Annotated in this window: 56 protein-coding genes and 3 pseudogenes (2 of these 59 running past the window's edge); 34 read left to right on the plus strand and 25 right to left on the minus strand. The window is 71.3% G+C overall.

Features of this window, described 5'->3' with window-relative positions; all coding sequences use genetic code 11:
- Positions 1–100, minus strand: the 5' portion of a protein-coding gene (locus ACFYNU_RS04590; RefSeq protein WP_356584685.1) for a DUF6328 family protein. 464 nt of this gene lie to the left of the window's left edge; only the first 100 of its 564 coding nucleotides appear in the window; the start codon lies at positions 98–100; its stop codon lies beyond the left edge, outside the window.
- A gap of 687 nt (positions 101–787) precedes the next feature.
- Between ACFYNU_RS04590 and ACFYNU_RS04595 the strand changes: the two genes are divergently transcribed.
- Positions 788–1,681 carry a S1 family peptidase gene (locus ACFYNU_RS04595; RefSeq protein ID WP_356584684.1) on the plus strand — a complete coding sequence of 298 codons (894 nt, stop codon included), beginning with the start codon at positions 788–790 and terminating at the stop codon, positions 1,679–1,681.
- 170 nt (positions 1,682–1,851) lie between these two features.
- Here the strand turns inward: ACFYNU_RS04595 and ACFYNU_RS04600 are convergent, their stop codons facing one another.
- Positions 1,852–2,511, minus strand: a complete 660-nt coding sequence (locus tag ACFYNU_RS04600) for a response regulator transcription factor (RefSeq protein ID WP_356584886.1) — start codon at positions 2,509–2,511, stop codon at positions 1,852–1,854.
- Between the two features lie 159 nt (positions 2,512–2,670).
- On the opposite strand from ACFYNU_RS04600, the gene ACFYNU_RS04605 reads away from it, so the two are divergent.
- Both ACFYNU_RS04605 and ACFYNU_RS04610 read left to right on the plus strand, forming a co-directional pair.
- Positions 2,671–3,585 carry an ATP-binding cassette domain-containing protein gene (locus tag ACFYNU_RS04605; protein ID WP_356584683.1) on the plus strand — a complete coding sequence of 305 codons (915 nt, stop codon included), beginning with the start codon at positions 2,671–2,673 and terminating at the stop codon, positions 3,583–3,585.
- Entirely contained in the window at positions 3,582–4,334 is a 753-nt protein-coding gene (locus ACFYNU_RS04610) for an ABC transporter permease (RefSeq protein ID WP_356584682.1), read from the plus strand. Before ACFYNU_RS04605 ends, ACFYNU_RS04610 begins: the two co-directional genes overlap by 4 nt.
- A gap of 38 nt (positions 4,335–4,372) precedes the next feature.
- Here ACFYNU_RS04610 and ACFYNU_RS04615 read toward each other — a convergent pair whose 3' ends face one another.
- Positions 4,373–6,049, minus strand: coding sequence for a histidine kinase (locus tag ACFYNU_RS04615; RefSeq protein WP_356584681.1), 1,677 nt, complete (start codon positions 6,047–6,049; stop codon positions 4,373–4,375).
- Positions 6,050–6,134: 85 nt separating this feature from the next.
- Between ACFYNU_RS04615 and ACFYNU_RS04620 the strand changes: the two genes are divergently transcribed.
- Entirely contained in the window at positions 6,135–6,527 is a 393-nt protein-coding gene (locus ACFYNU_RS04620) for a VOC family protein (protein WP_356584680.1), read from the plus strand.
- Here ACFYNU_RS04620 and ACFYNU_RS04625 read toward each other — a convergent pair.
- The gene (locus ACFYNU_RS04625) at positions 6,467–7,219 is read right to left on the minus strand and encodes a helix-turn-helix domain-containing protein (RefSeq protein ID WP_356584679.1); all 753 of its coding nucleotides are present in this window, start codon (positions 7,217–7,219) and stop codon (positions 6,467–6,469) included. The two genes, ACFYNU_RS04620 and ACFYNU_RS04625, sit on opposite strands and share 61 nt — an antisense overlap.
- A gap of 24 nt (positions 7,220–7,243) precedes the next feature.
- On the minus strand, positions 7,244–8,386 hold the full coding sequence (locus ACFYNU_RS04630) for a YihY/virulence factor BrkB family protein (RefSeq protein WP_356584678.1): 1,143 nt from the start codon (positions 8,384–8,386) through the stop codon (positions 7,244–7,246).
- Between the two features lie 17 nt (positions 8,387–8,403).
- Between ACFYNU_RS04630 and ACFYNU_RS04635 the strand changes: the two genes are divergently transcribed.
- Complete coding sequence (locus tag ACFYNU_RS04635) at positions 8,404–10,047, plus strand: acyl-CoA dehydrogenase family protein (RefSeq protein WP_356584677.1); 1,644 nt, start codon at positions 8,404–8,406, stop codon at positions 10,045–10,047.
- 146 nt (positions 10,048–10,193) lie between these two features.
- Positions 10,194–11,489 carry a GAF domain-containing protein gene (locus tag ACFYNU_RS04640; RefSeq protein WP_356584676.1) on the plus strand — a complete coding sequence of 432 codons (1,296 nt, stop codon included), beginning with the start codon at positions 10,194–10,196 and terminating at the stop codon, positions 11,487–11,489.
- A 240-nt stretch (positions 11,490–11,729) separates the two neighbouring features.
- Here the strand turns inward: ACFYNU_RS04640 and ACFYNU_RS04645 are convergent, their stop codons facing one another.
- Positions 11,730–12,167: a MaoC family dehydratase gene (locus ACFYNU_RS04645; protein ID WP_356584675.1), complete on the minus strand. Its 438-nt coding sequence runs from the start codon at positions 12,165–12,167 to the stop codon at positions 11,730–11,732.
- Positions 12,158–12,892, minus strand: coding sequence for an SDR family oxidoreductase (locus ACFYNU_RS04650; protein WP_356584674.1), 735 nt, complete (start codon positions 12,890–12,892; stop codon positions 12,158–12,160). Before ACFYNU_RS04650 ends, ACFYNU_RS04645 begins: the two co-directional genes overlap by 10 nt.
- Positions 12,893–13,283: 391 nt before the next feature.
- Between ACFYNU_RS04650 and ACFYNU_RS04655 the strand changes: the two are divergent.
- The 15 genes and pseudogenes from ACFYNU_RS04655 to ACFYNU_RS04725 all read left to right on the plus strand — a co-directional run.
- A pseudogene (locus ACFYNU_RS04655) lies at positions 13,284–13,577 on the plus strand (acyl-ACP desaturase); the annotation flags it as partial.
- A 76-nt stretch (positions 13,578–13,653) separates the two neighbouring features.
- Positions 13,654–14,037 (plus strand): annotated as a pseudogene (locus ACFYNU_RS04660) (acyl-ACP desaturase); the annotation flags it as partial.
- Positions 14,038–14,137: 100 nt separating this feature from the next.
- Positions 14,138–14,749: a hypothetical protein gene (locus tag ACFYNU_RS04665; RefSeq protein ID WP_356584900.1), complete on the plus strand. Its 612-nt coding sequence runs from the start codon at positions 14,138–14,140 to the stop codon at positions 14,747–14,749.
- Positions 14,750–15,053: 304 nt separating this feature from the next.
- Positions 15,054–15,620 (plus strand): annotated as a pseudogene (locus tag ACFYNU_RS04670) (GNAT family N-acetyltransferase); the annotation flags it as partial.
- A gap of 137 nt (positions 15,621–15,757) precedes the next feature.
- On the plus strand, positions 15,758–15,841 hold the full coding sequence (locus ACFYNU_RS04675; protein ID WP_356584885.1) for a putative leader peptide: 84 nt from the start codon (positions 15,758–15,760) through the stop codon (positions 15,839–15,841).
- Between the two features lie 124 nt (positions 15,842–15,965).
- Positions 15,966–17,663, plus strand: a complete 1,698-nt coding sequence (locus ACFYNU_RS04680) for a nitrite/sulfite reductase (protein ID WP_356584673.1) — start codon at positions 15,966–15,968, stop codon at positions 17,661–17,663.
- A complete protein-coding gene (locus ACFYNU_RS04685) occupies positions 17,660–17,836 on the plus strand; it encodes a hypothetical protein (RefSeq protein ID WP_356584672.1) in 177 nt (58 codons plus the stop codon). The genes ACFYNU_RS04680 and ACFYNU_RS04685 overlap by 4 nt, the downstream gene beginning before the upstream one ends.
- Positions 17,833–18,546, plus strand: a complete 714-nt coding sequence (locus ACFYNU_RS04690) for a phosphoadenylyl-sulfate reductase (RefSeq protein ID WP_356584671.1) — start codon at positions 17,833–17,835, stop codon at positions 18,544–18,546. The genes ACFYNU_RS04685 and ACFYNU_RS04690 overlap by 4 nt, the downstream gene beginning before the upstream one ends.
- A gap of 11 nt (positions 18,547–18,557) precedes the next feature.
- Positions 18,558–19,139 carry an adenylyl-sulfate kinase gene (gene cysC, locus ACFYNU_RS04695; protein ID WP_356584670.1) on the plus strand — a complete coding sequence of 194 codons (582 nt, stop codon included), beginning with the start codon at positions 18,558–18,560 and terminating at the stop codon, positions 19,137–19,139.
- Positions 19,139–20,077: a sulfate adenylyltransferase subunit CysD gene (cysD, locus tag ACFYNU_RS04700; RefSeq protein ID WP_356584669.1), complete on the plus strand. Its 939-nt coding sequence runs from the start codon at positions 19,139–19,141 to the stop codon at positions 20,075–20,077. Before cysC ends, cysD begins: the two co-directional genes overlap by 1 nt.
- A gap of 2 nt (positions 20,078–20,079) precedes the next feature.
- Positions 20,080–21,444, plus strand: coding sequence for a GTP-binding protein (locus tag ACFYNU_RS04705; protein ID WP_356584668.1), 1,365 nt, complete (start codon positions 20,080–20,082; stop codon positions 21,442–21,444).
- 269 nt (positions 21,445–21,713) lie between these two features.
- On the plus strand, positions 21,714–22,832 hold the full coding sequence (locus tag ACFYNU_RS04710; RefSeq protein ID WP_356584667.1) for an ABC transporter substrate-binding protein: 1,119 nt from the start codon (positions 21,714–21,716) through the stop codon (positions 22,830–22,832).
- A gap of 62 nt (positions 22,833–22,894) precedes the next feature.
- Positions 22,895–23,686: an ABC transporter ATP-binding protein gene (locus tag ACFYNU_RS04715; protein ID WP_356584666.1), complete on the plus strand. Its 792-nt coding sequence runs from the start codon at positions 22,895–22,897 to the stop codon at positions 23,684–23,686.
- Positions 23,673–24,599: an ABC transporter permease gene (locus ACFYNU_RS04720; RefSeq protein ID WP_356584665.1), complete on the plus strand. Its 927-nt coding sequence runs from the start codon at positions 23,673–23,675 to the stop codon at positions 24,597–24,599. Before ACFYNU_RS04715 ends, ACFYNU_RS04720 begins: the two co-directional genes overlap by 14 nt.
- A gap of 5 nt (positions 24,600–24,604) precedes the next feature.
- Positions 24,605–25,369 (plus strand): sirohydrochlorin chelatase, encoded by a 765-nt coding sequence (locus tag ACFYNU_RS04725; protein ID WP_356584664.1) that lies wholly within the window; start codon positions 24,605–24,607, stop codon positions 25,367–25,369.
- A 39-nt stretch (positions 25,370–25,408) separates the two neighbouring features.
- On the opposite strand, the gene ACFYNU_RS04730 is transcribed toward ACFYNU_RS04725, so the two are convergent.
- Positions 25,409–26,029, minus strand: coding sequence for a DsbA family protein (locus tag ACFYNU_RS04730; RefSeq protein WP_356584663.1), 621 nt, complete (start codon positions 26,027–26,029; stop codon positions 25,409–25,411).
- An 88-nt stretch (positions 26,030–26,117) separates the two neighbouring features.
- Complete coding sequence (locus tag ACFYNU_RS04735; RefSeq protein WP_356584662.1) at positions 26,118–26,720, minus strand: TIGR03086 family metal-binding protein; 603 nt, start codon at positions 26,718–26,720, stop codon at positions 26,118–26,120.
- A gap of 72 nt (positions 26,721–26,792) precedes the next feature.
- On the opposite strand from ACFYNU_RS04735, the gene ACFYNU_RS04740 reads away from it, so the two are divergent.
- Complete coding sequence (locus ACFYNU_RS04740; protein WP_356584661.1) at positions 26,793–27,302, plus strand: GNAT family N-acetyltransferase; 510 nt, start codon at positions 26,793–26,795, stop codon at positions 27,300–27,302.
- Here ACFYNU_RS04740 and ACFYNU_RS04745 read toward each other — a convergent pair.
- Positions 27,283–28,281, minus strand: a complete 999-nt coding sequence (locus ACFYNU_RS04745; protein ID WP_356584660.1) for a 2-dehydropantoate 2-reductase N-terminal domain-containing protein — start codon at positions 28,279–28,281, stop codon at positions 27,283–27,285. The genes ACFYNU_RS04740 and ACFYNU_RS04745 overlap by 20 nt on opposite strands.
- A 178-nt stretch (positions 28,282–28,459) precedes the next feature.
- Between ACFYNU_RS04745 and ACFYNU_RS04750 the strand changes: the two genes are divergently transcribed.
- The 6 genes from ACFYNU_RS04750 (at position 28,460) to ACFYNU_RS04775 (ending at position 33,925) form a co-directional block, all read left to right on the plus strand.
- Positions 28,460–29,629 (plus strand): PP2C family protein-serine/threonine phosphatase, encoded by a 1,170-nt coding sequence (locus ACFYNU_RS04750; protein WP_356584659.1) that lies wholly within the window; start codon positions 28,460–28,462, stop codon positions 29,627–29,629.
- Positions 29,630–29,769: 140 nt separating this feature from the next.
- On the plus strand, positions 29,770–30,951 hold the full coding sequence (locus ACFYNU_RS04755; RefSeq protein ID WP_356584658.1) for a sulfite oxidase: 1,182 nt from the start codon (positions 29,770–29,772) through the stop codon (positions 30,949–30,951).
- A 122-nt stretch (positions 30,952–31,073) separates the two neighbouring features.
- Positions 31,074–31,148 carry a putative leader peptide gene (locus tag ACFYNU_RS04760; RefSeq protein ID WP_356584884.1) on the plus strand — a complete coding sequence of 25 codons (75 nt, stop codon included), beginning with the start codon at positions 31,074–31,076 and terminating at the stop codon, positions 31,146–31,148.
- Positions 31,149–31,209: 61 nt separating this feature from the next.
- Positions 31,210–32,304: an ABC transporter substrate-binding protein gene (locus tag ACFYNU_RS04765; protein ID WP_356584657.1), complete on the plus strand. Its 1,095-nt coding sequence runs from the start codon at positions 31,210–31,212 to the stop codon at positions 32,302–32,304.
- On the plus strand, positions 32,301–33,188 hold the full coding sequence (locus ACFYNU_RS04770) for an ABC transporter permease (protein WP_356584656.1): 888 nt from the start codon (positions 32,301–32,303) through the stop codon (positions 33,186–33,188). Before ACFYNU_RS04765 ends, ACFYNU_RS04770 begins: the two co-directional genes overlap by 4 nt.
- A complete protein-coding gene (locus tag ACFYNU_RS04775; RefSeq protein ID WP_356584655.1) occupies positions 33,164–33,925 on the plus strand; it encodes an ABC transporter ATP-binding protein in 762 nt (253 codons plus the stop codon). Before ACFYNU_RS04770 ends, ACFYNU_RS04775 begins: the two co-directional genes overlap by 25 nt.
- An 11-nt stretch (positions 33,926–33,936) precedes the next feature.
- Here ACFYNU_RS04775 and ACFYNU_RS04780 read toward each other — a convergent pair whose 3' ends face one another.
- From ACFYNU_RS04780 to erm, 10 genes are all read right to left on the minus strand, one after another.
- Complete coding sequence (locus ACFYNU_RS04780; protein WP_356584654.1) at positions 33,937–35,076, minus strand: LLM class flavin-dependent oxidoreductase; 1,140 nt, start codon at positions 35,074–35,076, stop codon at positions 33,937–33,939.
- 14 nt (positions 35,077–35,090) lie between these two features.
- On the minus strand, positions 35,091–36,494 hold the full coding sequence (locus ACFYNU_RS04785; protein WP_356584653.1) for an NtaA/DmoA family FMN-dependent monooxygenase: 1,404 nt from the start codon (positions 36,492–36,494) through the stop codon (positions 35,091–35,093).
- A 98-nt stretch (positions 36,495–36,592) separates the two neighbouring features.
- Positions 36,593–37,780 carry an LLM class flavin-dependent oxidoreductase gene (locus tag ACFYNU_RS04790; RefSeq protein ID WP_388765101.1) on the minus strand — a complete coding sequence of 396 codons (1,188 nt, stop codon included), beginning with the start codon at positions 37,778–37,780 and terminating at the stop codon, positions 36,593–36,595.
- Between the two features lie 122 nt (positions 37,781–37,902).
- Positions 37,903–38,010: a putative leader peptide gene (locus tag ACFYNU_RS04795; protein ID WP_356584651.1), complete on the minus strand. Its 108-nt coding sequence runs from the start codon at positions 38,008–38,010 to the stop codon at positions 37,903–37,905.
- A 135-nt stretch (positions 38,011–38,145) separates the two neighbouring features.
- Entirely contained in the window at positions 38,146–38,883 is a 738-nt protein-coding gene (locus tag ACFYNU_RS04800; RefSeq protein WP_356584650.1) for a hypothetical protein, read from the minus strand.
- A gap of 121 nt (positions 38,884–39,004) precedes the next feature.
- A complete protein-coding gene (locus ACFYNU_RS04805) occupies positions 39,005–39,376 on the minus strand; it encodes a nuclear transport factor 2 family protein (protein WP_356584649.1) in 372 nt (123 codons plus the stop codon).
- Positions 39,369–39,923 (minus strand): DUF1697 domain-containing protein, encoded by a 555-nt coding sequence (locus ACFYNU_RS04810; protein ID WP_356584648.1) that lies wholly within the window; start codon positions 39,921–39,923, stop codon positions 39,369–39,371. The genes ACFYNU_RS04805 and ACFYNU_RS04810 overlap by 8 nt, the downstream gene beginning before the upstream one ends.
- A gap of 115 nt (positions 39,924–40,038) precedes the next feature.
- Complete coding sequence (locus ACFYNU_RS04815) at positions 40,039–41,244, minus strand: S8 family serine peptidase (protein WP_356584647.1); 1,206 nt, start codon at positions 41,242–41,244, stop codon at positions 40,039–40,041.
- Positions 41,245–41,664: 420 nt separating this feature from the next.
- Positions 41,665–42,885 (minus strand): macrolide-inactivating glycosyltransferase, encoded by a 1,221-nt coding sequence (gene mgt, locus ACFYNU_RS04820; RefSeq protein WP_388765105.1) that lies wholly within the window; start codon positions 42,883–42,885, stop codon positions 41,665–41,667.
- The gene (gene erm, locus ACFYNU_RS04825; RefSeq protein WP_356584645.1) at positions 42,885–43,682 is read right to left on the minus strand and encodes an ErmE/ErmH/ErmO/ErmR family 23S rRNA (adenine(2058)-N(6))-methyltransferase; all 798 of its coding nucleotides are present in this window, start codon (positions 43,680–43,682) and stop codon (positions 42,885–42,887) included. The genes mgt and erm overlap by 1 nt, the downstream gene beginning before the upstream one ends.
- Before the next feature lie 478 nt (positions 43,683–44,160).
- On the opposite strand from erm, the gene ACFYNU_RS04830 reads away from it, so the two are divergent.
- The 3 genes from ACFYNU_RS04830 to ACFYNU_RS04840 are packed head-to-tail and all read left to right on the plus strand — an operon-like array spanning position 44,161 to position 46,293.
- Positions 44,161–44,565: a VOC family protein gene (locus ACFYNU_RS04830; RefSeq protein ID WP_356584644.1), complete on the plus strand. Its 405-nt coding sequence runs from the start codon at positions 44,161–44,163 to the stop codon at positions 44,563–44,565.
- A 53-nt stretch (positions 44,566–44,618) separates the two neighbouring features.
- Positions 44,619–45,014, plus strand: a complete 396-nt coding sequence (locus tag ACFYNU_RS04835) for a YciI family protein (RefSeq protein ID WP_356584643.1) — start codon at positions 44,619–44,621, stop codon at positions 45,012–45,014.
- A 7-nt stretch (positions 45,015–45,021) separates the two neighbouring features.
- Positions 45,022–46,293 carry a sigma-70 family RNA polymerase sigma factor gene (locus ACFYNU_RS04840; RefSeq protein ID WP_356584642.1) on the plus strand — a complete coding sequence of 424 codons (1,272 nt, stop codon included), beginning with the start codon at positions 45,022–45,024 and terminating at the stop codon, positions 46,291–46,293.
- Between the two features lie 3 nt (positions 46,294–46,296).
- On the opposite strand, the gene ACFYNU_RS04845 is transcribed toward ACFYNU_RS04840, so the two are convergent.
- From ACFYNU_RS04845 to ACFYNU_RS04855, 3 genes are read right to left on the minus strand one after another with little or no spacing between them, the layout of a single operon-like run.
- Positions 46,297–47,619, minus strand: a complete 1,323-nt coding sequence (locus ACFYNU_RS04845; RefSeq protein WP_356584641.1) for a sugar ABC transporter substrate-binding protein — start codon at positions 47,617–47,619, stop codon at positions 46,297–46,299.
- On the minus strand, positions 47,619–48,458 hold the full coding sequence (locus ACFYNU_RS04850) for a carbohydrate ABC transporter permease (RefSeq protein WP_356584640.1): 840 nt from the start codon (positions 48,456–48,458) through the stop codon (positions 47,619–47,621). The genes ACFYNU_RS04845 and ACFYNU_RS04850 overlap by 1 nt, the downstream gene beginning before the upstream one ends.
- The gene (locus ACFYNU_RS04855) at positions 48,455–49,414 is read right to left on the minus strand and encodes a sugar ABC transporter permease (protein WP_356584639.1); all 960 of its coding nucleotides are present in this window, start codon (positions 49,412–49,414) and stop codon (positions 48,455–48,457) included. Before ACFYNU_RS04855 ends, ACFYNU_RS04850 begins: the two co-directional genes overlap by 4 nt.
- A gap of 169 nt (positions 49,415–49,583) precedes the next feature.
- On the opposite strand from ACFYNU_RS04855, the gene ACFYNU_RS04860 reads away from it, so the two are divergent.
- Positions 49,584–50,450, plus strand: coding sequence for an aminoglycoside phosphotransferase family protein (locus ACFYNU_RS04860; protein ID WP_356584638.1), 867 nt, complete (start codon positions 49,584–49,586; stop codon positions 50,448–50,450).
- 145 nt (positions 50,451–50,595) lie between these two features.
- Here the strand turns inward: ACFYNU_RS04860 and ACFYNU_RS04865 are convergent, their stop codons facing one another.
- Entirely contained in the window at positions 50,596–51,333 is a 738-nt protein-coding gene (locus ACFYNU_RS04865; RefSeq protein ID WP_356584637.1) for a 3'-5' exonuclease, read from the minus strand.
- A 100-nt stretch (positions 51,334–51,433) separates the two neighbouring features.
- Entirely contained in the window at positions 51,434–52,666 is a 1,233-nt protein-coding gene (locus ACFYNU_RS04870; RefSeq protein ID WP_356584636.1) for an SAV2148 family HEPN domain-containing protein, read from the minus strand.
- 401 nt (positions 52,667–53,067) lie between these two features.
- Between ACFYNU_RS04870 and glgX the strand changes: the two genes are divergently transcribed.
- The gene (gene glgX / locus ACFYNU_RS04875; protein ID WP_356584635.1) at positions 53,068–55,191 is read left to right on the plus strand and encodes a glycogen debranching protein GlgX; all 2,124 of its coding nucleotides are present in this window, start codon (positions 53,068–53,070) and stop codon (positions 55,189–55,191) included.
- 153 nt (positions 55,192–55,344) lie between these two features.
- Positions 55,345–55,506: the start of a malto-oligosyltrehalose synthase gene (gene treY / locus ACFYNU_RS04880; RefSeq protein ID WP_356584634.1), read on the plus strand. Its footprint extends 2,181 nt past the window's final position; the window shows 162 of its 2,343 coding nt (coding positions 1–162); the start codon lies at positions 55,345–55,347; the stop codon falls past the right edge of the window.

Below are 55,506 nucleotides of genomic sequence, written 5' to 3' on the forward strand. Positions count from 1 at the left end.
GTTCCACCCAGCGCCGGTCGGCCTGTTCCTCGGGCGACTCGTCACGCCCCTCGGGTCTTCCTCTGTGCTCGGTCTCGGATCTTCTTCTGTCCTCAGTCATGCCCTGTCAGGTTTCCCCGACGGCCGCATCCATGCCGCACCCTGTGAGCCGGTCGGGACGACCGCCGAGCCGGGTCGGCACACGGCGGATGGTCGCACAAGAGAAGATCCGTGGCCGGAAGCGGACACCCGTGACGGCCGAACCAGCCCCAAATCGGGGCCGTAGCGCATACTTTCAGCCATCGAGCCGGTGAACGCAATTCGTACGTACGCCTCATAGCACCAATCGGGCAACAGCGGCGACCATCGGCACCCGCCCTCGCGGCGGCTTCCGGCACCGCCGTACACACCGCTCATACCGGGTACCGAACCGGTGAGCAAACCGTGTGTGTTCGTGACGTGACCCGTCGAAACCCCTAGGTTTAGCGGCTCAAACCCGCCGCCTCACAGGGAGTTCATGCCCACGGCGGACACCGCGCCCCGGTATCCGACCGCTTTGCAGCAAACCACCGGCCACGCGGATGCGAAGCGGAGGCGGCGCTCCGGCGGAGGGACCGGCGCGGGATTCCGGGGCGCGCACGGCCGGGGGTCCGGAAGTCGGCCTTGTGTACGAGGCGTGGCCCGTCAACGATTCCAACCGTGCGGAACGACAGGCACCGAGCCGGTGACGACCGGCCACGGACCGTCGCACGAGACAACGGCCCACACCCCACGGGGCCGTGCGTTCCCCCCACCGATGGAGGATTTCGTGACCTTCAAGCGCTTCTCCCCCCGCAACGGCGTGTCCAGACGCGCTCGTGTTCTCGCCGTGTCGACCGGTCTGCTGGCCGCTGTCGCGCTCGCCGTCCCGTCCGCCGTGGCCGCCCCGGCGCCCGACGCCAAGGTGACGGCCGCTCAGCTCGCCACCGCCAGCTCCGCGGTGCTCGACGCCGACGTGGCCGGCACCGCCTGGTACACCGACAAGGCCACCGGCAAGATCGTCGTCACCGCGGACAGCACCGTCTCCGCGGCCGAGCTGGCCGAGGTCAAGTCGGCCGTCGCGGACACCGACGCCGGCCTGACGATCAAGCGCACCCCCGGCACCTTCAGCAAGCTGATCGCCGGCGGCGAGGCCATCACCACCGGTGGCGCCCGCTGCTCGCTCGGCTTCAACGTGACCAACGGCAGCGCGAACTACGCCCTGACCGCCGGTCACTGCACCAACATCGGCAGCAGCTGGTCCATCGGCACCACGGTCGGCTCCAGCTTCCCGGACAACGACTTCGGGATCATCCAGCACTCCGACCCGGGTGCGGCCGACGGCAGGGTCTACCTGTACAACGGCAGCTACCAGGAGATCACCGGTGCGGGCGACGCCTCGGTCGGCCAGGCCGTCCAGCGCAGCGGCAGCACGACCGGTCTGCACGGCGGCTCGGTCACCGGCCTCAACGCCACGGTGAACTACGGCGCCGACGGCATCGTGTACGGCATGATCCAGACCAACGTCTGCGCCGAGCCCGGCGACAGCGGCGGCGCGCTCTTCGCCGGCACCACGGCGCTGGGCCTGACCTCCGGCGGCAGCGGCAACTGCTCCTCCGGCGGCACCACGTTCTTCCAGCCGGTCACCGAGGCGCTCAGCGCCTACGGCGTCTCGATCATCTGAGACCGACAAGGCATCCGAGGCATCCGGGAACTCCGAGGGTGACGATCCTCTGAGGCTCCGCAGGACGCAGGGACATCCGTCCCCGGCGGGCCGCGCCCATGGCGCGGCCCGCTGTCGTGTGCCGCCGTCGCGTGCCGGGCGCTTATCGCCCGCTGTCGTGTGCCGGGCGCTTATCGGCCGCCGTCACGGTCCCGGCCGACCAGGCCCGCCTCGTACGCCGCGATCGCCGCCTCGACCCTGTTGCGTACGCCCAACTTGGCCAGGATCGCGCTGACATGGGCCTTCACCGTGGCCTCGACCAGAAACAGGCGCCGGCCGATCTCGGCGTTGGACAGCCCGCATCCGACCAGTGCCAGGACCGCGTGCTCGCGCCGCGTCAGCCGCTCCGCCAGTGGCCGTACCGCCGCCGCGCCCGCGCCGCCGGCCCGTAGCCCCGCGACGACCCGGGCCGCCACCCTCGGTGAGAGATACGCGCCGCCCCCGGCCACCGCGTGCACGCCCGTCAGCAGTTCCCTGGGGTCGTCCGCCTTGAGCAGGAAACCGTCGGCGCCGCCGCGCAGCGCGCGGGCGATGAAGTCGTCCTCGCCGAAGGTCGTCAGCATGACCACCGCCGTGCCGGGCAGCTCTCGATGGATCCGCTCCGCCGCCGCGATCCCGTCGAGCCCTGGCATCTGGATGTCCAGCAGGGCCACGTCCGGCCGGTGTTCGCGTACCGCGTCGACGGCCTCCTGCCCGTCGGCCGCCTCCGCGACGACCTCGATCCCCGGATCCCGCGCCAGGATCGCGCGCACCCCGGCGCGGACCAGCGCCTCGTCGTCTGCCACCAGCACCCTGACCACGGGCGGAGTGTACCGAGCCGGCCCCGCGTGAGGGTCCCCGACGAAGGTAGGGGGTGTGTTCGGCGACGAACGGCCGATGTGCGCCGGGCGCGGTGCTTCCTACCGTCCTCGGGGTCAACGACGGACAGCGGCGGAAGGACGGACACACGCGTGATCACCCTGAGAGGACTGACCAAACGCTACGGCGACACGGTCGCCGTGGACGGTCTGACGCTGGACGTCGGGGAAGGCCGGGTGACCGGCTTCCTCGGCCCGAACGGGGCCGGCAAGTCGACCACCATGCGCATGATCCTCGGTCTCGACCACCCGACCGGGGGTACGGCGCTCATCGACGGCAGGCCGTACGCCGCGCTGCGGCATCCCGTACGGGAGGTCGGCGCGCTGCTGGACGCGAAGGCCCTGCATCCGGCGCGCTCCGCGCGGAGCCATCTGACGGCGCAGGCCCGCAGCAACGGCATTCCGGTGGGCCGGGTGGACGAGGTCCTGGAGATGGTGGGGCTCGCGTCGGTGGCCCGTAAGCGGGCCGGGACCTTCTCGCTGGGCATGTACCAGCGGCTCGGCGTCGCGGGCGCGCTGCTCGGCGACCCGCGCGTCCTCGTCTTCGACGAGCCCGTCAACGGTCTCGACCCGGACGGGGTGCGCTGGGTCAGGGAGTTGGTGCGCTCGCTGGCCGCCGAGGGCCGCACGGTCTTCCTCTCCAGCCATCTCATGAGCGAGATGCAGCAGACGGCCGATCAGCTCGTGGTCATCGGGCGGGGGAAGCTGCTCGCGGACACGGCGATGGAGGTGTTCCTGGCCGGCAGCGCACTGGCTTCCGTACGGGTGGGAGTCCCGGACGCCGGCGACCGGCGGGCGCTGGCGGACCGGCTGGCCTCGGAGGGCGCGGACGTCGGGCCGGCCGGTGGGACGGAGCTGGTGGTGCGGGGCCGGACCGCCCGGGAAGTGGGCGACGCCGCCCACGGGCTGGGCGTACGGCTCCATGAACTGCGCGCGGTCCCGGCCTCGTTGGAGCAGGCGTACATGGAACTGACCGCGCAGAGCGTGCAGTACGGGGCGGGGGCGTGAGGCGCGTGAGGGGCGGGCCGGGCGGTGCGGTGGCCGCCGAGTGGACCAAGCTGTGGACCGTACGCGCCGCGCCGGTGTGCCTGATCGCGGGCGTGCTGCTGATGGGGGTGTTCACCTTCTACTACGGCGCCATCGCGGCGATCAACGACCATCCCGTCCAGCCGGTCGGCAACGCGCCGGTGACCGCCTCCGTGCTCGTGCAGTTCGCGGTGGCCGTCCTGGCGATGACGGCGGTGACGGGCGAGTACGCGACGAGCAGCGTGCACGCGACGCTGCTGTGGGTGCCGGTCAGACACCATGTCCAGCTGGCCAAGGCGCTGGTCGCCGCCGTGGTGACGGGCGCGGCGGGTGTGCTGCTCGGTGTGCTGGGTACGGCGGTGGCATGGGCGTCGTTCGACGGCCGCGCCACGTTCGACGCCGCCACGGTCGCGGGTCAAGTGCTTTCGCTTGGCGGCTACTTGGCGCTGGTGTCGGTGCTGACGGTGGGTGTCTCGTTCGCCCTGCGAGCACCGGCCGGGGTGCTGACGGTGCTCTTCCTGCTGCTGTACGGCGTCCCGACCATGCTGGTGGGCCTGGGCGGTGAGGTACTGCTGACGGTGAACGACTATCTGCCGCACGGCGCGGGCACCCACGCGATGCTCGCCGACGAGGCGCCGTACCCGAGTCCGGTGGGCTTCCTGATCGTGGCGGGCTGGGCGGCCGTCGCCCATCTGACCGGCCGTCAGGTGCTGCGGCGCCGCGACGCGTAGGGCGCGGCGCCGCGCAGCCGCGCCGGTCCCGTGCGCCGTCAGCCGTCGGTACCGGGCACCACGTCCTTGGTGACCAGGCGGGCGTCCGCGTAGCAGAGCCGGTAGACGTCCACCTGGTCGAGGAGGCCGCCGCTCGACCGGTAAAACTCGCAGACCGTTCCGGCGGGCCGGGGGCGGGACTTGACGGAGTCGGAGACGTAGGGGAACTGGCGCGCCGGCAGGACGTGGGCGAACTCGGCGCGGTCCCGGCCGACCCGGAGCTCCGCGAAGTCGGCGGGGCGCAGTACGCAGGTGGCCAGCTGGAACGCGGCGTAGGCGGCGGAGCCGATGGTGACCAGGGCGAATCCGCCGGGGACCACGAAGGCGGCGGCCAGCCGCAGTCTCGTACGGCGGCGGGCCTCGGTGAGCTGCCGTGCCGACTCCGAGTCCGGCTCCGGGTCCCAGTCCGAGGCCGAGTGCGAGTCCGAGGCCCGGTCCGGGTCCGGGGACGCCGGGTCCCGGCCGGTGCTCGTCGGCCGGTCCGGCAGCGTCGCGACGACCTCGAACCCGGGGCCGGACGGCGCCGCCCGCAGCGTCCCGCCGACCAGTTCGACCCGCTCACGCAGCCCCGCCAGGCCATGTCCCCCGGGCCTCGGCGACGGCGACCGCCCCCGGGCCGGGGCGGCGTTGGTCACGGTGACGCCGGTACGGCCGCCCTCGTGCGTGATCCGCACCCGTACGGCCGCCCCGGGCGCGTGCTTGGCCGCGTTGGTCAGCGACTCCCGCACCACCCGGTACACGGCCCGTTCCACGAGCGGGGAGAGACCGGGAGGCGCCGGGCTGCTCTCCTGCCGCAGCTCGACGGTGACACCGGAGTCCCGTGCCCGGTCCACCAGTTGCCCCACGGACTCGGCCGCCGGCGCGGTCGCCCGGTCGCCCTCGTCGTCGCGCAACACCCCCACGGTGTCCCGCAGATGACCGACCGCGTCCGCCACCGCCGCCCGCAACTCGCCCAGGTCCGCCCGGTCCTGACCGGTCAGCGTGGGTGAGAGTTCCAGGGCGCCCGCCCGGAGCGCGATGAGGCTCAGCTCATGGCCGAGGGAGTCGTGCGTGTCGGCGGCGATCCTGGTGCGCTCCCGCAGCCGGGCCTGTTCGGCGACGAGCCGCTGCTCCCGCTCCAGGAGCCCGGCCCGCTGCCAGCCGCCGCGCACGAGCGCGAGCCGGGCCTGCCAGTAGCGGCCGAACAGCCAGGGCACCAGCAGCGCCAGGGGCAGGATCGTCAGCGTCCAGTACCACCACACCACGCTCACGCCCAGTACGGCGCAGAGCGCCAGGTCGAACGCGAGAGCGCCGCCGAGCGTCAGCAGCGCGGAGCGGGTGGTGGTCGGTCCTGCGCCCAGCAGCCAGGCGAAGACGGCGAGCGGCAGGACGTAGGCGTTGGCCGGGGTGAGGGGATGGGCGAGGCCGAGCGCGCACAGGGCGTTGACGGTGAGCAGGGCCGCCACGGGCCACCGGCGGCGGGCCGGGATCGCGACGGCGAGAACGGCCAGCGGCAGCACCAGTTCCAGGACGAGGGAGGAGTCGGGGTGGCCCACGAACCAGACGACCGCGACCCCGGCCAGGGCGGCCCACAGGGCGGTGTCTCGGACGACGGGGCCGACCGCCGACCCCACCGCCCCCGATACGCCCGTTACGCCCGGTATGCCCGCCTCGCTGTTCCCGCCCCGTCTCAGCACCGTTCGAGGCTATCGAAGGCGAACCGGCGCGGTCCCGTCCGATTCGTTCAAGACCGGCCGGGCGGCCCGCGCCTACCGTGATCCCATGACTCCACGACTCGATCTGATCGGCATCGTCACCTCCGACATGGCGGCCTCGCTCGCCTTCTACCGCAGGCTCGGCCTGGACATCCCCGCCGACGCGGACTCCGCTCCCCATGTGGAGGCCGCACTCCCGGGCGGCATGCGGCTGGCCTGGGACACCGAGGACGTCGTACGCGACTTCGATCCCGGCTGGACCCCGCCGTCGACCGGCGACCGGCTGGGCCTGAACTTCCTCTGCGACAGCCCCGCCGAGGTCGACGCGGTCTACGCGGAGCTGACCGGCGCCGGGTATCGCGGCCATCTCAAGCCGTGGGACGCGACCTGGGGCCAGCGCTACGCGGTCGTGCTCGACCCGGACGGCTGCGGCGTCTCGCTGTTCGCCAACGCCGAGTAGGCGCCGAGCGTGAGACCGGCCAGCTCGCGGGTCTCCCTGGCCAGGTGCGCCTGGTCGGCGTAGCCCGCGAGGACGGCCGTCTGCGCGTACGGCACCGACGCCCGGACGAGCGCCAGGGCGCGCTGGAGGCGCAGGACGCGGGCCAGGGTCTTGGGGCCGTAACCGAAGGCGTCCAGGGAGCGGCGGTGCAGCCGGCGGGTGCCGAGGCCGACGGTCTCGGCGACGGCGGCGACCGGCCGGCCCGCGTCGAGCCCGGCGACGACGGCGCGCAGCAGCGGGTCGGGCGGTCCGGAGCGGGCGAAGCGCCTGAGCGCCACCGCTTCCAGGGCGGCGGCCGGGTCGGTGGCGGCGGCGACACGCTCGGCGATGTCGCGTCCCTCCGGGCCCGGCCACAGGTCGGTGAGATCCACGCGCCGGTCGCGCAGTTCGTGCGCCGCTACGCCCAGCAGGGCGGGCGCGACACCGGGCGCGAAGCGGACACCTACCGCGTCTTCGAAACCGCCGCCGTCACCCGACAGGTCCGGAGTGAAGGCGCGGGTGTCGGGTCCGGCGACACTGAGCCGGCCGCCGATCCACAGCAGGTCCATGCAGCCGTCGGGAAGGACGGGGTAGACGGGGCCGTCGTCGCGCTCCGGCGCGGTCCGCGTCCATACGACGACGCCCTCGACCCGCGACGCCCGTTCCCTGTACACACGTCCAGCCTACGACGAGGGCCGCTACGGCTTCTGCTCCTTGTCCCGGCCCGCGTGGAAGCGCGACTTCAGGTCGTCCGGCGGCAGGAAGCGGGACCATCTCTCCGGGAACTCCGACGGCATGTCCGGATCGGGGCCGTACTCCCCGTGGTCCCCGTCGTCCGTCTCCCCCGAGGCCGCCTCCACGCGCGCCACCAGCTCCGCCGCCTGCGCCGCCCGCAGCCGCTCGTTGGCGGCGCGCGCCGCCGACGTGGCCACCGAGGGCCACACCCGGTCGATGGCGGCGTTGACCGCCGCGCCGACCAGGACGGCGAAGGCCGAGATCCCTATCCACAGCAGGACGGCGATGGGGGCCGCGAGGGAGCCGTAGATCGTGGGGCCCTCGACCGTGCTGGTGAGATAGATCCGGAGCAGGAAGCTGCCGAAGACCCACATGCCGAGGGCCACGAGCGCGCCCGGCACGTCCTCGATCCACGGCGAACGCGCGGGCACGGACACGTGGTAGAGCGTCGTCAGGAAGGCGATGGAGAGCAGGATCACCACCGGCCAGTACAGGACGGAGGCGACCTCGGTGCCCCACGGGATGAGGTCGACGACCCGGTCCGGCCCCACCACCGCCAGCGGCAGCACGACGGCGCCGATGAGCAGCGCCACGATGTAGAGCAGGAACGCCAGGAGCCGGGTGGCGACGATGCCGCGCCGGCCGTCGAGTCCGTACATCACGGTGATGGTGTCGATGAAGACGTTCACCGCCCGCGAGCCGGACCACAGCGCGATGGCGAAACCGATGGAGATGAGGTCGGGGCGTCCGCCGTGCGTGACGTCCGACAGCAGTGGTCTGGCGATCTGGTCGACGCCCCGGTCCGAGAGGACGGTGCCGACCGCGGTGAGGATGTTCTGCTCGATCGAGGCGACCGTGGTGGTGTTGGTCCAGTCGTCTATGTACCCGAGCAGGCCGAGGAGACCGAGCATCAACGGCGGCAGGGAGAGCAGCGTGAAGAACGCCGCTTCCGCCGCGAGACCGAGAATCCGGTACTCGATGCACGAGTTGACGGTGTCCTTCAGCAGCAGCCAGGCCATCTTCCGCATGGAGACGTCACGGTAGAGGGCACGGGCCCGGCGGAGTCGGCCCGATGGCCGCTCGGGTGTTTCGTTTGCTGCCTGCACCTCCTTACCGTAGCGGCATGACTGCCACCACCCACACAGTGACCAACCAGGTTCCGCCGCTGGTCGGATACGACGTCTTCAGCGGCGACCGCGCCCTCGTGGAGGGGCTGGAGCGGCACGCCGCGCCCGAAGTCCTGGACGAGGCACGGTCGGAGCTGTCCGCGCTCGGTCTCGCGGCCGGTTCGGCGCGCGTCCAGGAGTGGGGGACGCGGGCCAACGAGAACCCGCCGAAGCTCCGTACGCACGACCGGTACGGCCACCGGATCGACGAGGTCGAGTTCCATCCGGCCTGGCACCAGCTCCTCGACGGGGCCGTGTCGGCGGGGCTGACGGACGCCTGGGGCCGCGGGGACGGCCATCTGCGCCGGGCCGCCGGGTTCTACGTGTGGACGCAAGCAGAGGCCGGGAACGGCTGTCCGCTGTCCATGACGCACGCGGCGGTGCCCGCGCTGCGTACGGAGCCCGCGCTGGCCGCCGAGTGGGAGCCGCGGCTCACCTCGCACCGGTACGAGCCCGGTCTGCGGCCCGCCGCAGAGAAGGCCGGCGCGCTGTTCGGGATGGGCATGACGGAGAAGCAGGGCGGCAGCGACGTACGGGCCAACACGACGGCCGCGACGGCGCTGGACGCCGACGGGGAGTATCTGCTCACCGGGCACAAGTGGTTCTGTTCGGCGCCGATGTGCGACGGGTTCCTGGTGCTGGCCCAGGCGCCGGCCGGGCTAACGTGTTTCCTCGTACCGCGCGTGCTGCCGGACGGGACGCGCAACGTGTTCCTGATCCAGCGGCTGAAGGACAAGCTGGGCAACCGGTCGAACGCCTCCGCCGAGGTCGAGTTCGACGGGACGTGGGCGCGGCGGGTCGGCGAGGAGGGGCGCGGGGTACGCACCATCATCGAGATGGTGGCGGCGACGCGGGTGGACTGTGTGCTCGGATCGGCGGCGCTGATGCGGCAGTCGGTGGCGCAGGCGGTCCATCACGCCGCTCATCGCAGCGCGTTCGGGGGCGAGTTGATCGACAAGCCGCTGATGCGCAACGTACTGGCCGATCTGGCGCTGGAGTCGGAGGCGGCGACGACACTGGCGCTGCGGCTGGCGGCGGCGCAGGACGCGGTGCAGCGCGACGGCTCGGCGGCCGAGGGGGCGTTCCTGCGGCTCGCGGTGCCGACGGCCAAGTACTGGGTGACGAAGCGCTGTACGCCGGTGGCGGCCGAGGCGCTCGAATGTCTGGGCGGCAACGGCTACGTCGAGGAGTCCGGGATGCCGCGGCTGCTCCGCGAGTCGCCGCTGAACTCGATCTGGGAGGGCTCGGGGAATGTCCAGGCCCTCGATGTGCTGCGGGCGCTCCAGCGGGAGCCCGAGGCGCTGAACGCGTTCCTCCAGGAGGTCGGCGAGGCGCGCGGCGCGGACCACCGGCTGGACGGGGCGATCAAGGACCTGCTGACCGAACTCGCCGATCTGAACGGCATCGAGGCCCGTGCGCGCCGACTGGTGGAGCGGATGGCGCTGGTGCTGCAGGGGTCGCTGCTGGTGCGGTGGGCGCCGTCGGCGGTCGCGGACGCGTTCTGCGCGTCCCGGCTGGGCGGCGACTGGGGTACGGCCTTCGGGACGCTGCCGCACACACTGGACCTGGAGTCGGTGGTGACGCGGGCGCGGGCGGTCTGAACGGGCCGGTAGCGGGAGGGCGATAGGGCCGAGGGTGGTGCTGCGCCGACACGGCACCACCCACGACTTGAAGTCACCTTCACGCATGAGGTAGCTGTTCGCCAGGGTTGCAAGTGGTTGCAGAACATCCGAACGGCGGGGGCCCGATGAAGAACACTTCGCTCGACCTGTCACGCCTGACGGCGATGGACAGCGCACAGGCGACGCGGCTGCTCCAGCGGATCCGGGAGGCGTCGCTGGCCGGTGACCGGCCGCCGGTGGCGCCCCGCCCCGTCATCGGGGCGTCGTGGCAGCGGATGCGCCGCCTCGGTGTCGACCCCGACCGGCAGCGGACCGGGCTCGCGGTCCTGGCGGCGGAGGAGCTCGAACACCGGCGCCGTACATCGGCACTGGCCGAGGTGATACGCGGCGTCACCGACGGACTGACCGGTATCGCCGACGCGTCGTTCCAGATCCTGGTGGTCTCCGACGCCCAGGGCCGGGTCCTGTGGCGCGAGGGCAACGCCAAGGTGCTGCGGCAGGCCGACAGGATCGCCCTCGCGGAGGGCGCCGCCTGGTCGGAGCAGGTCACCGGGACCAATGCCATCGGTACGGCGCTCGCCGCGCGGGCCCCGGTCCAGGTCCACTCGGCCGAGCACTTCGTGCATGTCCTGACGCACTGGACCTGTGCGGCGGCCCCCGTGCACGACCCGCGCGACGGGCGGCTGCTGGGCGCCATCGACGTGAGCGGCCCGGCGACGGGGTTCCATCCGACGACACTGGCGCTGGTCACCTCGGTCGCCAGGCTCGCCGAGAGCGAGCTGCGGGAGCGCCATCGGCGGGCCGTGGAGCGGCTGCGGTCGGTGGCGGCGCCGATCCTGTGCCGGGTGCGCGGCCGGGCCGTGGCGGTCGACACGCACGGCTGGACGGCCGCCGTGACGGGGATGGCGCCGGTCGACCGGCTGCCGCTGCCCCGTTCCGTACGGCCGGGGCGGCTCTGGCTGCCGTCGCTCGGCATGTGCACCGTGGAGCCGCTGCCCGGCGGCTGGCTGCTGACCGTGGAGGAGGAGGCACCGCCGGACTCGCCGAGCAAGGTCGTACTGGATCTGAGCCGGCCCCGGCGCTGGTCGGTGACGGTCTCGGGGGCGGCGGGCAGCTGGGCGCAGGAGCTGACGCCGCGCCACGCGGAGCTGCTGTACGTCCTGGCCCTGCACCGGGAGGGGCGGAGCGCGGCGGAGCTGGCGGCCGATGTCTTCGGGGACCCGACGCGCACGGTGACGGTGCGGGCGGAGATGTCGCGGGTGCGCCGTCATCTTGCGGGGGTGCTGTCCCACCGGCCGTATCGTTTCAGCGAGGAGGTCGAGGTGGCGGTCGTACGGCCGCGGGACCCGGCGGATCTGCTGCCGCACTCGACGGCGCCGGCGGTGGCGGACAGCCGGGTACGGCGCGGGCCGCTCGACTAGATGAGTAAGTCCGAGGTGACGCCGTCCGCCCGCAGAGCGGGCCCGCGCCCGCCGCGGAGGGGCTGATGTCACGCCGGCGCGGCGCATCGCGAGGCGGAGGATCGACGCTGTTCGACGGCGCGGGCGTACTGGGCCGACTCCTACTGGGCCGAGAGGTGCCGTCCAGGCGCCGCGGCCAGGCGGGACTTCGCCGACACGGCCTGGCGGACCGCTCGACCGGACGGTGTCCCCGGTGTGGGGTCAGTACCAGGTGATCGTCGACAACACCGTGGCCACGGGCCGGTGTCGGGCGTCGCTGAGCACGCTGCGGAAGGTGACGCGGTTGCGGTCCGCCAGTGTGTCCAGCGTGTCGACGACGGACTCGGTCCACAGGCGGTCGCCGGCGTAGATCGGGCGGTCGAAGCGCAGATGGACCGCCGTCTGGATGGCGCCCTCCGGGGCGAAGCCGAAGTCCGGGTCCGTGAGGAAGGCCCAGTACACACGGCTGACCAGCACCGCGGCGAGAGTGGGCGGGGCCTGGAGGTCCGGGTGGCCGGCGGCGCGCGCGGCGGCCGGGTCGTCGTACAGCGGCTGCGGGTCGCCCAGCGCGTCCGCGAAGACCCGGATCAGATGCCGGGTCACCTCGTGCGGCTCGTCCGCGACGACCGACCGGCCGCGGTACGCCGGGTTCAGGGGCATGCCCGGCCCCGGCGCGTACGCCCGTCCGATGCCCGCGTCTCAGCCGCCGACGGCATGCGCGCCCCCGTCGACGTGGACGATCTCCCGCTCGTCGCGGGGAACCAGTCGGACAACAGCGCGGCGCACGCCCGCGCCGTCGGCTCGAAGTCGTCGCCGCGCCAGCCCAGCGGCGCCGTACGGTCGAACTCCTTCTCGTCGAAACCGGGCACGCTGGTGGCGGCCGTGGTGCGCAGCGGCCCGGCCGCCACCAGGTTGACGCGGATGCCCCGCGGACCCAGTTCCCTGGCCAGATAGCGGGAGCAGGACTCAAGTCCGGCCTTGGCGACGCCCATCCAGTCGTAGCCGGTCCAGGTCCGCGACGCGTCGTAGTCGAGTCCGACGAACGCGCCCCCCTCGCGCATCAGGGGCAGAGTCGCCGCGGCCAGTGCCTGGTACGAGTACGTGGAGACCCGCAGACAGGTGGCCACGTCGTCCCACGACGTGTGCAGGAAGTTGCCGCCGAGCGCGCCCTGCGGAGCGAACGCGATGGAGTGCACGACCCCGTCCAGACCGTCGACGTGCTCGCGCAACCGGTCGGCGAGTGAAGCGAGTTGGGCCGGGTCTCCCAGCCGGCCGGCGGGGGTACGGTCCGTTGCCGCGAAGTGGGCCTCGGGCGCGACTCGCCGTCCTGGATTCTCGTAGAACACGGCGTCGGCCCAGCCGTAGAGTTGCTGATACTCAATCAAAGTTCGCTCTTTCTGCGCTCCGGAACGGACTGCGCTGACGAGCAACGCCGGATGTGGTATCAGCATGCACAATCGGCCCGGCATAAATCCATAATCAAAGTTGACGATCTTCTCTCACACTGCAGCCGGCCGGGCACGGCCGTAATCCTTCTCAGGAAGGAATTTCGAGTCACTCCTTCGGACTACTCGCCCTCACCCTTTCTATGACCTTGGGAGGGTCTGCCGACCAATCCTTGTATCCCTCAGATCCACCCGGGTAGCGTCACTCGTCGTCCCCCTGTCGCATCCGGCACGGGGCCGCGCAGCCGATAGAGAGACCGCACCCCCACACGCGAAGGTATTCCTGGACGTGAATCTCACGGACGCCCAGATCTTGATCGGTCTGGAGGAAATGGCGGAACGGGAACTTAATCGCCACTTATCGAGCGCGGTTGAATGGTTTCCGCACGCCTATGTCCCCTGGAGCAGGGGACGCGATTTCGACGGTGTCATGGACGGCGAGCCATGGCGGCCAGAACAATCACAGCTGAGTGAACTCGGCCGTATCGCCCTGAAGGTAAATCTTCTGACGGAGGACAATCTCCCCCGCTATCACCGACAGATCGTGGAGATCTTCGGCCGTGACGCGGCGTGGGGCACCTGGGTCGACCGGTGGACGGCCGAAGAGGCACGCCATTCCATCGTGATCCGTGACTACCTCGTCACCTCGCGCGCCGTGGATCCGGTGGACCTCGAAAGAGCGCGCATGGCCCATGGCCCATATGTCGGCGCCCGCGCCGGCGGACGGCAGTGTGCTGGAGGTCATCGCCCATGTGACCCTCCAGGAGCCGGCGACGCGGGTCTCGCACCGCAACACCGGCCTGGTGGTGGACGATCCGGTCTGCGACCGGCTCCTCGCCCGGGTCGCCAAGGACGAGAACCTGCACATGATCTTCTACCGGAACATGCTGGAGGCCGCCCTCGACTTGGCGCCGGACCAGGGCATGCGCGCGGTCACCGACGTGGTGAAGGGCTTCAGCATGCCCGGGGAGGGCATCGCCGGATTCCGGCGCGCGGCCGTCCGGATCGCCGTCGGCGGCATCTACAACCCCCGGATCCACCACGACAGCGTCCTGGACCCGGTGCTGCGGCATCTCGATGTCCTGGGCCGCGGCGATCTGGGGCCGGAGGGACAGCGGGCGCAGGACGAGCTGACGGTGGTCCCGGCGTCGCCGGACGCACCGCCGCGGGGCGCGAGCGCCCGCGGTGCCCGCGCTTCGACGAACTTCCCTCCTGGAGGCGGACATCTTTTACCTCATCATCGCCAGCGACATCCTGTTCTGGGTGCTCCTGCTGGCCGGTCTCGCCGCCCGTTACGCGGCCGGCCGGCGGCGCCTGGGCGCCGCTCTGCTGCTCTGCGTCCCTCTCATCGACGTCGTCCTGCTCACGGCCACCGTGATCAGCGTGCGCAACGGCGACGAACCCAGCATCTGGCACGGCCTGTCCGCCGCCTACCTGGGCATCACCGTCGTCTACGGACACCGGACGATGCGCTGGGCGGACGCCAAGTTCGCCCAGCGCTACGAGGGTGCGCCCAAGCCCGAACAGCGCACCCTGTACGGCACCGAGGCGATCGTCTCGGCGTGGAAGAGCTGGCTGACCTTCATGCTTGCCTTCGCCATCAGCGCCGCCATGATCCTCGGTCTGGTCGCCCTGGTCGGCGGCCCCGACAAGGGCGCGCCATTCATGGTGTGGTTCAACCCGCTCAGCAAAATCGCCCTTTACAGCCTGATCGGTCCCGTCATCACCACGATCTGGCCCGGCTCGCCCCCCGAGGAAGCGAACCAGGGCAGCACGTCGGGCACCGAAAATGCATAGGCGGGGAACAAAATCCCGGCGTCGCACGATCTGATCACCGACCCGCGCGTTCTCGGAGCGGTGCGCCGGCTGCTCCCCCGGTGGTGCAACCAGGTTCCGCTGAGCGCCGCGGAGGTCATTCAGATCGGCCCCGGCGAGTGGTGCCCGGCAGCCACCCCTGGCCGCCGGACCGGCGCCCGCGCCCGCACCAGATCGCCAGAGCCGTGATGGAGCCGGGTGACGTCCTGCTCTTCCGTACGTGTGTCCGCACCGTCCGGGACGGCACGGTTTGGCCGGTGCGGGGACGCGTGATTCCCTGACGACCATGAGCATCACTGTGACCACCTGGTCCCTGGAACAGACCTCCCCGGCCGATCTGCGGCCGGCCGCGGAGCCCGAGGGCGATGTGCGGATCGTCCGGTCCGAGGTCCCCTCGGCGGAGTTCAGCCGGTTCCTCTACACCGCTGTCGGCGGTGACGTCCGCTGGACCGACCGGCTCGCGTGGTCGTACGAGGAGTGGCACGAGGCCGTCGCCCGGCCGGGCGTGGAGACCTGGGTGGCGTACGAGAGGGGTACCCCGGCCGGTTACGTGGAGCTGGAGGCGCAGGAGGACGGCACCGTCGAGATCGTGTACTTCGGGCTCGTGCCGGCCTTCCGGGGCCGGAGGATCGGCGGGCATCTGCTGTCGTACGTGGTGGCCCGCGCCTGGGACATGGCGGAGCGGCGGCCCGGCCGGACGCCGACGAAGCGGGTGTGGCTGCACACCTGCTCCAAGGACGGGGAGTACGCGATGGACAACTATCTGCGACGCGGGTTCACGCTCTTCGACACGAAGGTGGCCGAGGAGCCGGACGTGGCGTCGCCGGGTCCGTGGGCCGGTGCCCGTCCGGCCGCCGACACCACCGCCGACACCACCGGCGCCGCCGGTCCGGCCGTCCGCCAGACACCCCATCTCGCATAGCGGGACAGTCTCGTCCACATCGTGGATCGTGGTGGACTGGTCTCAGATCCGCGTGCCAGGCTTCCCCCATGTCTACAGCTGGAATTGCCTTGGTGAGTCGGCGGCACGTCGATCTCGGCCGCATGTCCAGCGCCATCTGTCGGGCGAGCTGACCAGCACAGCCCCGCCACGCACCGCCCGCTCCCCCTTCGCTCGCATTCTCCTGCGCACCGCTGCGCCCGTAGCCACGTGTGCAGTTCAGAGCCGTCTCCGTAGTCCCGAAGGACGTATGCCGCCATGGCCGCCACCCCTGAGAAGCCAGCCGCCGCCACGCCCCGCCGCAAGGTGAGCCGTCACCGCGGCGAGGGTCAGTGGGCGGTGGGGCACTTCACGCCCCTCAACGCCAACGAGCAGACCAAGAAGGACGACGACGGTCTCAATGTGCGGACACGCATTGAGACGATCTACTCCAAGGCCGGATTCGACTCCATCGACCCGGCCGACCTGCGGGGACGGATGCGCTGGTGGGGTCTGTACACCCAGCGCAAGCCCGGGATCGACGGCGGCAAGACCGCGATCCTGGAGCCGGAGGAGCTGGACGACAAGTACTTCATGCTGCGGGTGCGGATCGACGGCGGCCGGCTGACCACCGAGCAGCTGCGCGTCATCGGCCAGATCTCCCACGAGTTCGGCCGGGACACGGCCGACATCACCGACCGGCAGAACATCCAGCTGCACTGGATCCGGATCGAGGACGTCCCGGAGATCTGGCGGCGCCTGGAGGACGTCGGTCTGTCGACCACCGAGGCGTGCGGCGACACGCCCCGGGTGATCCTCGGCTCCCCCGTCGCCGGAGTCGCCGAGAACGAGATCATCGACGGCACCCCGGCGATCGACGAGATCAACGCCCGCTTCATCGGTACCAAGGAGTTCTCGAACCTCCCGCGCAAATTCAAGACGGCCGTCTCAGGATCGCCGCTCCTCGATGTCGCGCACGAGATCAACGACATCGCCTTCGTCGGTGTCGAACACCCCGACCACGGCCCCGGCTTCGACCTGTGGGTCGGCGGCGGTCTGTCGACCAACCCCAAGATCGGCCAACGGCTCGGCGCCTGGGTCCCGTTGGACGAGGTCCCCGACGTATGGGCCGGGGTGATCGGGATCTTCCGGGACTACGGCTACCGCCGGCTGCGTACCCGCGCCCGGCTGAAGTTCCTGCTCGCCGACTGGGGCACCGAGAAGTTCCGCCAGATCCTCCAGGACGAATATCTGAAGCGGACGCTGATCGACGGCCCCGCGCCCGAGCGGCCCGTCGAGGAGTGGCGCGACCACGTCGGCGTGCACCGCCAGAAGGACGGCCGCTTCTACGTCGGCTTCGCGCCGCGCGTCGGCCGGGTGGACGGCCCGACCCTGAAGAAGATCGCCGACCTCGCCGAGGAGCACGGCTCCGGCCGGGTGCGGACCACCGTCGAGCAGAAGATGATCGTGCTCGACGTGGCCGAGGACCGGGTCGACTCGCTCGTCGCCGGCCTGGAATCGCTGGATCTGCGCGTCAAGCCGTCACCGTTCCGGCGCGGCACGATGGCCTGCACCGGTATCGAGTTCTGCAAGCTGGCGATCGTCGAGACGAAGGCGCGCGGCGCCTCCCTGATCGACGAACTGGAGCGCCGTATCCCCGACTTCGACCAGCCGATCACCATCAACGTCAACGGCTGCCCCAACGCCTGCGCCCGTATCCAGGTCGCGGACATCGGTCTCAAGGGCCAGCTGATGCTGGACGGCGAGGGCAACCAGGTGGAGGGCTATCAGGTGCACCTCGGTGGCGCGCTCGGTCTGGAGCCCGCGTTCGGCCGCAAGGTCCGCGGTCTGAAGGTCACCGCCGCCGAACTCCCCGACTACGTCGAGCGGGTGCTCTCACGCTTCAGCAAGGAGCGCGAGGCCGACGAGCGGTTCGCCACCTGGGCGGCCCGCGCCTCCGAGGAGGCGCTGTCATGAGCGAGCGCGCCGCCCCGTTCTACTGCCCCTACTGCGGCGACGAGGATCTGCGCCCCAGCGAACAGGGTCACGGCGCCTGGGAATGCGCCGCGTGCAACCGCGCCTTCCAACTGAAGTTCCTCGGCCTGCTGACCCGCGGGCTGACGACGGACGACGGAGAGGAACGGATATGAGCACTCTCACGGAGACCGACGACCGGAAGGCCGCCGCCCTCAAGGCACTCGCCGAGCAGGCGGGCCGCGACCTGGAGGACGCCCCCGCCCTGGAGATCCTCACCTGGGCCGCCACCACCTTCGGCGCCCGCTTCTGTGTCACCTCCTCCATGGAGGACGCGGTGGTCGCCCATCTCGCCTCCCGCGCGCTGCCCGGCGTCGACGTCGTGTTCCTCGACACCGGCTACCACTTCCCCGAGACGATCGGCACCCGCGACGCCGTCGCCGCCGTGATGGACGTCAACGTCATCACGCTCACGCCGCGCGCCACGGTCGCCGAACAGGACGCCGAGCACGGCCCGAAGCTGCACGACCGCGACCCCGACCTGTGCTGCGCCCTGCGCAAGCTCAAGCCCCTCGAAGAGGGCCTGACGGCGTACGACGCCTGGGCGACGGGGCTGCGCCGCGACGAGTCGCCGACCCGCGCCAACACCCCCGTCGTCGGCTGGGACGCCAGGCGCGGCAAGGTCAAGATCTCGCCGATCGCCCGCTGGACCCAACAGGACGTGGAGGCGTACGCCGCCGAGTACGGTGTGCTGACCAACCCGCTGTTGACGGACGGTTACGCCTCCGTGGGCTGCGCGCCCTGCACCCGCCGCGTGCTGGCGGGCGAGGACGCCCGCGCCGGCCGCTGGGCGGGCAACTCCAAGACCGAATGCGGGTTGCACTGATGAGCGCGAGCGTGAAGACGACGAACACGGCGGACACGGCGGACACGGCCACGACTTCCGGACAGGGCGCCACCATCTGGCTCACCGGGCTGCCCAGCGCGGGCAAGACCACCATCGCCGTGGCGCTGGCGGACCGGCTGCGCTCCGAGGGCCACCGGGTGGAGGTCCTGGACGGCGACGAGATCCGCGAATTCCTCTCCGCGGGCCTCGGTTTCAGCCGCGAGGACCGGCACACCAACGTGCAGCGGATCGGGTTCGTCGCCGAACTGCTCGCGTCGAACGGCGTCAAGGCGCTGGTGCCGGTGATCGCCCCGTACGCCGACAGCCGTGAGGCGGTGCGTGGGCGCCACCAGAGCGAGGGCACCGCGTATCTGGAGGTGCATGTCGCCACTCCGGTCGAGGTGTGCTCCGTACGGGATGTGAAGGGCCTGTACGCCAAGCAGGCGGCCGGCGAGATCAGCGGTCTCACCGGTGTCGACGACCCCTACGAGGCCCCCGAGGAGCCCGATCTGCGGATCGAGTCGCACACGCAGTCCGTGCAGGAGTCCGCGGCGGCGCTCCACGCGTTGCTCATCGAGAGGGGCCTGGCCTGATGACCACCACCGTCGCATCCGTGACCGACGGGACCGAGGCGCCGTACGCCCTGAGTCATCTGGACGCGCTGGAGTCGGAGGGCGTGCACATCTTCCGTGAGGTGGCGGGCGAGTTCGAGCGCCCGGTGATCCTCTTCTCGGGCGGCAAGGACTCCATCGTCATGCTGCACCTCGCGCTGAAGGCGTTCGCGCCGGCGCCGGTGCCCTTCACACTGCTGCACGTCGACACCGGTCACAACTTCCCCGAGGTGCTGGCCTACCGCGACCGTACGGTGGCCGAGCACGGGCTGCGCCTGCATGTGGCGTCCGTGCAGGAGTACATCGACGCGGGCACCCTGCGCGAGCGCCCCGACGGCACCCGCAACCCGCTCCAGACCCTGCCGCTGACGGAGAAGATCCAGGCCGAGCGGTTCGACGCGGTCTTCGGCGGTGGCCGCCGCGACGAGGAGAAGGCACGGGCCAAGGAGCGGGTGTTCTCGCTGCGCGACGAGTTCTCGCAGTGGGACCCGCGCCGGCAGCGCCCCGAGCTGTGGCAGCTCTACAACGGCCGGCACGCGCCCGGCGAGCACGTCCGGGTCTTCCCGCTCTCCAACTGGACCGAGCTGGACGTGTGGCAGTACATCGCACGCGAGGGCATCGAACTGCCCGAGATCTACTTCGCGCACGAGCGTGAGGTCTTCAACCGCCACGGCATGTGGCTGACGGCCGGTGACTGGGGCGGCCCCAAGGACGGCGAGCCCACCGAGACTCGGCAGGTGCGCTACCGCACCGTCGGCGACATGTCCTGCACGGGCGCCGTCGATTCCGAGGCCACCACGCTGGACGCCGTCATCACGGAGATCACCGCCTCCCGCCTCACCGAGCGCGGCGCCTCGCGCGCCGACGACAAGATGTCCGAGGCCGCCATGGAAGACCGCAAGCGCGAAGGGTACTTCTAACGATGACGACCACCGGGCACCCCGGCGCCGAGCAGCGAGCCGACCAGTTGTCGGCCACCACCCTGCTGCGCTTCGCCACCGCCGGATCCGTGGACGACGGCAAGTCCACGCTGGTGGGGCGGCTGTTGCACGACTCGAAGTCCGTGCTCACCGACCAGCTGGAGGCCGTCGAGCGCGCCTCCCTCGGCCGTGGCCAGGACACCCCCGACCTGGCGCTGCTGACCGACGGGCTGCGCGCCGAGCGCGAGCAGGGCATCACCATCGATGTCGCCTACCGCTACTTCGCCACGCCCCGGCGGCGGTTCATCCTCGCCGACACCCCCGGCCATGTGCAGTACACGCGGAACATGGTGACCGGCGCGTCCACCGCCGAGCTGGCCGTCGTGCTGGTCGACGCGCGCAACGGAGTCGTCGAGCAGACCCGGCGGCACGCGGCGGTCGCGGCCCTGCTGCGGGTCCCGCACGTGGTGCTGGCCGTCAACAAGATGGACCTCGTGGCGTACGCGGAGCCCGTGTTCGCCGCCATCGCCGAGGAGTTCACCGCGTACGCCGCCTCGCTCGGCGTCCCCGAGGTGACCGCGATCCCGATCTCCGCGCTCGCCGGCGACAACGTGGTGGAGCCGTCGGGGCACATGGACTGGTACGGCGGACCGACGGTGCTGGAGCATCTGGAGACCGTCGCCGTCAGCCATGACCTGGCCGGCTGCCCGGCCCGTTTCCCCGTCCAGTACGTCATCCGGCCGCAGAGCGCCGAACACCCCGACTACCGCGGCTACGCGGGCCAGATCGCCTCCGGTGTGCTGCGCGTCGGCGAGGCCGTGACCGTACTGCCGTCGGGCCGCACCAGCACCATCGAGGGCATCGACGCGCTCGGCGCAGCCGTCGACATCGCATGGGCGCCGCAGTCGGTGACGATCCGGCTCAGCGACGACGTGGACGTCTCGCGCGGCGATCTGATCGCGCCCAGCTCCGGTGTCCCCGCCATCACCCAGGACGTCGAGGCGACCGTCTGCCATGTCGCCGACCAGCCGCTGACCGTCGGCCGGCGGGTGCTGCTGAAGCACACCACCCGCACGGTGAAGGCGATCGTGAAGGACATCCCGTCCCGGCTCACGCTGGACGACCTGTCGCAGCACCCGGCGCCGGGACAGCTCGTCGCCAACGACATCGGCCGGGTGGTGATCCGTACGGCCGAGCCGCTGGCGCTCGACGCGTACCGCGACTCGCGCCGTACCGGCTCGTTCCTGCTGATCGACCCGGCCGACGGCACCACGCTGGCGGCCGGGATGGCGGGCGACTCGTTCGCCGCCGAGCCGCCGCCCGCCCCGGCGGCGGGCGCCGCCGACGAAGAAGGCTGGGACTTCTGATGCCCCACGGTCTGGTGGACATGTACGCGACCTTCGCGAAGGAGGGCGGCCGGGTCGGCAGCGGCGCCCTCGGCGCGGGGACCGGCGGGGTGGCGCGATGTGCGCGCTGACGTACGCGCACCGCATGCGCGCCCGGAGAAGCCGTGGCACCGCGTTGCCACACCCGCCGTACCCGCACCGCCGAAGACCTTCCGACACTGCCGACCGCCCGGCCACGCCGCCTCGTCACCGAGGGACGTGAGCACGGGCCGACGAGAGGAAACCCTCCCGTGCCAGCCATCCGTACTGCCCGCAGTCGCCGTACCCTCGCCGCGGTAGCGGCCCTGCCGCTGCTCGCCGTGGTGCTCGGCGCCTGCGGTTACGGCTCCGAGAGCGACTCCGAGGACGAGAAGGTCGCTCCCGCCGCCCAGGGCGAGAAGATAGGCGGGCTCAGCGAGGTGAAGATCGGCTACTTCGCCAACATCACCCACGCCACCGCGCTGGTCGGCCTCCAGGAGGGCCTGATCCAGAAGGAGTTGGGCGGCACCAAGATCAAGCCGCAGGTCTTCAACGCGGGTCCCTCCGAGATCGAGGCACTCAACGCGGGCGCGATCGACATCGGCTGGATCGGCCCCTCCCCCTCGATCAACGGCTTCACCAAGTCGAAGGGCCAGAACCTCCGCATCATCTCCGGCTCGGCCTCCGGTGGTGTCTCGCTCGTCGTCAACCCCAAGAAGATCAAGTCCCTGGACGACCTCAAGGGCAAGCGCATCGCGACGCCGCAGCTCGGCAACACGCAGGACGTCGCGCTGCTCAACTACCTGTCGGACAAGGGCCTGAAGGTCGACACGAACACCGGCAAGGGCGACGTCACCGTCATCCGTCAGGACAACAAGCAGATCCCCGCGTCCTTCGAGTCCGGTTCGCTGGACGGCGCGTGGGTGCCCGAGCCGACCGCGTCGAAGCTGGTCGCGGGCGGCGGTTCGGTGCTGCTGGACGAGAAGAAGCTGTGGAAGGACGGCAAGTTCGTCATCACGAACGTGATCGTCTCCCAGAAGTTCCTCAAGGAGCACCCGGACGTCGTCGAGGCGGTGCTGCGCGGTTCGGTGAAAACGAACGCCTGGATCAACGAGAACCCCGACGAGGCCAAGGCCGCCGCCAACGCCAAGCTCAAGGCGGACTCGGGGGCGGCGCTGCCGCCCGAGGTGATCGACCCGGCCTGGAAGAACGTCGACATCACCGACGACCCGCTGGCCTCCACGCTGAGCGTGTCGTCCGAGCACGCGGTGAAGGCGGGGCTGCTCGAAGACCCGCTGCTCGACGGGATCTACGACCTGGCGCCGCTCAACAAGGTGCTGAAGGAGACAGGCAAGCCCGCGATCGACGACGCCGGTCTCGGCGTCAAGTGACCGAGCGGTGAACTGAATTGCCCGCAACCGGACCGCCCTCAGCATCCCAGGAGGTGTGACTCATGGCCACCGCGCTCGTCAAGCAGCCCACCACGGTCGACACACAGCCGTACGCCACCCGTCTCGACCATGTGTCCAAGTCGTTCGGCCGGCCCGGCGCCTCACAGCTCGTGCTGGACGACGTCAGCGTCGAGGTGGCGCACGGCGAGTTCGTGACCCTGCTGGGGGCGTCCGGCTGCGGCAAGTCCACCCTGCTCAATCTGGTCGCCGGGCTCGACCTGCCGTCGGCGGGGACGATCGACGTCCCCGGCGGCCGGCCGGCCCTGATGTTCCAGGAGCACGCGCTGTTCCCGTGGCTCACCGCGGGCAAGAACATCGAACTCGCCCTGAAGATGCGGGGCATGCCCAAGGCCGAGCGGCGCGGCGAGGCCGAGCGGCTGCTTGAGCTGGTACGGCTGAAGGGCGCGTACGGCAAGCGGGTGCACGAGCTGTCCGGCGGTATGCGCCAGCGGGTCGCGCTGGCCCGCGCACTGGCGCAGGACAGCCAACTGCTGCTGATGGACGAGCCGTTCGCGGCGCTCGACGCCATCACACGCGATGTGCTGCACGAGGAGCTGACCCGGATCTGGGCCGAGACGAACGTGTCGGTCCTCTTCGTCACGCACAACGTCCGCGAGGCCGTACGGCTCGCGGAGCGCGTGGTGCTGATGTCGTCCCGGCCGGGGCGGATCGCGCGGGAGTGGCGGATCGACATCCCGCAGCCGCGCCGGATCGAGGACGCCGCGGTGGCGGACCTGTCGGTGGAGATCACCGAGGAACTGCGTGGGGAGATTCGCCGACATGGCCAGAACTGACTCCGGCGCGCCGAACACGAAGGTGTCCGGGGAGGCTCCGGACACGAAGGTCACCACACAGGACCTGGCGGGTCTGGAGGCCGGTCTGGACGCGCTGGAGACCAGGACCGCCGAGCGGGTGTCGCTCGGCAGCGTGCTGCTCTCCAAGGTCGTACCGCCGCTGGTGGCGGTCGTGCTGGTGATCACGGTCTGGCAGCTCGCCGCCGCCTCCGACCTCAAGCCCGACTACGTACTTCCCGGGCCGCTCGACGTCTGGCGCTCGATCCAGGACATGTGGCTGGACGGCACGCTGCTCGGCTACATCTGGACCAGCGTCTCGCGCGGCGCGCTGGGCTTCGCCGTCTCCGTCGCCATCGGTACGCCGCTCGGGCTGCTCGTCGCCCGGGTGAAGGTGGTCCGGGCCGCGATCGGGCCGATCCTGTCCGGGCTCCAGTCGCTGCCGTCGGTGGCGTGGGTGCCCGCGGCGATCATCTGGTTCGGGCTGACCGACGCCACGATCTACGCGGTGGTGCTGCTGGGCGCCGTACCGTCCATCGCCAACGGCCTGGTCGCCGGCGTCGACCAGATCCCGCCGCTGTATCTGCGGGCCGGCCGCACCATCGGCGCGACCGGCGTCAACGGCATCCGGCATGTGCTGCTGCCGGCCGCGCTGCCCGGCTATCTGGCGGGACTGAAGCAGGGCTGGGCGTTCTCCTGGCGTTCGCTGATGGCCGCCGAGCTGATCGCGAGTTCACCGGATCTCGGTACCGGACTCGGCCAGCTGATGGAGAACTTCCGTACCTACAGCGACATGTCCGGTGTGCTGGCCACGATCATCCTCATCCTGATCGTCGGTATCGGCATCGACCTGCTGTTCTTCTCGCCCCTGGAGCGCCGCGTCCTGCGCAGCCGCGGCCTCCTGGTGAGGGGCTGAGGACCATGCGCACAGCCGCCCGGCCGGTCCTCGTCGTCGTCGCGCACGGCAGCCGCGACCCCCGGCACGCCGCGACCGTGCACGCCCTGCTGCGCCGGGTGCGCGCTTTGCGTCCGGGGCTGCGGGTGGAGGCGGGCTTCCTGGACTTCAACGCCCCTTCCGTACCGAGGGTGTTGGAGCGGCTGGACGCGGAGGGCGTACGGGACGTGGTGGCGCTGCCGCTGCTGCTGACCCGCGCGTTCCACGCCAAGTCCGACATCCCGGCCGTGCTGGGCGAGGCGCGAGCGAGACTGCCCAGGCTCGCCGTACGGCAGGCCGACGTCCTCGGCCCGTCGTCGCTGCTGACGGACGCGCTGGAACGGCGGCTGTACGAGGCCGGGCTCAGGCCCGGCGACAAGGGCTCGACCGGGGTCGTACTGGCCTCGGCGGGCTCCAGTGACCCGGAGGCGATCGCGGTGATCGCCCATGTCGCGCGGGAGTGGCGTCGCACCGGTTGGTGCGCCGTGCGGCCCGCGTTCGCCTCCGCCTCCTTGCCGCGCACGGAGGACGCCGTGCGCGAGCTGCGGTCGGAGGGGGTACGGCGGGTGGCCGTGGCCCCGTACGTGATCGCCCCCGGCCGTCTCCCCGACCGCATCGCGCGGGGCGCGCACGGGTCGGGGGCGGACGTGCTGGCCGATGTGCTGGGCCCCGCACCGGAGTTGGCGCGGCTGCTGGTGCGGCGGTACGAGGCGGCGCGGGCCGCGAGGGAGCCGGCCGCGCTGTCGGCCTGACGGGTCCGGGGCGGCGCCGCGCGGTACGGTCCGGTGCGGTCAGCCGAAGTCCAGACCGCCGGTGCGGGTGCGCTTCAGCTCGAAGAAGTCGGGCCGGCGGGCGAGCACCCGGAAGCTGTCGAAGAACTCGGCGGCCTCCTCACCGCGCGGAATCGCCCGCAGGACGGGGCCGAACCAGACGGTCCCGTCGACATGGATGGTGGGCGTGCCGACGTACCCGTCGGCGGCCGGGTCCTTGCCCGCGTCGTGGCTGCGGCGCACGGCCTCGTCGTACGCCGGGTCGTGCGCGGCCCCGGCGAGGGTGGCGGGCAGGTCCAGCTCGGCCAGCGCCTCGGCGACGACGACGTCGAAGTCCTCGTACTTCCGCTCGTGGATCCGGGTGCCGAGCGCGGTGTAGAGATCGCGCAGCACACCGTCGCCCTGCCGCTGCGCGGCGGCCACGGCGACCCGTACGGGCCCGATGGACCGGTCCACCAGATCGCGGTACCAGCCGGGCAGCTCGTTGCCGAGGTTGTGCAGGTGGAGGCTCATGACATGGAACCGCAGATCGATCGGCCGCAGCCGTTCGACCTCCAGCATCCAGCGTGAGGTGATCCAGGCGAACGGGCAGGCGGGATCGAAGTAGAAGTCGACGGTGGTGCGGTGTTCCTGATCGCTCATACCGGCGAGACTAGCCGGAGGGTGGCCCTGTTCACCGGGCCATTGGCGCGGCGATCGGGTGGGCCACTTCCAGAGGCGGGAGCGCGCGTCAGACGGCCCGGAACGGGTCGCGGCCACTCGCCGCCAGCGCGCGGTCGAAGGTCCCGGCCGTCGCGGGGACCGGTACGGGGTCGGCGAAGCCGTCGTACTTCCGGTACATCTCGGCGTACTCCTCGACCACGGCGAGCACATGTCCGGCCGTCTCCTCGGAGAGCCGGAACTCCTGCCCGGTGGCCCGCGCCAACTCCCAGCCGTGCAGAGCCATTTCGAGAGTCATGAGGGCGGCGACCGTGGCCGCCGGAGTCGCCGCCTCGCCCTCGCCGATGTCGCCCTTCCAGACGGCGGGGTCGGCCCAGGCGTCGACGGCGCGGTCCAGCGCGGCCTCGTACCGCTCGGGCCAGTCGGCGTCGCCCGTGAAGTCGCGGTCGGTGAGTGCGGCGGGCAGCTCCGTGCGGCGGGCGCGGTGCTCAAGTCCGTGCGAGGTGTACAGCACCAGGTGGTTGGCCAGGGCCCGGACGTCCCACCGCGCGCTGGGGGTGGGCGCCGTGAGGCGGTCGGCGGGGACGGCGCGGGCGATCCGGGCGGCCTCGGCGGCGCACTCGCGCATCGCCCGGTGGACGGTGTTCATGTCGCTCTTCGTCTCGCTGTTCATGCCCCCACCGTAGGAACGGGGCACGGAAACGGTCTTGAAGAAAGGCGACAGCCCCGCATAGCCTCCGGGACCGTGACCCCCGACCTGCGCGGCGAGCGCCTGACCCTGTCCCCGTACGTCCGCGCCGACGAGGACGACTTCGTCGCGCTGTTCCAGGACCCCCGGGTGTCCCGCTGGATGGGCGACGGGCCGGCGAGCGAGGCCGCCGACCGGGCGCTGTTCGGGCGGGTCTTCACGGATGTGTATCCCGCGAACCGGTTCGACGTGTGGGCCGTACGGCACGAGGGCGCCTATGTGGGGCACGCCGAGATCAAGCCCTCAACCGAGCCGTGGCTGGACGGCCACGAGATCGTCTACGCGCTGGCGCCCGCCGCCTGGGGCCGGGGGCTCGGCCGCGAACTGGCCGCCGTGCTCACCGCGTACGGGCACGACACCCTCGCGCTGGCCGAGGTCCACGCCACCGTCGACCCCGCGAACGCGCCCTCACTGGCGCTGCTCGCGGGGCTCGGCTACGTACATGTACGGGACGTCCCCGAGGACGGCGGCGGCCGGACGAGCCAGCTCACGCACCGGCGTCGATGATCCTCAGCAGCTCGCCGACCGGCAGTGAACCCGCCGGGCGGCGCTCGCGGGCGAAGGTGTTGGCGACGCGCTGAAGTGCCTCGTTGACCGGCGTCGGCACGCCGTGCAGCCGGCCGAGCAGGGCGATCTCGCCGTTGAGGTAGTCCGACTCGATCGTGCCGGTGCCCCGGCTGAGGCTCTGCCAGGACGAGCCGCTGCCGCCTTCCGGTACGGCGTACGGGTCGAAGTTCATGTTGGCGCGCACCGCGTCCTGCTCCGCCCCGCTCACGGCGTCGACACCGGCGGCGTCGAGCACGGCGGCCCCCTCGGCCCGCGCACGGGCGGCGAGGTCACGGGCCTCGTCGCTGACGAGACGGCCGGAGACCGCCTCCACCGCGTTGGCGAGGTTGGCGAGCAGCTTGCCGTACTTCCACCGCATCGCGTCCGGTACGACCGGCGCCAGCATCCGGGACTTCTCCAGGTCGGCGGCGATCCGGGCGGCGGTCGCGTCGGTGCCGGACGGGTAGCGGCCGATGTGCAGGGTGCCGGTGTACGGGGTCCAGCCGGCGGAGACGACGCCCGGCTCGACATGGGTGGCGGGCAGCCAGACGCACATGGCGTACACATGGCGGAAGCGGCGCAGGGCGAGCCGTTCGCCCTCCACCCCGTTCTGCGCGCAGACCAGCGGCAGCGTCTCACCGGCGCTCGCGCCGCCGTCGACCGGCCGCGCGGCCCAGGCGTCCAGGGCGGCGGTGCTGTCCTGCGTCTTCACCGAGAGCAACAGGACGTCGTCCGAGCGCAGTTGGAGTTCGTCGGGCCGCTCCACCACCGGCGGACGGTGCACGGTGGTGCCGTCGGGTGTGGTGAGCCGCAGACCGTGGTCACGCAGCGCCGCGTGGTGCGCACCGCGTGCGACGAGGACGACGTCGTGGCCGGACTCGGCGAGCCGGCCGCCGATGCTGCCGCCGACGGCGCCCGCCCCGATGATGATGTAGCGCATCCCGACTCCGTTCCGTTCGACCGGGGGTTCGATTCCTGCCGAGGATAGATCCGGCCGGGTGCGACGGGGCCGTGCGGGGCCCCGCAGGGTCATGACGGGGCCCCCGGCGGCGGCCGGCCGCGGCGGAGCGGGTCACGCCGACCCCGCCCGGCGGGCAAGATCGCAGTACCGTGAAACCATGCCTTCCGTCGGCGCACCGAGGCGCGATCCCGACGCGTTGTGGCGCGGACCGCACGCGATCGTGATCCTGGCGGTCGCGATCCTGGTGCTGCTGCTGGCCGCCGACACCTTCGGCGGGGCCAGCATCCGGCTCGGCGGCATGATGCTGGCGCTGCCCGCGCTGGCGGCGGTCTTCGCCGGCCCCCGGTCGGTGCTGTTGATCTCCGGGGCGATGCTGCCGGCGTATGTCGCGACCCTCGCCGAGAACGGGCGTCTGAACTGGCAGGACGCGCCCGTCGCCCTCGCGACGGCGGCCGTCATCTGCGCGGCCTCGGTGGGTGCCGCCGCGGTGCGCGAGAAACGGACCCATCAACTGGCGCAGTCACGGCGGGTGACCGCCCAGACGCAGGCCACACTCCTGCGTCCGCTGCCGGCCCGGCTCGGTCCGATGGACATCTCGTCCACCTATCTGGCGTCCGACGCGGAGTCCACGATCGGCGGCGATCTGTACGCCTGCGCGATGGTCGACGGACGACCACGGGTGATCGTGGGGGACGTCCAGGGCAAAGGGCTGTCGACCCTGGAGGTCGTCCTGTTCGTGCTCAACGCCTTCCGCCAGGGGGCCCGGCAGGGTGTCCCGCTGGCCGAGCTGCCCGGCTTTCTCGACGAGGCGGTGCACCGCGACCTCGTACGCGCCAGTGAGGTGGCGGAGGAGAGCGCCGACATCGCCGACATCGCGCAGGAGCCCGAGATGGCGCAACGCGTGCGGGAGTGTTTCGTGACGGCCGTCGTCGTCGAGATCGTGGGCGCGGGCGACGAGGTGCGCCTGGTGAACTGCGGTCACCCGGCGCCGCTCCTCCTGCACCAGGGCACCGCGCGGGAGCTGCCGTCCTCGAAACCCTCGCTGCCGATCGGACTGCTCGGCCTCGACCGCGACCCCGTGCATGTCGAGACCCACCACCTGGCACCGGGCGACACCCTGCTGCTCTACACCGACGGCCTCATCGAGGCCCGTAACGCGGTCGGTGTCTTCTACCCGCTCACCGAACGCATCGGCAACTGGGCCACCCATCCCCCGGCCGCGATGCTCCACGCCATCCTGACCGACCTGCGACGCCACGCCCATCTTGAGGACGACGTCGCCATGGTCACCGTCCGACGGTCCCCGAGCGGGGCGAACACCGCCTGACGCGGTCGCGGCAGTACTAAGATCCCCGCATGGCTGTCATGTCGCGCCCTTCGCCGCGCCGCTGTTGTTGTCGCTGACGCCGCTCTCTCCGCAGCTTTCCCGGCTTCCCGCCCCTTCCCCCTCCTTCGAGGAGTTCTGCGATGACCCCTGCTCGCCGTTCCGTCCTGAAGATGCTCGCCGCCACCTCGCTCGCCGCCCCCGTCGCCGTCCGGGCCACGCCCGCGGCGGCGGCGCCGGCCCCCGCCCCCGGCATCGTCAAACCGCTGCCGCCCGAGCTGTTCACGATCCGCGGCACCAACGCCGAAGCCAACTTCGCCGCCCTCCGCGACACCGGCGCCCACACCCCCGTGGAGCGCTTCTTCGTCCGTAACCACACGTCAACACCCGTGCTGGACAAGGGTTCCTGGACCCTGACGGTATGGGGCAGCGGACTGCGCGGCGGGCCGGTCCGGTTCAGCTACGAGCAGCTTCGCCGGCTCCCCTCGGTCACCCGCGACGTGGCCGTGGAGTGCGCGGGCAACGGCCGCAGTTTCTACACCTCGCAGCAGGGCGACGCCGCCTCCGGCACCGCCTGGACGCTGGGCGCGATCGGTGTCGCCCGGTGGCGCGGCGTGCGGCTCTCCGACGTGCTGCGGCGCGCCGGGATCGGCGGGCACGCGGTCGACGTGATGCCCCGCGGGCTCGACGCCGACTATGTCACCGAGGGCGTCAATCTGGGCCGGGTGCGTCGCCCGCTGCCGGTGGCGAAGGCGCTGGACGACGTGATCCTCGCGTACGAGATGAACGGCGAACCGCTGCCGTACGACCACGGGTATCCGGTCCGGGTCGTCGTGCCGTCCTGGGTCGGGATCGCCTCCATCAAGTGGCTCGGTGACATAGAGGTGAGCGCCGCCCCGCTGACCTCGCCCTGGAACACCGACTTCTACCGGCTGTTCGGCCCGTCCTACCCGCCCGGCGGCAGCGCCCCGCTGACCCGGCAGACCATCAAGTCCGGCTTCGAACTCGCGCCGGACACCGTGCTGGCCGCCGGGCGCGTCCACCGGCTGACCGGCCGTGCCTGGTCGGGCCACGCGCCCGTGCGCCAGGTCGAGTTCAGCACGGACGGCGGTGCGCGCTGGCAGCGGGCGCAGCTGCGGGACACCCCGCGGCGTAACAACTGGGTCCGCTGGTCGGCCCCTTGGCGCCCGCACACCACGGGGCGCACACACCTCCTGGCGCGCGCGACCGACACGGCGGGCAACACCCAGCCCGAACGCTCGGTGCCCAACACCCAGGGCTATCTCTTCGACGCGATGATCCGGGTCCCGGTCACGGTGAGCTGACCCGAGACCGCGCCCGGGTTGTGTGTCGGGCGTATAGCGGCGGTACGAAGCCCTTGTTGCCGTATCGCACATTCGTACCCGGCCCCTTGCCCCTGGCTTCGTACCGCCGCTAGCTTCACGACATGTCCGAATCCCAGCGGTTGAGCAAACGACGCGCCGTCGATCTGATGCGCGTCGCGACCGCGCTCTGTAGCTGACCCTCACCGCCCCCATTGCCGTGAAGGTCCCAGCGATTCAGAGAACCGGGAAAGAAAGACAATGCCCAGTACGCTTCGTGCTGCCGCCCTGCTCGCCTCCGCCCTGACCCTGTCGGCCGCCGTACTCACCGGCTGCGCCGACAACTCCGCCACCACCACCGCGTCCTCGAAGGATCTCTCCGACGTCGAGATCCCGAAGACGGTGGATCCGGACACCGAGATCACGATCGGCAGTCCGGAGATCCAGGTCGCGCTCAAGCTCTCCGGACAGCTCGACAAGATCCCCTTCAAGGTGAAGTGGGCGAATCTCAGCGGCGGCCCCCAGTGCTCCGAGGCGTTCCGGGCCAATTCCCTGGACGTCTGCTCGGCGGCCGAGATCCCGTCGATCCACGCGCACTGGACGGGGCTCGACACCAAGCTGGTGGCCGCGGCGTTCCGTACGGACCCGATCAAGAACCCGATCTACGAGCTGGGCATCGCGCCGGGCGCCGGCATCGACAGCCTCGCGGACCTGCGCGGGAAGCGCATCGCGTACAGCCCCGGGCAGGCCCAGGGTGCGCTCGTCCTGCGCATCCTGGCCAAGGCCGGGCTCACCAAGGAGGACGTGAAGCTGGTCGAGCTGCCCAGTACCGGTGATGTCTATCCGACCGCGCTCGGCGGCGGGCAGGTCGACGCGGCGCCGCTCGGCGGGGTGAACATCAAGCGCTATCCGGCGAAGTACGGCAAGGACGGCGGCAAGACGATCCCGCACGGACTGCGGGACGACCCGAGCCATCTCTGGGTGCCGACGGCCTCGGTGAGCGACCCGCAGAAGGCCGCCGCCATACGTGAGTTCATCACCTACTGGGCCAAGGCCGAGGTCTGGATCGACACGCATCCCGAGGAGTGGATCGAGGGCTACTACGTGAAGGACCAGGGGCTGTCGCGCGAGGACGGCGAGTATCTGGTCAAGACCGGCGGGCACCCGGCGATTCCGGGCGACTGGACGGAGGCCGTCGCCGACCAGCAGAAGACGGTCGACCTGCTGGCGAAGGAGACGGACCAGAAGTCGTTCGACGCGGAGATCCTCTTCGACCGGCGCTTCGAGACGGTCGGGGCCGAGGCCGTCGCGGGCACCGGCGCCGACACCGGATCCGGGAAGGGAACGGGATCGTGAGCACCGAAGCGGCAGAGGAAATCACCCTGTCCAAGGCCGAGTCGGCACCGGAGCCGGTCGAGCGGCGGGAGAGCGCGCCGCAGCGCGGCTCCCGGCGGCTCGGGCCGCGCCGGCGGCTGGGCCTCGGGCGACCCGTCCCGTACGGCTGGGCGCTGGGTCCGCTCCTGCTGCTCGCCGTCTGGGCGGCGGGCTCCGCCACCGGTCTCATCGACGCGCGCAATCTCTCGGCCCCGTGGACCGTGGTGACGACGGCGGGCGATCTGATCGAGAACGGCCGGCTCCAGTCCAACCTCGCCACCTCGGCCCAACGCGCCGCGCTCGGGCTGCTGTTCGGCGTTCTGGGGGGCCTGATCCTGGCCCTCGTCTCGGGTCTCAGCAGGATCGCCGAGGGGGTGATCGACGGCCCGGTGCAGATCAAGCGGGCCATCCCGTCCCTCGCGCTGATCCCGCTGCTGATCCTGTGGTTCGGCATCGGCGAGTCCATGAAGGTCATCACGATCGCCCTCGGCGTCTTCGTGCCCGTCTACATCCACACGCACAACGGACTGCGCACCATCGACACCCGCTATGTGGAGCTGGCCGAGACGGTGCGGCTGAGCCGTACGGCGTTCCTGCGCCATGTCGTGCTGCCCGGCGCGCTGCCCGGGTTCCTGCTGGGCATGCGGTTCGCCGTGACCGGCGCCTGGCTGGCGCTGGTGGTGGTCGAGCAGGTCAACGCCACCAGCGGGATCGGCTACATGATGGAGCTGGCCCGGACGTACGGGCAGACCGACGTCATCATCGTCGGACTGGTCGTGTACGGGCTCCTCGGGCTCCTCTCGGACGCGCTGGTACGTCTCGTCGAACGGAGGACGCTGTCATGGCGACGCACCCTGGCGGGCTGAGGGCCGAAGCCCCGCCCACGACCGTACGGATCCGGAGTCTGATCCGCTCCTTCGGCGACCGGAACGTCCTCGACGGTCTCGATCTCGACGTCCGCGCCGGGGAGTTCGTCGCGCTGCTCGGCCGCAGCGGCTCCGGCAAGAGCACGCTGCTGCGCGCGCTCGCCGGACTCGACCACGACGTCACGGGCAGCGGCGAACTCAGCTCTCCCGACCCGGTCTCCGTCGTGTTCCAGGACGCCCGTCTGCTGCCCTGGAAACGGGTGCTCGACAATGTGGTCCTCGGTCTCGACGGCCCGGATCCGCTGGAGCGCGGCCGGGCCGCGCTCGCCGAGGTCGGACTGGCGGGCCGGGAGAAGGCGTGGCCCGTTGAGCTGTCCGGCGGCGAGCAGCAGCGGGTGTCGCTGGCCCGCTCGCTCGTACGCGAACCGGGACTGCTGCTCGCCGACGAGCCGTTCGGCGCGCTGGACGCGCTGACCCGTATCCGGATGCACGTCCTGCTGCGCCGGCTGTGCGCCAGGCACCGCCCGGCGGTCCTGCTGGTGACGCACGACGTGGACGAGGCGATCGTCCTCGCGGACCGCGTGGTCGTCCTCGCGGAGGGGCGGATCGGCGCGGACATCCCCGTGGAGCTGCCCGCGCCGCGCGCGCACGGCGGCGCCGCGTACGCCGCGCTGCGCGAGCGGCTGCTCACGGAGCTGGGGGTGGACCCGACGGCCCAGGAGGAGAACGCCGCCTGACGGCGGACCACCTACCGCCGCGCCCACTCCTCGGCCAGCAGTTCGTAGCTGCGGACCCGGTCCGCGTGGCGGTGGGTGATGGTGGTGATGAGCAGTTCGTCGGCCCCCGTGGCGTCGCGCAGGACCTCCAGTTGGTCGGCGACGCTCCCGGGTGAGCCGACGAACTGCGTCTGGATCCGATCGGCGACCAGTTCCCGGTCCGCCTCGCTCCAGCGGTGCGCGCGGGCCTCGTCGGGTGTCGGGAACTGGATCGCGCCCTCGCCGCTGCGGATGCTGCGCACCCACAGGCCGTATCCCGTGGCCAGCTCCCGTGCGGTGGCGTCGTCCTCGGCGACGACGACGTCCGCCGAGACACTGACGTACGGCCGGTCCAGCTCGGCGGACGGCTTGAACGCGGCCCGGTATCCCTCGGCGGCCTCCAGTACGGTCGCCGGACTGACGTGGTAGTTGGCCGCGAAGCGCAGGCCGCCCGCCCCCGCCACCTGCGCGCTGATGCCCGCGCTGCTGCCCAGGATCCACACCTGGAGGTCCGCGCCCTCCCCCGGCACCACATGAGCCTCGATGCCGTCGGCGGTGGCGTAGGTGCCCGCCAGCAGCGCGAGGATGTCGGCTATCTGCTCGTCGTACGGCTGCGACTCGGCGCCCGGCTGCTGGAGCAGCTTGCGGTGCAGGGCGAAGCGCGGGGAGCGCAGCAGGCCGGCGATGGAGAAGCGGGCCGGGATGCGCAGTCCGTTCGGTGTGCGGCCGTCCACGACGGGGGTCGTGTGCTCCGGCGCCGGCGCGGGCGTCGCCGCCTCCGCCCTGCCGCCCGACCGGCCGAGCCCGAGGTCGAACCGGCCCGGGTGCAGGGCGTCCAGCAGCCCGAACTCCTCCACGGTGGACAGGGCGGTGCGGTGGCCGAGTTGGACGGCTCCGGAGCCGAGCCGGATGGTGGAGGTGGCGGCGGCGGTGAGCGCGAGGACGACCGCCGGGGAGGTGCCCGCGACACCGGGGTTGAGATGGTGCTCGGCGAACCAGTGACGGGTGTAGCCGAGGCGTTCCGCGTGCCGGGCGAGGTCGACGCTGTTGCGCAGGGCCTGGCCCGCGGTGGAGCCGGACGAGATCGGCACGAGGTCGAGGACGGCGAGCGGGGTGCGGTGGGTGGTGGCCACGGTGGTGCTCCTTGTCAGTGGGCGGCGGTCCGGCCGGCGGGCGCGGACAGGGGCGTGGCGGGAGTACGGAGCCCGAGGTGGTCGCGCAGGGTGTCGCCCTCGTACTCGGTACGGAACACGCCCCGTTCCTGGAGCAGCGGTACGACCGTGTCGGCGAACTCGTCCAGCCCGCCCGGTGTCAGATGGGGCGTCAGGATGAACCCGTCGCTCGCGTCGGCCTGTACGAAGTCGTCGAGCGCGGCGGCCACCGTCGCCGGGGAGCCGATGAAGGTCTGACGGCCCGTCACCTCGATGATCAGGTCCCGGATCGAGAGGCCCTTCTCCTCGGCCAGGGCGCGCCAGCGCGCGGCGGTGGCGAGCGGGTCGCGGTGCATCCGTACGCTGGCGCGTCCGCGCGCGACGGTGTTCTCGCCGGGGACCGGATCCTCGGCGGGCAGCGGCCCGTCGGGGTCGTAGGAGCTGAGGTCGCGGTTCCACAGCTGTTCGAGCAGCCGGATCGCGGTCTGGCCGCTGACCTGCTGCCGGCGGATCAGGGCGGCCTTCTCCCGCGCGTCGGCGTCGGTGTCGCCGAGCGCGAAGGTGACGCCGGGCAGGATCTTCAGCTCGTCGGGGGAACGGCCGTAGCGGGCGAGGCGGCCCTTGACGTCGGCGTAGAAGGCCTGGCCCGACTCGAACGTGCCGTGCCGGGTGAAGATCGCGTCGGCCGCCGACGCCGCGAACTCCCGGCCCTCGTCGGAGTCGCCCGCCTGGAAGATGACGGGCCGGCCCTGCGGTCCGCGCGGCACGTTGAAATGGCCGCTGATGTCGAACTGCCGGACGTGGTGGTCGAATCCGCCGGGATCCGGGTGGGCGAGGAAGAGACCGGTCTCCTTGTCGGCGACGATCTCGTCCCCGTGCCAGGAGTCGAACAGCTCCCAGGCCGCAGCGAGGAACTGCTTGGCGCGCTCGTATCGGTCCTCCTGCGCGAGATATCCGCCGCGCCGGAAGTTCTGGCCGGTGAACTCGTCCCACGAGGTGACGACGTTCCACGCGGCCCGTCCCGCCGAGAGATGGTCCAACGAGGCGAACTGCCGGGCCACTTCGTACGGTTCGTTGAAGGTGGAGTTGACCGTGCCCGCCAGGCCCAGCTTGTCGGTGACGGCGGCCAGCGCGCTGAGCACCGTGAACGTGTCGGGCCGGCCGACGACGTCCAGGTCGTAGATCTCCCCGTTCTGCTCGCGCAGCCGCAGCCCCTCCGCGAGGAAGAGGAAGTCGAACTTGGCGCGCTCGGCGGTCCTGGCGAAGTGGGTGAAGGAGCTGAAATCGATCTGGCTGCCGGCGGCCGGGTCGCTCCACACGGTGCTGTTGTTGACGCCGGGGAAGTGGGCGGCGAGATGGATCTGCTTGAGAGGCTTGGCGGGCGTGGCGGGCTTGCTCATGGGAACACGGTCCTTCGGGTCGTCAGTCGTCAGGAAGTCCGGCCGGGTACGGCGAGATGCGGCGGGATGCGGCGGGGTCCGGCGAGATACGGAAGGGCTCAGGCCGCGGCGTAGCGGCCGGCCGGGCGCGGCAGGCCGAGCAGCCCGCGCAGGGTGTCCGCCCCGTAGGCCGTACGGAAGAGGCCCCGGCGCCGCAGTTCGGGCACCAGCCCCCGGGTGATCCGCTCCAGGTCGTGCGGGAGCGCGGCGGGCCGCAGCCGGAAGCCGGAGAGCCCGGCCTCCCGGCCCTCCTGGAGGAGATCGGCCAACTCGGCCGGGGTGCCGGTGAAGACGGGGGCGTCGCTCACGTACGGGGCGCCCGCCCGCTCGTCCAGCCGGGCCCGGCGGCCGGCCGCGGCGCCCGGGTCGTCGTCCAGGTACACCAGGAGGTCGCCGAAGACGTGCGCGGTCTCGTCGGCGCGGCCCGCCGCCGACCGGGCCTCGTGGATCCGGGCGACGATCGCCCGCGCGTCGTCGGCGTCGCGCGGCGTGACGAACCCGATCTCGGCCGAGGAGGCGACCAGTTCGTACGGCAGGGTGTCGTGCGCCAGCGCGGCGACGGGCGGCAGGCCCTGCGGCGGGCGCGGGGTGATGGAGGGGCCCTTGACGCTGAACTCGGCGCCCTCGAAGTCGATGTAGTGGAGTTTCGCGCGGTCGATGAAACGGCCGGTGGCGACGTCACGGATCTCCGCGTCGTCCTCCCAGCTGTCCCAGAGTCTCTTCAGCACTTCGACGTAGTCGCGTGCCTCGGCGAACAACTCCCCGACGGAGGCGGGCTGTTCACGCCGTCCGACATGCGCGTACTCGTCGGCGCGGGCCGACACCCGCACCCGTACACCGGCCCGTCCCAGGCTCACATGGTCGAGCGTGGCTATCGCCTTCGAGAGATGGAACGGCTCGGTGTGTGTGACGAGCACGGTCGGCACGAGCCCGATGTGCCGGGTCAGCGGGGCCACTCGGGCGGCGATCAGTACGGCGTCGAGCCGGCCGCGTACGCGGTCGGTGCGGCCGTCCGGCCCGTCGGGGCCGGTCGACTGGAGGCTGAGGGAGTCCTCGAAGGTGACGAGGTCCAGCAGGCCGCGCTCGGCCTCGGTGACCAGATCGGTCCAGTACCGGGCGGTGAACAGCTCGGCGGGGCGGGCGGCGGGCTCCCGCCAGGCGGCCGGATGCCAGCCCGCGCCGTCGAGAGCGACGGCGAGATGGAGGTGACGGGAGGCGGGTGACAGGGGTGTGCGAGGCACGGGCATGGAGGTACCGCTTCCTGCTGTCCGGGAATCGGGGAATCCGGTGACCCGGGGACTCGGCGGAATGGACACGCGCGCGCCGGACAGCGGTCACCCCCGTCGCGAGGAACAGCGGAGGCGGTGTGTCAGAGGGCGGTGCGCGGTGGGGCCGTGTGCCGCGTGGCGGCGTCGCCGGACGCCGGACAGAGCGCACCGGCGACGCGCAGCAGGTCGATATGGCGCCGGGAGAACATCCATGAACGGTAACTCCGCACCACCGTCCACGACAATGCCGCCCGGCCGGCGCCCCGCCGGGCCGGGCGCGGAAACGCACGGGTGGCCGTGGCCGACCCGCTCGCCGACCACGGCCACCCGGTGTCACCCCCGCCTCAGCGCATGGCGGGCACCGCCAGGCCGGCCGTCAGGGGCCGGAAGTCCGCGTTGGTCTTGCAGCCCAGGTTCTCGTACGTGTTGACCTTGGTCTGCGGGTCGGTCCTGGTGAGGTGGAACTTGCACGCCTGCTTGATGTAGCGGCCCTCGATCCCGCCCGGGAAGTCGATCTCCTTGTTCCACAGGAACGGCGACTCGTAGCGGTTGAGCGCGGCCGTGGCGTTCACGTCGATGCCGCCCGGCGCGTCGATCTCGTACACCCAGCCGGTCTTCGCGGCGCCGTACGTGGCGAACTTCTGCGCCACCCACTTCTCGCACGTCGTGCTGACGTGCGCGCTGTTCTGTCCGCCGCCCTTGACGATGTACTCGGCCAGCGGGATCATCGCGTCGCCGCGCGGGGTGAAGCCCTTGTCGAACAGGTCCTCCACGTTCTCGCGGGTGTCGCCGCGCCACAGCGTGTTGGTGTCGTCGCGCCACTGCCAGCGCTCGGCGGCGGCGGTCTCCCGGACGGTGTCCGCGATGCGCGGGTTGGTCGTCGTACGCCACCAGTCCCAGGAGCGGTACGGGCCGACCGGGCCGCAGGCCGTGGTGTCGGGGGCGAAAGCGGCGGCGGCCGGGGCGGGTGCGGGGGCCGGGACCGGGAGCGGCGCGGTGGGGGCCGCCGACGCGGCGGTCGGGGCGAGCGCGGTGGTGGCGAGTGCGGTGGTGGCGAGGACCCGCAGAGCGGCCTTCAGCATGGTGACTACCCATCAGTTGATCAACGTGACGGGGCCCTTTATAGCGGTGCGTGACAGGCATTTCGGGCACGGCGGGAGCGATGCCACTCCAATGGGCGGCGCGCGCGGCCGGATCGCGCCGTCAGGGCCGCTCCGGCGTGAAGACCGTGCCCTGGTGGAAGTAGAGGAGCCACCGTTCGCCGGTCAGCGTCCAGAGCGAACTCCGATGAGCCCAGACCTCCTTGTGCTCCGTGTCGAACGTCAGCAGCACCAGATGCGGGGCGAGCTCGACGCCCCTCATCCCGGACGTCGTGACGGGCCGGGCAGTGGGCGCGTCGCGCGCGGTGAGGGCCGCGATGATCGAGTCGTGGCCCCAGCGGCGGCCCGAGGAGCCGAACCCGGTGAAGTCCGGGTGGAGCAGTTCCCCGATCAGCTCGGCCGACGAGCGGACGGCCGGGTCGAGGAGGCGGAGTTCGGCCTCGATGGCGGCGACGACCGCGGGCGACTCACTCATGGGTCAGCTCCACCAGCTTCACGACGGTGTTCCAGTTGCGGGAGGTGGCGATGAGGCCCTTGTACACGCGGGGTCTGGACAGCACCTCGGCGAGCTTGGAGCGGCCGAGACCGTCGGGGGTGTACAGATACAGCGCCCGGTCGCCGAGCCGGAACTCCTCGGGCAGGTAGGACTCCTGGTCGATGGCGGCGAAGCGGTCGAGGTCCACCGCCTCGGAGAGGTAGGTGACATGGAGCTGTTTGCCCTGGAGAGAGGCAGCGGGGAAGGGGCAGGCGTCGGCGACGGCCTTCAGATAGGCGGCGTCGCGCACGAGGCACTCGACGGGGAAGCCGAACTGCTCCTGGATGGCGTCGCCGAGCGCGGCGGCGAGTGTGGCCTCGTCCGCGCCGGTGGTGTCGGTGAAGACGGCGTTGCCGCTCTGGAGGTACGTCGCGACGTCGCGGTGGCCGAGTCCGGTGAGCACGTCGCGCAGCGCCGCCATGGGGACCTTCCGGCTCCCGCCGACATTGATTCCACGCAGCAGTGCCCCGTACCTGATCGTCGTCATGAGGACACGATAGGTCGGCGGGCGGGCAGGGCGGCTCCGGCGTGCGGAAGGCGGTCGCCGCGCCCCGTGGGGGAGAGCACGACGACCGCCGGTCCGGCACTGGTGTCGCGGTGGGTTACTCCACGACCTTCAGCAACTTGTTCGGGGTGCCCGCGTCGGCGTTGGAGATGGCGTCGGGCGTGGCGCCGTCCGTCAGGGCGGTGGCCACGTCGGCCGGTGCCGCGTCGGGGTGTCCGGCCAGATAGACCGCCGCCGCGCCGACGACGTGGGGGGTCGCCATCGACGTACCGGAGATGGTGCTGGTGTCGGTGTCGCTGCCGTTCCACGTCGACGTGATGTCGGAGCCGGGCGCGTAGATGTCCACGATCGAGCCGTAGTTGGAGAAGGACGACTGCTCGTCGTCCACGGTGGACGAGGCGACCGTGATGGCTTCCTCGACGCGCGCCGGGGAGGTGGCGCTCGCGTCGCTGGAGTCGTTGCCCGCCGCGACGCCGAAGGTGACGCCGGAGGCGATGGCCGCGCGGACGGCCTCGTCGAGGGCGGGGTCGGCGCCGCCGCCGAGGCTCATGTTGGCGACGGACGGGCCGGTGTGGTTCGCGGTGACCCAGTCGATACCGGCGACGACCTGCTCGGTGGTGCCGTTGCCGGAGTCGTCGAGGACCCGGACGGCGACGATGTTCGCCTTCTTGGCGACGCCGTGGGCGGCGCCCGCGACGGTGCCGGCGACATGTGTGCCGTGGCCGTTGCCGTCGTCGGCGTTGTCGTCGTTGTCGACCGCGTCGAAGCCGGACGTCGCGCGGCCCTCGAAGTCGGCGTGGCTGACGCGGACTCCGGTGTCGATGATGTACGCCGTGACGCCCGCGCCCGCGCTGTCCGGGTAGGTGTAGGCGTTGTCACCGGCGGTCGCGGTCTGGTCTATCCGGTCGAGGCCCCAGGACGGCGGATTGTCCTGGGTGGCGCTGATCGAGAACTTCTTGTTCTGGACGACCTTGGAGACGGCCGGGTCGGCGGCGAGACGCCCCGCCTCGGTCGCCGAAAGGCCGCTGGCGGAGAAGCCGTTGACGGCGGAGCCGTAGGTGCGGTTGACCTTGCCGCCGTACTCCGCGGCGAGGTCCTTCTTCTCGGCCTTGTCGGCCTTCTGGTCGAGCAGCACGATGTAGCTGCCCGCGACCGCGCCCTTGGCGTCGGCCCCGTACACCGTGCCGAGGGGGGTGGCCGCACCCGCCGTGGGGGAGGCGAAGGCGGTAATACCGGCCACGGCTGCCACCGCGGTGATGGCGGCGGTGAGTCTCATCCGGTGAGCGCGCTTATGAGTTGTCATGAAGAGGCTTCTCCTCGTGAGCATTTGTGGGGGGATAGCCCGCCGGACGAAGAACTTCCGGCGAACTGATTCGAAACCCTGGCCGATTGTCGCGCTCAGATCAAGACCTTCAGGCTGCTGTGACTTAGAGAACAACCTTGCTTAATACGAAATCGGCCATCCGCACGCAACTCGGACCGCGCACGCGATCTCCGTCCGTGGCGCCTTAGTTGTAAGGGGCTTCGATCCCTCTTGTCGGGGATGTGCTCACCTCACGAGAAGGACATCCGGCTACTTCCGGACCACTGGGGAGCGGGAGGAGACGGCTGGAATCCGACCATGCCTTCGAGACGGAAGAGGAGAGGAAGAGGAGGAGGGGGAGACCGGCGCGGGGCCGGGTGAGGTTCCACCCGGCCCCGCGCACCCCGCTCGCTCCGCGCGTCAGGCGGTCCGCAGCGGCAGGGCCGCCTCGATGATGTCGGCCGCCTGGCGGGTGCCGCCCTCCTTCGCCATGTCCCGCTTGATCTCCTCGCCCCTGCGGGCGACTTCGGGGTCCGCCACGAGCGTCGTGACCGCCTCTCGCAGCGCCTCGGCCGTCGCGTCCTCCATGGAGAGCCTGCACGCGACGCCGAGTCGGACGAGTGTGTCGGCGTTGCCGAACTGGTCGACGGCCAGCGGGACCGCGACCATCGGGGTGCCGGTGGCGAGGCCCTCCTGACTGCCGCCGGCGCCCGCGTGGGTGATGAACGCGTCGGCCTGCTTGAGGATGGCGAGCTGCGGCACCCAGGGACGCACCTCGATGTTGCCGGGGATCTCGCCCAGTTCGGAGGGATCGACGAACTTGCCGATCTGGAGGACGACATGCCAGCCGGGCAGGCCGCCGAACGCCTCGACGCAGGCCCGGTAGAAGTCGGGCTGCTTGGTGTTGGCCGAGCCGAGCGAGACCAGCAGCACCTTCTCGGCGCCGGCGGGCCGCGCCCACTCCCCCTGGTCGGCCCGCTCCCCCTGGCAGGCGCCGACGAAGGTGTAGACGGACTCGTCCACCCGGTCGGCGAAGAGCTGAAGTGCCTTCGGGATCAGCACGATCGCGCGATCGGGATGGACGACGAACCGGCTCAGCGGCAGGTTCATGTCGTTCTCGTCCAGCCACGCCTGGAAGCGGGCGACATAGGCCCTGCCCCGCTCGGACTCGGCGAGCTGGGCGTCCTGTGCGGCGGCGACCTCCTCGTCGTACCCCTCCCAGGCCACCATGTTCGGTGAGAGCTGGAGATACGGGACGCCCCACCGGTGGGCCAGGAGCGGCGCCGGGTAGGACGTGATGTCGCTGATGACGAGATCGGGGCGGTCTCCCTCGAACAGCTCGGCCAGTTGGGGCAGCGCCTGCGTCCCGTCGTCGAGGAAGGGCTCCAGGTTGTCGATCAGCTCGGTGCCCCAGGCGTCGGGGTCGTCGTCCATCGGGATGGTGGAGGTGTAGATCACCGGCTCGGCGCCGGTGGCGGCGACCTTCTCGGCGAAGGAGGCGGGGATCGCGTAACTGACGCGATGCCCACGGGCGACGAGTTCCCGGATGACTTCGAGACTCGGGTTCACGTGCCCGTGGGCGGCGATGGAGAACATGGCGATATGGGCACGCTGCGGTGAGGTCATGCCCACACCGTACATCAAACGAGACGAGACGTCTCGTTCAGTTTCTTGTGCAGAATCAGCCACGCCCGCGGCGGCACGAACGCGACGATCTCGGCGCGGTCGACACGCGCCGCGTCGAACGCGCCGTCCACCCGCCGGCGCGGGTGCCCGGCCCGGCGCAGCGACGCGTACAGCGATCCGCCGACCCCGGAGAAGCCGGCCTCGACCAGCCGCCGGTAGTCGGCGAGTTCGGCGGCGGGCAGCAGCGGGCGCGGACGGCGCTCGACCCGCAGGATGCCCGCGTCCACACGAGGCACCGGACAGAACTCGCGCCGCCCGATCCGGCCGAGCAGCCGCCACTCGAAGTGCGGCCAGGTCAGCACCGTCCGCAGCGACCAGCGCCCGAAGTCACCGGTGCGCCTGCGGGCGTATTCGAGCTGGGTGATGAGCGTGGCGTCGGTCAGCGCGGGCGCGCGCAGACACCAGTCGACGATGTCGGCGGTACGGGAGAAGGGCACGTTCCCGACGACGGCGAAGGGTTCGCGCGGCGGGGGTACGCCGACGAAGTCCCGCTCGTACACCCGTACATGGGGCGTCGCCCGGACGGTGGCACGGAGTCCCGGGACGAGCCCGGGGTCGATCTCGTACGCGCGCAACTCGCGGCAGTGCGGTGCGAGCGCCGTGGTCAACGCGCCCTCCCCGGGGCCGACTTCGAGCAGCAGCCCGGCCGGGTCGGGGCGGGCGGCGCGTACGAAGCGGGCGACGGTGGCGCGGTCGATGAGGAAGTTCTGCGAGAGCGTGCGGGATCGGTGCTGCTGCCGGCTGCGGGCCATGGCCTGCGTCCTGTCTCCTGGAAAGGGCTTCGTGGGCAGACGAAGGCCCTGACCGGAGCAGGGTGGAGCGGCACACGGACCACGGATCAACGGATCACGGATCAACGGACCACGGATCAACGATGACGGAGCAACGGTGACCGATCAGCCGAGACGGATCAGCTGTGCGTGATGACGGATCGCGGGTCGGTGCGCGCGGGGGACGCCGTATGTCAGCGGTCGAAGGTCCCCGGTCCGGTCAGGGCGCCGGGGACGCGCCGCAGCCGGGTGAAGGCGGCGACGGAGCCCCGGAAGGAGCGGACGTTTACGATCGCCATGAAATTGCTTCCCATGATCCGGACGCTAGACGGACCGGACCGTCTCGCACAACTGGATTTCTTTCTTCCCCAGGCGTCGGGAGACGTAGAGATCCGGCCCTCTGCTCCGACCTCGCTGTGAGACGTCCACCAGGGACGTGTGTACGAGGAGTGGAGCGGTCATGGGACTGCCAGTGGTGCATTTCGAGATCGTCGGCGCCGACCCCGCCGGATTGCGCGCCTTTTACCACGAGCTGTTCGGCTGGGACTTCGACCTGGGTGACGCCAGCAGCCCGGCGGTGTCCCGGCCCGGCGAGTACGGCTTCGTGCACGGCGACGCGAACCCCGTACCGGGCGACGGCCGGGGCGGCATCAACGGGGGCGTCGCCGGTGGTACGGGCTTCGGGCCCCGGGTGCTGTTCTACGTCGGCGTGCCCGACGTGGAAGCCGCGCTCCGGAAGGCCGAGGCCCTCGGCGGAACCCGCCGGATGGGCCCCGAACCCGAGGGCGCCGCACCCGGCACCTTCGTGGTCGGGCACTTCGCCGACCCGGAGGGCAATGTGATCGGGCTCGCCGGTTCGGCCTGATCGCCGGTCCGTGACCGGCGCCGTACCGTACATCCGGAGTGCAGGGAGTCGAGATGAAGTATCTGATCATGATCTACAGCAACCCGAAGAGCTGGGGTCACCCGGCCTTCCTCCGTACCCGCGAGGCGCTCGCGATGTCGGACGAGGAGCGGGCCCGGATGAGCGGGCAGGCGGACGAGCTGTGGCGGGAGATCACCGCGTCCGGTGAGCTGATCAGCGGCACGGCGCTGGCCGACCCGGTGAACACCAAGTCCGTGCGGGTACGTGACGGTCTCCCCGCCACCACCGACGGACCGTACATCGAGGCCAAGGAGCAACTGGCCGGGTACTTCGTGGTCGACTGCGACAGCCAGGAGCGGGCCACCGAGATCGCGGCACGCTTCCCGGACGCCCGCTTCGCAGCCGTCGAGGTACGCCCGATCATGGACACGTCCGGCCAGGAGATGTGAGCACCGCGTGCCCGAGTGCGTCGAGGATCTGCTGCGCGCTCTCGCGCCACGGGTCCTCGCCGCGCTCGTCCGCCGCCACGACGACTTCGAGGCCGCCGAGGACGCGGTGCAGGAAGCCCTGCTGGCCGCCGCCGTCCAGTGGCCGAAGGAGGGGGTGCCCACCAGCCCCGACGGCTGGCTGGTCACCGTCGCGTCCCGCAGACTGACCGACCGGATCCGCAGCGAGGCGGCCGACCGGCGGCGCGAGGAGACCGTCGCGGCGCTGACCCCCGCCGACGAGCGGTTCGCGCCCGCCGCCGACGAGCCGGCGCACGAGGACGACACGCTGACGCTGCTCTTCCTCTGCTGCCATCCCGCCCTCACCCCGCCGTCCCGGATCGCGCTCACCCTGCGCGCCGTCGGCGGGCTGTCCACGGCGGAGATCGCGCACGCCTTCCTCGTCCCCGAGGCGACGATGGCCCAGCGCGTCAGCCGTGCCAAGCAGCGGGTCAAGGCGGCGGGCGGGCGCTTCCGGATGCCACCGCCCGACGAACTCCCCGACCGGCAGCGCTCGGTCCTGCATGTGCTCTACCTGATCTTCAACGAGGGCTACACCGCCACCTCGGGCCCCGAGCTGCGCCGGGGCGAGCTGACCGGCGAGGCGATCCGGCTGACCAGGACCGTACGCCGGCTGCTCCCCGCTGCCGACGGCGAGGGCTTCATGGCCGGCGAGACCACCGGGCTGCTCGCCCTGATGCTGCTCACCGACGCCCGCCGCGCGGCCCGCACCCGCCCCGACGGCTCCCTCGTCCCGCTCGCCGAGCAGGACCGCGCGCTGTGGGACCGCACCGCCATCGACGAGGGGATCGCACTGATCTCGGACACCCTGACGCACGCCGAACTCGGGCCGTACCAGGTGCAGGCGGCCATCGCCGCCGTACACGCGGAGGCCGTACGCGCCGAGGACACCGACTGGCCGCAGATCGTCGCCCTCTACCGACTGCTCGAAGCGCTGGCGCCCAATCCGGTGGTCACCCTCAACCACGCCGTCGCCGTGTCGATGGTCTCCGGGCCGCTCGCCGGACTCGCCCTGCTCGAACCGCTCGCAGCCGAAGGGGGTCTGACGAGTCATCACCGGCTGTACGCGGTCCGGGCCCATCTGCTGGAGCGCGCCGGCGAGCACGGGGCCGCGCTCGCCGACTACCGTACGGCGGCGCGGCTGACGACCAGCCTCCCCGAGCAGCGCTATCTCCAGGACCGCGCGGCCCGCCTCGAAGCAGACGGCGCCGGCTCCCCGTGAGGATCAGCGCTGATAGCGGGCCAGCACCAGATTGCCGTCCCGCACCAGGCGTTCCTCCAGCTCCGCGCGGTCGATCGAGCCGCTGTAGTACTCCTGGAGCGCCGGGGTCGCGACCTTGTCCTTCCACTCCGGGTAGCCGCGCACCGTCTGCGCGGGCGCCGGCAGCAGATGCCGGGCGAGCGCGGCGCCCGTCGACCAGCCGTCCTCGGCCGTGTGCAGGGAGGGATCGGCGAGCGCGGCCGTACCCGTGGGCAGCATCCAGTCGCCCTGAGCGAGGCGGACCATGTTCTCGGGCCTGAGCAGGAAGTCGATGAACGCGACGGCCTCCTCCTTGTGCCGGGTGTCCTCGGCGACCGACAGGGTCTGCGGGCTGACGCCCTGTGTCGCGCCGTCGGCCCCGGCGGGCGCGGGCAGCACCGTCCACTCGAAGCCCTTCGGCGCCTGCTGGATGATCTGCTGGCGGTAGGAGAAGCCGAGCGGCACCATCGCGTACTTGCCCCCGAAGAACCCCGGCAGCGTGTCCGACCCGCCCATGCCGAGCGTGGCGCCCGACGCGCTGCCGTCGTCGTTGACCTGGGCGCGGATGACGGCGGGGACCTCGGCGTCGGCCCCCGTGTACCGAATCGTCACCTTGTCGTCGGCGCCCCGGTGGAAGAGCTGCCCGCCGGTGGACCGGCTGAGGTTGAGCGTCGCGGAGACCGGGTCCTTGAGCGGCCAGGCCACCCCGTACTCCGCCTGCCCCGCCGCCGGCTTCCGCCCCTCCCCCGCCGTCAGTTCCTTGGCCGCCGACCTGAACTCCGCCCAGCTCCAGGGCTTCTCGACGGTCGGGATCCGGACGCCGGACGCCTGGAGGATCTTCTTGTTGGCGATCAGCACGCGCGGCTCCTGGAGGAACGGCACGCCGTACACCCCGTCGCCGAACTCCGTGGTCCGCCAGCTGCGTTCGGGGATGTCCCGCTTCAGCCGGTCGGGCAGCAGTCCGTCGAGATCGGCGAGATAGCCGCCGTACGCGAAGTCGGCGAGGTCGTCGGAGGCGTCGTGGATGATGTCGGGCGCCTCACCGCCCTCGAAGGAGGTGAGCAGTTGGTCGTGGACGCTGTCCCAGCTGCCCTGCACATACTCGACGCGTATGTCGGGGTGGGCGGCGTTCCACTCCTTCACCAGTTCCTTGTTGACGGCGACCGACTCGTCCTGCCAGGCCAGGGACTGGAAGCGCAGGGTGATCCGCCCGTCCGCCGAACCGTCGTCGGGGTCCGAGCAGCCGGAGCCGGTGAGCAGCAGGATCGCGGTCGCCGCGGTGGCCACCAGCCGGGTTGTCGTACGCATCAGGTCTTCACCGCCCCGGCGAGCATGCCGCCCGTGATCCGTCGTTGGATGATCGCGAAGATGGCGAGCGAGGGAATCGTCGCGAGGAACGCCGCCGCGGCGAGCGGCCCCAGGTCCGCGACGCCCTCCGCGCCGAGGAAGTGCGTGAGGATCACCGGCAGTGTCTGCTTCTCCGGGGACTTGAGCAGGACGAGGGCGAAGAAGAACTCGTTCCACGCCGTGATGAACGCGAACATCGCGGTGGCGACGATGCCCGGCGCCAGCAGGGGGGCCGTGACCGAGACGAGCGTACGGAGCCGGCCGGCGCCGTCGACGGCCGCCGCCTCCTCCAACTCGGCCGGTACGGCCCGTACATAGCCGACCAGCATCCACAGCGCGAACGGCAGCGACCACACCACGTACACCATGATCAGCCCGAACAGGGAGTTGATCAGATGGAGGTTCTTCAGCACCAGGAAGAGCGGGATGATCACCAGGACGAACGGGAACGCCTGGCTGACCACGACCCAGCCCGTGGCCGCCTTCGCCAGCTTGCCGCGCTGCCGGGCCATCACGTACGCCATGGGCGTCGCGATGACGACGGCGATCAGCGAGGCCGAGAGCGCGACGGTGAGGCTGTTGCCGGCTGCCCTGAGCAGCGGCTGCTCGTCGAACGCCTGCCGGAAGTTCTCCAGGGTCGGGCTGTCGGGGATCCAGGTGGGATGCAGACTGCCCAGCTCACGGGCCGGTTTGAAGGCGGTGGAGAGCAGCCACAGGAAGGGGAAGGCGAGAAAGACGAGATAGCAGAGAAGGGCGAGGTACTGCCCGGCCCGTGCGGGCCCGCTGGTGCGGAGACTCATTTCTCCTCCCCCGCCTTGAGACGGCCCACCAGATAGCAGGCGAGGAGGACGGAGATGACGGCGACCATGACGCAGCCCATGGCGGCGGCGTAGCCGAACTGGCCGTAGCGGAAGGCCTCTTCGTAGGCGAAGAGCATGGGCAGTCGGGTACGGCCGCCGGGTCCGCCGCTGGTCAGCACATAGACCAGGGCGAAGGAGTTGAAGTTCCAGATGAAGTTGAGGGCCGTGATGGCGAGGGCGACCGGCTTGAGCGCGGGCCAGGTGACCGTACGGAACCGGCGCCAGGCGCCCGCGCCGTCCAGCGCCGCCGCCTCGTGCAGCTCGTCCGGGGTGTTCTGGAGTCCGGCGAGCAGCGCGACCGTGGTCTGCGGCATGCCCGCCCAGATACCGACGACGATCACGGCGGGCAGGGCGGTGGCGAGGCCGGTGAGCCAGTCGCGGCCGTCACCGAGGCCGATGTCGCGGATCGTCTCGTTGAGGATTCCGGCGTCGGCGTTGTAGACGAGACGCCACATGATGCCGACGACCACCTCGGGCATGGCCCAGGGGATGATCGCCAGGGCGCGCGCGAGCCAGAGGAAGCGGAGCCGTTGGTTAAGCAGCAGGGCGAGGCCGAGCGCGAGCAGGAACTGCGGGACGGTCACACCGACCGCCCACAGCAGGCCGATCCGGAAGGACTCCCAGAACAGGGTGTCGTGGTACAGGTCCTGGAAGTTGAGCGTCCCGATCCACTCGGTGGGCTCGGTGCGGCCGGACTGCGCGTCGGTGAAGGCGAGCGTGATGCCGTAGAGCAGGGGGCCCACGCTGAGGACGAGGATCGGTATCAGGGCCGGCAGCACCAGGAACCAGGCGCCGCGGTCGATCACCTTCTCCCGTGGCGGTCCGCCCTGCGGTGTTCTCCCGCGCCGGCGCGCGCTGTTCTTCCCGGACCGCGCCTTTGCGGTCGCCAGTGTCACGGATTCGGCTCCTTCGGGCGGCTTTGTGGGGATGGCCGCCCTGGCGGCCCCCGTCATCGTGCTGACCAGCGAGGGGTTCGTCAAGCGGACCGGCGTGAATGCGAGACTGAGTGCCGATCCGGCCTGATCGGATCGATCGGATCCGGCCGGAAGTGACGGGAGAGTTCGGATGGACGAGGCAGGGGCGCGGGCCGTACTGGACGCGGCGGGGCTCCCGGCGCACGACGCCGAACTTCTCGCGCTCGGTGAGAACGCGGTGTTCGGCGTCGGCGAGCTGGTCGTCAAGGTCGGCCGGGGCCTCGCCGAGGCCCCGGAGCTGCGGGAGCGCGCCGAGCGTGAACTGGCCGTCGCCGACTGGCTGGCGGAGAGCGGCGTGCCCGCCGTACGGGCGGCGGAACCCAAGGCCCGTACGGTGGACGGTCACCCGGTGACGCTCTGGCACCGGCTGCCCGGCGCCGTACGCCCCGCCGGCCCCGCCGACCTCGCGGCGCTGCTGCGGCTCGTCCACGCGCTGCCCGCGCCGCCCTTCGAACTGCCCCGCAGAGAACTGCTCGGCGGTGTGGAGCGGTGGCTGCGGATCGCGGGCGACGCGATCGCCCCGGCCGACGCCGACTATCTGCGGGCCCGCAGGGACGGCTTCGCCTCCGCCGCCGCGGCGCTCACCCCGCATCTGACACCCGGTCCGATCCATGGCGACGCGCTCCCCCGCAACGTCCATGTCGGCCCGGCCGGACCGGTCCTGGTCGACCTGGAGACCTTCTCCACCGATCTGCGGGAGCACGACCTGGTGGTGATGGCGCTGTCCCGCGACCGCTACGGGATGCCCTCGGAGGCGTACGACACCTTCACGGCCGGTTACGGGTGGGACGTGCGCGACTGGTCCGGCTGCGCCGTGCTGCGCGGCGCGCGTGAGACGGCGAGCTGCGCCTGGGTGGCGCAGCACGCTCCGACGAACCCGAGGGCGCTCGCGGAGTTCGTACGCCGGGTGGACTCCCTGCGCGACGGCGCCCCCGAGGTGCGCTGGCACCCCTTCTGAACGGCCTGCCGCTGCGCGGGGCTGGTCCCCTACCCGCCCCTTCCCGAAACCGGGGCTCCGCCCCGGACCCCGTACGGCCTTCGGCCGTGCCCTCAAACGCCGGGCGGGCTGAGGAGTTGCAGGGCTTCGGGTGGCGGCTGCGGGGTCAGGGGGTCGCGGGGGTCGAGGACGCCGGCATCAGTTCGCGCAGCGGCCAGTCCGCGTTGACCACCGCTTCCGTGTTGCCCTTGCGGCGCAGGAAGCTCTGGAAGTCGGCCGCCCACTCCGCGTACCAGGCGATCTGGCGCTCGTGCAGCTCCGCCGCCGTCAGGGACGCGACCTGGCGGTGGCGGCCCGCTATCGCCGTCGCCACCCGGACGGCCGCCAGCGCGTCCGCGCCCGCGTCGTGCGCGGTGTCCAGCACCACCCCGTACTCGACACAGACCGCTTCCAGATTGCGCTTGCCGCGCCGGTACTTGTCGACGGCGCGGTCGATCGTGTACGGATCGATCACCGGGCCGATCGGCCCGCCGCCCATCCGGTCGTTCAGCGACGGCAGTCCGTGCCGCGCCAACTCCGCCGCGAGCAGCGTCAGATCGAACGAGGCGTTGTACGCCACGACCGGCGCGCCCCGTGTCCAGTAGCCGACCAGGGCCGAGGCGATCTCGTCCGCCACCTCACGCGCGGGCCGGCCCTCCGCCGACGCGCGCTCGCTGGTGACGCCGTGGATCGCGGACGCCTGCTCCGGGATCCGGATGCCCGGGTCCGCCAGCCAGTCCCGCCGCTCCCGCACCGCACCGTCCCGCACCGCGATCACCGCGGCGGTCACGATGCGCGCCTCCAGCGGCTCCGTGCCCGTCGTCTCCAGATCGAATCCGACCAACGGCTCCCCGTACCAGCCCATCCCGGTCCTCCCTCATGCTTCTCCCCGTTCGGCTTTCACCCTCGCACGCGGCACTGACAACGCCGGCCGGAGCCTTGACGCGGCTTCAGGAGACACGGCTTCAGGAGACCGGTCGCGAGTCGGCCCACACCGACTCGAACTCCTCGCGGTAGGTCTGGAACAGTCCGTGCTCCTGGTCCTGGCCGACCCGGACGACATCGCGCCCGGCGCCCCGCAGCACCAGCACCGGCGCCTCCATGCCGCGCGCCCGTCTCAGATAGGACTGCACGACCGCAAGGCCGTCCGCGCCGTCCCCGTCGACCAGGTACGCGGTGAAGCGCGGGGTCTCGTCGAAGACATGGATCTCGAAGGCGCCGGGGTCGCGGAGCCGTGAGCGGACCCGGCGCATATGCAGGATGTTCATCTCCACGGACCGGCTCAGCTCGCCCTTCTTGAGACCCAGTTCGCGCTCACGGCGCTTGACCGAGCTGCTGGCCGGGTTGAGGAAGAGCAGCCGTATCCGGCAGCCGGACTCGGCGAGCCGCACGAGGCGCCGGCCGGAGAAGTTCTGCACGAGGAGGTTCAGGCCTATCCCGACCGCGTCGAGGCGCCGGGCGCCGCCGAAGAGGTCCTCGGCGGGGATCTGCCGCTGGAGGCGTACCCGGTCGGGGTGGACGGAGACGACGTCCGCGTACCGGTCGCCGACCAGGTCCTCCACGGCGTCCACCCTGAGCCGTTCGGCGGACGGCACGGCCGATCCGCTGCCCAGGATCTCCAGCAGCCGCGCGGACGCCCGCTCGGCCTGCGCGAGCACGGCCTCGGACAGCGCCCGGTTGCGGGAGACGACGTTACGGGCGACCTCCAGCTCGTCCAGGGCCAGCTCGACGTCCCTGCGGTCGTCGAAGTACGGCTGGAAGCCCGGCCAGTGCTGGATCATCAGCTCCCGCAGCTGCGGGAGGGTCAGGAAGCTCAGGACGTTGTCGTCGGCCGGGTCGAGGAGATAGCCCTTGCGCCGGGAGACCTCGCGGACGGCGACGGCACGCTGGACCCACTCCTGGCCCGCGGGTCCGGCGGCGGCCACCACCCAGTCGTCCCCGTGGACCGGTTCGTAGATGGGCTTGAGGATCGCCGACACGACGGCACGCAGCCGTTGTTCGACGAGATTCAGCCAGATATAGGCCCGGCCGGCCCGCTGGGCGCGCGTACGCACCTCGGTCCATTCCTCCGGACCCCAGTCCAGTTCCGCCCCGATCTCCATCGGCCGTGCGAGGGAGACCGCTCCGGGCGGGATGTCGCCGGAAACCCCCTCGCGACCTGGGTCACCTGGGGGTAGCTCCAGCCCTCCCGAGCTCACCCGCGCACCGCCTTCCCTCCCCTTTCAACGATCAAGGAAGGGTACTGCGCAAACGGGAGGCGGTGCAGCCGGATGCGCAGGCTCGTTTCTCAACTCCGCTGACGCGGCCCGGCGTTCTGTGTGCCGATCTCGGCCGGAGTGGGATGATTCATAGTGATTGGGCCTGGTGACGGATGGTCGGCCGAGGGGCGGCGTATGGTCTGATTCCGGCCATATACGACGTCAGGACACGGTCCGGCAACGGGGTGGTGCTCCGAGAACCCGAAGTTGACCCGCGAGGGCGGCCCGGCTGCTTCCGGCCCGGCTTCTGCACCGGCCTGCTAGGAGGTTGCGCCACTTTCGGGGAGTATCTGTCCGAAGAAAGCCCGAGCACCCGGATCAGAAGTGGAAGAGTCATATCTATGCAGGTCTGGCCGGGACAGACGTATCCCCTCGGCGCCACGTACGACGGCGCCGGAACCAACTTCGCGGTCTACTCAGAGGCCGCGCACCGGATCGAGTTGTGCCTCCTGCACGACGACGGTTCAGAAACGGCGGTGGAGCTCCGCGAGACAGACGCCTTCGTCCGGCACGCCTATCTGCCGGGCATCATGCCCGGACAGCGCTACGGCTTCCGGGTCCACGGGCCGTACGAGCCCGAGAACGGGCAGCGCTGCAACTCGTCGAAACTGCTTCTGGACCCGTACGCCCGCGCGATCAGCGGCAGCATCGACTGGAACGAGTCGGTGTACGGCTACCACTTCGGCAAGCCGGACTCGCGCAACGACATGGACTCGGCGCCGCACACGATGACGGCCGTCGTGGTCAACCCGTACTTCGACTGGGGCGACGACCGCCGTCCCCGGACCGACTACCACCGCACCGTCATCTACGAGGCCCATGTGAAGGGCCTGACGATGCTGCATCCGGAGCTGCCGGAGGAGCTGCGCGGTACGTACGCGGGGCTCGCCCATCCGGCGGTGATCGAGCATCTGACCGAGCTGGGCGTGACCGCGCTGGAAATAATGCCGGTGCATCAGTTCGTGAACGATCACCGGCTGGTGGACGCGGGTCTGGCCAACTACTGGGGCTACAACACCATCGGTTTCTTCGCGCCGCACAACACCTACGCCTCCTGGGGAGACCGGGGCGAGCAGGTGCTGGAGTTCAAGCAGGCGGTGAAGGCGCTGCACGAGGCGGGCATCGAGGTGATCCTCGACGTCGTCTACAACCACACGGCCGAGGGCAACCATCTGGGCCCCACGCTCTCCTTCAGGGGCCTCGACAACGCCTCCTACTACCGGCTCGGCGCCGACAACCCGCGTTACTACACGGACACCACCGGCACCGGGAACTCCCTCCTGATGCGCAGTCCGCACGTGCTCCAGCTGATCATGGACTCGCTGCGGTACTGGGTGGAGGAGATGCACGTCGACGGCTTCCGCTTCGACCTCGCCGCGACACTGGCCCGTCAGTTCCACGAGGTGGACCGGCTGTCGTCGTTCTTCGACCTGGTCCAGCAGGACCCGGTGGTCAGCCAGGTGAAGCTGATCGCCGAGCCGTGGGACGTGGGCGAGGGCGGCTACCAGGTGGGGAACTTCCCGCCGCTGTGGACCGAGTGGAACGGGAAGTACCGCGACACCGTCCGCGACCTGTGGCGGGGCGAGCCGCGCACCCTGGCGGAGTTCGCGTCCCGGCTCACCGGTTCGTCCGACCTCTACCAGGACGACGGGCGCCGTCCGCTGGCGTCCATCAACTTCACCACCTGCCACGACGGCTTCACCCTGCACGACCTGGTCGCCTACAACGACAAGCACAACGAGGCGAACGGCGAGGGCAACAGGGACGGCGAGAGCCACAACCGCTCGTGGAACTGCGGGGTGGAGGGTGAGACCGACGACCCCGAGGTGCTGGAGCTGCGCGACCGCCAGGTGCGTAACTTCATCGCGACGCTGATGCTGTCCCAGGGCGTGCCGATGCTCAGTCACGGCGACGAGTTCGGCCGTACGCAGGGCGGCAACAACAACGCGTACTGCCAGGACAACGAGGTCGCCTGGGTGCACTGGCCCGAGAAGGGCGACGAGAAGAACAAGGGGCTGCTCGCCTTCACCCAGACCATGGTCTGGCTGCGGCGCGACCATCCGGTCTTCCGGCGGCGGCGGTTCTTCCACGGCCGTCCGGTGGAGGGGACGCACGACGAGCTGTCGGACATCTCGTGGTTCACCCCTGAGGGTGAAGAGATGATTCAGGGCGACTGGGACGCGACCGACGCGAAGGCCATGTCGGTCTTCCTGAACGGACAGGCGATCTCGGAGCCGGGGCCGCGTGGCGAGCGGATCTCGGACGACTCGTTCCTGCTGATGTTCAACGCGAGCGCGGAGGAGCTGGAATTCGCCGTGCCCGCCAATCTCGGCAGCCAGTGGCGGATCGTGGTGGACACGGCCCGTCCGGAGGGCGTACCGCCCGGCGACGGTCCGAAGGTCGACGCGGGCGAGCGGATCACGATGATCGGCCGCAGCATGACGGTGCTGGTGCGGCAGGTCTAGAGGCGATCAGGCAGGATGGGGCGGGGGTACGGTCCGTACCCCCGCCCGGTCGTGCCCGCCCCTGAGGGGCGTACGCGCCGCTCCGGGCCTGCCGGGCTGCCGAATGCGTGAGCAGATGACACAGATATCGCTGAGCGGGGTACGTACGTTCGCATGACGCCCTCTGCCACCTACCGACTCCAGCTCCAGCCGGACTTCCCCTTCGCGTCCGCCGCCAAGGCGGTGCCGTACGTGGCCGCGCTGGGGATCTCGCATCTGCATCTGTCCCCGGTGCTGGAGGCCGTACCGGGTTCGACCCATGGATACGACGTCGTC

Source organism: Streptomyces sp. NPDC006643, from assembly GCF_042870175.1.
GTDB lineage: Bacteria > Actinomycetota > Actinomycetes > Streptomycetales > Streptomycetaceae > Streptomyces.

Excerpts from the sequence above, each read along its gene's own strand:
- ACFYNU_RS04690 (WP_356584671.1), top strand. The coding sequence starts at position 17,833 with ATGAGCACTCTCACGGAGACCGACGACCGGAAGGCCGCCGCCCTCAAG.
- cysD (WP_356584669.1), top strand. The coding sequence starts at position 19,139 with ATGACCACCACCGTCGCATCCGTGACCGACGGGACCGAGGCGCCGTAC.
- ACFYNU_RS04785 (WP_356584653.1), bottom strand. The coding sequence starts at position 36,494 with ATGAGCAAGCCCGCCACGCCCGCCAAGCCTCTCAAGCAGATCCATCTC.
- ACFYNU_RS04805 (WP_356584649.1), bottom strand. The coding sequence starts at position 39,376 with ATGAGTGAGTCGCCCGCGGTCGTCGCCGCCATCGAGGCCGAACTCCGC.
- ACFYNU_RS04775 (WP_356584655.1), top strand. The coding sequence starts at position 33,164 with ATGGCGACGCACCCTGGCGGGCTGAGGGCCGAAGCCCCGCCCACGACC.
- ACFYNU_RS04850 (WP_356584640.1), bottom strand. The coding sequence starts at position 48,458 with ATGAGTCTCCGCACCAGCGGGCCCGCACGGGCCGGGCAGTACCTCGCC.
- ACFYNU_RS04745 (WP_356584660.1), bottom strand. The coding sequence starts at position 28,281 with ATGCGCTACATCATCATCGGGGCGGGCGCCGTCGGCGGCAGCATCGGC.
- ACFYNU_RS04815 (WP_356584647.1), bottom strand. The coding sequence starts at position 41,244 with ATGACAACTCATAAGCGCGCTCACCGGATGAGACTCACCGCCGCCATC.
- ACFYNU_RS04680 (WP_356584673.1), top strand. The coding sequence starts at position 15,966 with ATGGCCGCCACCCCTGAGAAGCCAGCCGCCGCCACGCCCCGCCGCAAG.
- ACFYNU_RS04750 (WP_356584659.1), top strand. The coding sequence starts at position 28,460 with ATGCCTTCCGTCGGCGCACCGAGGCGCGATCCCGACGCGTTGTGGCGC.
- ACFYNU_RS04790 (WP_388765101.1), bottom strand. The coding sequence starts at position 37,780 with ATGCCCGTGCCTCGCACACCCCTGTCACCCGCCTCCCGTCACCTCCAT.
- ACFYNU_RS04730 (WP_356584663.1), bottom strand. The coding sequence starts at position 26,029 with ATGAGCGATCAGGAACACCGCACCACCGTCGACTTCTACTTCGATCCC.
- ACFYNU_RS04835 (WP_356584643.1), top strand. The coding sequence starts at position 44,619 with ATGAAGTATCTGATCATGATCTACAGCAACCCGAAGAGCTGGGGTCAC.
- mgt (WP_388765105.1), bottom strand. The coding sequence starts at position 42,885 with ATGTACGGTGTGGGCATGACCTCACCGCAGCGTGCCCATATCGCCATG.
- ACFYNU_RS04755 (WP_356584658.1), top strand. The coding sequence starts at position 29,770 with ATGACCCCTGCTCGCCGTTCCGTCCTGAAGATGCTCGCCGCCACCTCG.
- ACFYNU_RS04640 (WP_356584676.1), top strand. The coding sequence starts at position 10,194 with ATGAAGAACACTTCGCTCGACCTGTCACGCCTGACGGCGATGGACAGC.
- ACFYNU_RS04715 (WP_356584666.1), top strand. The coding sequence starts at position 22,895 with ATGGCCACCGCGCTCGTCAAGCAGCCCACCACGGTCGACACACAGCCG.
- ACFYNU_RS04725 (WP_356584664.1), top strand. The coding sequence starts at position 24,605 with ATGCGCACAGCCGCCCGGCCGGTCCTCGTCGTCGTCGCGCACGGCAGC.
- ACFYNU_RS04675 (WP_356584885.1), top strand. The coding sequence starts at position 15,758 with ATGTCTACAGCTGGAATTGCCTTGGTGAGTCGGCGGCACGTCGATCTC.
- ACFYNU_RS04635 (WP_356584677.1), top strand. The coding sequence starts at position 8,404 with ATGACTGCCACCACCCACACAGTGACCAACCAGGTTCCGCCGCTGGTC.
- ACFYNU_RS04810 (WP_356584648.1), bottom strand. The coding sequence starts at position 39,923 with ATGACGACGATCAGGTACGGGGCACTGCTGCGTGGAATCAATGTCGGC.
- erm (WP_356584645.1), bottom strand. The coding sequence starts at position 43,682 with ATGGCCCGCAGCCGGCAGCAGCACCGATCCCGCACGCTCTCGCAGAAC.
- ACFYNU_RS04645 (WP_356584675.1), bottom strand. The coding sequence starts at position 12,167 with ATGCCCCTGAACCCGGCGTACCGCGGCCGGTCGGTCGTCGCGGACGAG.
- ACFYNU_RS04765 (WP_356584657.1), top strand. The coding sequence starts at position 31,210 with ATGCCCAGTACGCTTCGTGCTGCCGCCCTGCTCGCCTCCGCCCTGACC.
- ACFYNU_RS04830 (WP_356584644.1), top strand. The coding sequence starts at position 44,161 with ATGGGACTGCCAGTGGTGCATTTCGAGATCGTCGGCGCCGACCCCGCC.
- glgX (WP_356584635.1), top strand. The coding sequence starts at position 53,068 with ATGCAGGTCTGGCCGGGACAGACGTATCCCCTCGGCGCCACGTACGAC.
- ACFYNU_RS04860 (WP_356584638.1), top strand. The coding sequence starts at position 49,584 with ATGGACGAGGCAGGGGCGCGGGCCGTACTGGACGCGGCGGGGCTCCCG.
- ACFYNU_RS04735 (WP_356584662.1), bottom strand. The coding sequence starts at position 26,720 with ATGAACAGCGAGACGAAGAGCGACATGAACACCGTCCACCGGGCGATG.
- ACFYNU_RS04800 (WP_356584650.1), bottom strand. The coding sequence starts at position 38,883 with ATGCTGAAGGCCGCTCTGCGGGTCCTCGCCACCACCGCACTCGCCACC.
- ACFYNU_RS04685 (WP_356584672.1), top strand. The coding sequence starts at position 17,660 with ATGAGCGAGCGCGCCGCCCCGTTCTACTGCCCCTACTGCGGCGACGAG.
- ACFYNU_RS04865 (WP_356584637.1), bottom strand. The coding sequence starts at position 51,333 with ATGGGCTGGTACGGGGAGCCGTTGGTCGGATTCGATCTGGAGACGACG.
- ACFYNU_RS04845 (WP_356584641.1), bottom strand. The coding sequence starts at position 47,619 with ATGCGTACGACAACCCGGCTGGTGGCCACCGCGGCGACCGCGATCCTG.
- ACFYNU_RS04795 (WP_356584651.1), bottom strand. The coding sequence starts at position 38,010 with ATGTTCTCCCGGCGCCATATCGACCTGCTGCGCGTCGCCGGTGCGCTC.
- ACFYNU_RS04720 (WP_356584665.1), top strand. The coding sequence starts at position 23,673 with ATGGCCAGAACTGACTCCGGCGCGCCGAACACGAAGGTGTCCGGGGAG.
- ACFYNU_RS04620 (WP_356584680.1), top strand. The coding sequence starts at position 6,135 with ATGACTCCACGACTCGATCTGATCGGCATCGTCACCTCCGACATGGCG.
- ACFYNU_RS04705 (WP_356584668.1), top strand. The coding sequence starts at position 20,080 with ATGACGACCACCGGGCACCCCGGCGCCGAGCAGCGAGCCGACCAGTTG.